The organism is Runella sp. R0.1_18, from assembly GCF_057652155.1.
Window position 1 is genome coordinate 57,672 of record NZ_JBYFCK010000014.1, and the last position, 56,967, is coordinate 114,638.

General features: G+C 44.2%; 55 protein-coding genes and 2 tRNA genes (2 of these 57 running past the window's edge). 25 read left to right on the forward strand and 32 right to left on the reverse strand.

Annotated features, from left to right (window positions below; translation table 11 throughout):
* The 6 genes from AC23P2_RS21655 to AC23P2_RS21680 form a co-directional block, all read right to left on the reverse strand.
* Positions 1-270, reverse strand: partial view of a TolC family protein gene (locus AC23P2_RS21655; protein WP_487775138.1) — the start only. 1,038 nt of this gene lie to the left of the window's left edge; only the first 270 of its 1,308 coding nucleotides appear in the window; it begins with the start codon at positions 268-270; the stop codon falls past the left edge of the window.
* A gap of 5 nt (positions 271-275) precedes the next feature.
* A complete protein-coding gene (locus AC23P2_RS21660) occupies positions 276-1,394 on the reverse strand; it encodes an ABC transporter permease (RefSeq protein WP_487775139.1) in 1,119 nt (372 codons plus the stop codon).
* Positions 1,395-1,407: 13 nt separating this feature from the next.
* A complete protein-coding gene (locus tag AC23P2_RS21665) occupies positions 1,408-2,367 on the reverse strand; it encodes an HlyD family secretion protein (protein WP_487775140.1) in 960 nt (319 codons plus the stop codon).
* Between the two features lie 12 nt (positions 2,368-2,379).
* On the reverse strand, positions 2,380-3,084 hold the full coding sequence (locus AC23P2_RS21670) for an ABC transporter ATP-binding protein (protein ID WP_487775141.1): 705 nt from the start codon (positions 3,082-3,084) through the stop codon (positions 2,380-2,382).
* Positions 3,085-3,304: 220 nt separating this feature from the next.
* Entirely contained in the window at positions 3,305-6,793 is a 3,489-nt protein-coding gene (locus AC23P2_RS21675) for a PVC-type heme-binding CxxCH protein (protein ID WP_487775142.1), read from the reverse strand.
* Positions 6,794-6,944: 151 nt separating this feature from the next.
* A complete protein-coding gene (locus AC23P2_RS21680; protein ID WP_487775143.1) occupies positions 6,945-8,195 on the reverse strand; it encodes a GDSL-type esterase/lipase family protein in 1,251 nt (416 codons plus the stop codon).
* A gap of 236 nt (positions 8,196-8,431) precedes the next feature.
* Between AC23P2_RS21680 and AC23P2_RS21685 the strand changes: the two genes are divergently transcribed.
* Both AC23P2_RS21685 and AC23P2_RS21690 read left to right on the forward strand, forming a co-directional pair.
* A complete protein-coding gene (locus tag AC23P2_RS21685) occupies positions 8,432-9,343 on the forward strand; it encodes an MBL fold metallo-hydrolase (protein ID WP_487775144.1) in 912 nt (303 codons plus the stop codon).
* A gap of 211 nt (positions 9,344-9,554) precedes the next feature.
* Positions 9,555-10,094, forward strand: coding sequence for a DUF6580 family putative transport protein (locus AC23P2_RS21690; protein ID WP_487775145.1), 540 nt, complete (start codon positions 9,555-9,557; stop codon positions 10,092-10,094).
* Positions 10,095-10,148: 54 nt separating this feature from the next.
* Here AC23P2_RS21690 and AC23P2_RS21695 read toward each other — a convergent pair whose 3' ends face one another.
* Entirely contained in the window at positions 10,149-11,063 is a 915-nt protein-coding gene (locus AC23P2_RS21695; RefSeq protein WP_487775146.1) for a 1-aminocyclopropane-1-carboxylate deaminase/D-cysteine desulfhydrase, read from the reverse strand.
* A 79-nt stretch (positions 11,064-11,142) separates the two neighbouring features.
* Between AC23P2_RS21695 and AC23P2_RS21700 the strand changes: the two genes are divergently transcribed.
* Complete coding sequence (locus AC23P2_RS21700; protein ID WP_487775147.1) at positions 11,143-11,985, forward strand: hypothetical protein; 843 nt, start codon at positions 11,143-11,145, stop codon at positions 11,983-11,985.
* A gap of 2 nt (positions 11,986-11,987) precedes the next feature.
* Here AC23P2_RS21700 and AC23P2_RS21705 read toward each other — a convergent pair whose 3' ends face one another.
* Complete coding sequence (locus tag AC23P2_RS21705) at positions 11,988-12,407, reverse strand: DUF4783 domain-containing protein (protein WP_487775148.1); 420 nt, start codon at positions 12,405-12,407, stop codon at positions 11,988-11,990.
* A gap of 99 nt (positions 12,408-12,506) precedes the next feature.
* Here AC23P2_RS21705 and AC23P2_RS21710 point away from each other — a divergent pair, with 99 nt between their 5' ends.
* On the forward strand, positions 12,507-13,004 hold the full coding sequence (locus AC23P2_RS21710; protein WP_487775149.1) for a phosphoribosyltransferase family protein: 498 nt from the start codon (positions 12,507-12,509) through the stop codon (positions 13,002-13,004).
* 19 nt (positions 13,005-13,023) lie between these two features.
* Here the strand turns inward: AC23P2_RS21710 and AC23P2_RS21715 are convergent, their stop codons facing one another.
* From AC23P2_RS21715 to AC23P2_RS21725, 3 genes are all read right to left on the reverse strand, one after another.
* Entirely contained in the window at positions 13,024-13,344 is a 321-nt protein-coding gene (locus AC23P2_RS21715; RefSeq protein WP_028525734.1) for a YbjQ family protein, read from the reverse strand.
* 138 nt (positions 13,345-13,482) lie between these two features.
* On the reverse strand, positions 13,483-14,250 hold the full coding sequence (locus tag AC23P2_RS21720; protein ID WP_487775150.1) for an SDR family NAD(P)-dependent oxidoreductase: 768 nt from the start codon (positions 14,248-14,250) through the stop codon (positions 13,483-13,485).
* A gap of 33 nt (positions 14,251-14,283) precedes the next feature.
* A complete protein-coding gene (locus tag AC23P2_RS21725) occupies positions 14,284-15,042 on the reverse strand; it encodes an SDR family NAD(P)-dependent oxidoreductase (RefSeq protein ID WP_487775151.1) in 759 nt (252 codons plus the stop codon).
* Between the two features lie 408 nt (positions 15,043-15,450).
* Between AC23P2_RS21725 and AC23P2_RS21730 the strand changes: the two genes are divergently transcribed.
* Positions 15,451-17,139, forward strand: coding sequence for a sodium:solute symporter family protein (locus tag AC23P2_RS21730; RefSeq protein ID WP_487775152.1), 1,689 nt, complete (start codon positions 15,451-15,453; stop codon positions 17,137-17,139).
* Here AC23P2_RS21730 and AC23P2_RS21735 read toward each other — a convergent pair.
* Positions 17,136-17,987: a zinc dependent phospholipase C family protein gene (locus AC23P2_RS21735; protein ID WP_487775153.1), complete on the reverse strand. Its 852-nt coding sequence runs from the start codon at positions 17,985-17,987 to the stop codon at positions 17,136-17,138. The two genes, AC23P2_RS21730 and AC23P2_RS21735, sit on opposite strands and share 4 nt — an antisense overlap.
* A gap of 528 nt (positions 17,988-18,515) precedes the next feature.
* Between AC23P2_RS21735 and AC23P2_RS21740 the strand changes: the two genes are divergently transcribed.
* Positions 18,516-18,914 (forward strand): Dabb family protein, encoded by a 399-nt coding sequence (locus tag AC23P2_RS21740; RefSeq protein ID WP_487775154.1) that lies wholly within the window; start codon positions 18,516-18,518, stop codon positions 18,912-18,914.
* Positions 18,915-18,984: 70 nt separating this feature from the next.
* Here AC23P2_RS21740 and AC23P2_RS21745 read toward each other — a convergent pair whose 3' ends face one another.
* On the reverse strand, positions 18,985-19,776 hold the full coding sequence (locus AC23P2_RS21745) for an anti-sigma factor (protein ID WP_487775155.1): 792 nt from the start codon (positions 19,774-19,776) through the stop codon (positions 18,985-18,987).
* The gene (locus AC23P2_RS21750) at positions 19,773-20,312 is read right to left on the reverse strand and encodes an RNA polymerase sigma factor (RefSeq protein WP_028525740.1); all 540 of its coding nucleotides are present in this window, start codon (positions 20,310-20,312) and stop codon (positions 19,773-19,775) included. The genes AC23P2_RS21745 and AC23P2_RS21750 overlap by 4 nt, the downstream gene beginning before the upstream one ends.
* 166 nt (positions 20,313-20,478) lie before the next feature.
* Here AC23P2_RS21750 and AC23P2_RS21755 point away from each other — a divergent pair, with 166 nt between their 5' ends.
* A complete protein-coding gene (locus tag AC23P2_RS21755; protein ID WP_487775156.1) occupies positions 20,479-20,910 on the forward strand; it encodes a hypothetical protein in 432 nt (143 codons plus the stop codon).
* Positions 20,911-20,987: 77 nt separating this feature from the next.
* A complete protein-coding gene (locus tag AC23P2_RS21760; RefSeq protein ID WP_487775157.1) occupies positions 20,988-21,452 on the forward strand; it encodes a group I truncated hemoglobin in 465 nt (154 codons plus the stop codon).
* 60 nt (positions 21,453-21,512) lie between these two features.
* On the opposite strand, the gene AC23P2_RS21765 is transcribed toward AC23P2_RS21760, so the two are convergent.
* Positions 21,513-22,715: a class I SAM-dependent rRNA methyltransferase gene (locus AC23P2_RS21765; RefSeq protein ID WP_487775158.1), complete on the reverse strand. Its 1,203-nt coding sequence runs from the start codon at positions 22,713-22,715 to the stop codon at positions 21,513-21,515.
* A 97-nt stretch (positions 22,716-22,812) separates the two neighbouring features.
* On the opposite strand from AC23P2_RS21765, the gene AC23P2_RS21770 reads away from it, so the two are divergent.
* Positions 22,813-23,652 (forward strand): sugar phosphate isomerase/epimerase family protein, encoded by an 840-nt coding sequence (locus AC23P2_RS21770; RefSeq protein WP_028525744.1) that lies wholly within the window; start codon positions 22,813-22,815, stop codon positions 23,650-23,652.
* Positions 23,653-23,720: 68 nt separating this feature from the next.
* Here AC23P2_RS21770 and AC23P2_RS21775 read toward each other — a convergent pair whose 3' ends face one another.
* The 5 genes from AC23P2_RS21775 to AC23P2_RS21795 form a co-directional block, all read right to left on the reverse strand.
* Complete coding sequence (locus AC23P2_RS21775; RefSeq protein WP_487775159.1) at positions 23,721-24,407, reverse strand: SanA/YdcF family protein; 687 nt, start codon at positions 24,405-24,407, stop codon at positions 23,721-23,723.
* A 12-nt stretch (positions 24,408-24,419) separates the two neighbouring features.
* The gene (locus AC23P2_RS21780; RefSeq protein WP_487775160.1) at positions 24,420-27,077 is read right to left on the reverse strand and encodes a DNA gyrase/topoisomerase IV subunit A; all 2,658 of its coding nucleotides are present in this window, start codon (positions 27,075-27,077) and stop codon (positions 24,420-24,422) included.
* A gap of 131 nt (positions 27,078-27,208) precedes the next feature.
* Positions 27,209-28,099, reverse strand: a complete 891-nt coding sequence (hemF, locus tag AC23P2_RS21785) for an oxygen-dependent coproporphyrinogen oxidase (protein WP_487775161.1) — start codon at positions 28,097-28,099, stop codon at positions 27,209-27,211.
* 8 nt (positions 28,100-28,107) lie between these two features.
* Positions 28,108-28,824: a tRNA1(Val) (adenine(37)-N6)-methyltransferase gene (locus AC23P2_RS21790; protein WP_487775162.1), complete on the reverse strand. Its 717-nt coding sequence runs from the start codon at positions 28,822-28,824 to the stop codon at positions 28,108-28,110.
* A 49-nt stretch (positions 28,825-28,873) separates the two neighbouring features.
* Positions 28,874-29,506: a ribonuclease H1 domain-containing protein gene (locus AC23P2_RS21795; protein ID WP_028525749.1), complete on the reverse strand. Its 633-nt coding sequence runs from the start codon at positions 29,504-29,506 to the stop codon at positions 28,874-28,876.
* Between the two features lie 75 nt (positions 29,507-29,581).
* On the opposite strand from AC23P2_RS21795, the gene AC23P2_RS21800 reads away from it, so the two are divergent.
* Positions 29,582-30,613, forward strand: a complete 1,032-nt coding sequence (locus AC23P2_RS21800) for a DUF6807 domain-containing protein (protein WP_487775163.1) — start codon at positions 29,582-29,584, stop codon at positions 30,611-30,613.
* 302 nt (positions 30,614-30,915) lie between these two features.
* Here AC23P2_RS21800 and AC23P2_RS21805 read toward each other — a convergent pair whose 3' ends face one another.
* From AC23P2_RS21805 to AC23P2_RS21815, 3 genes are all read right to left on the reverse strand, one after another.
* Positions 30,916-31,707, reverse strand: a complete 792-nt coding sequence (locus tag AC23P2_RS21805; protein WP_487775164.1) for an oxygenase MpaB family protein — start codon at positions 31,705-31,707, stop codon at positions 30,916-30,918.
* 277 nt (positions 31,708-31,984) lie between these two features.
* A tRNA-Asp gene (locus AC23P2_RS21810) sits at positions 31,985-32,061 on the reverse strand.
* A 116-nt stretch (positions 32,062-32,177) separates the two neighbouring features.
* A tRNA-Asp gene (locus AC23P2_RS21815) sits at positions 32,178-32,254 on the reverse strand.
* 175 nt (positions 32,255-32,429) lie between these two features.
* On the opposite strand from AC23P2_RS21815, the gene AC23P2_RS21820 reads away from it, so the two are divergent.
* The 3 genes from AC23P2_RS21820 to AC23P2_RS21830 all read left to right on the forward strand — a co-directional run bounded on the left by AC23P2_RS21820 (position 32,430) and on the right by AC23P2_RS21830 (position 36,325).
* Positions 32,430-33,530, forward strand: coding sequence for a Nif3-like dinuclear metal center hexameric protein (locus tag AC23P2_RS21820; protein ID WP_487775165.1), 1,101 nt, complete (start codon positions 32,430-32,432; stop codon positions 33,528-33,530).
* A gap of 68 nt (positions 33,531-33,598) precedes the next feature.
* The gene (locus AC23P2_RS21825; protein ID WP_487775166.1) at positions 33,599-34,330 is read left to right on the forward strand and encodes a zinc ribbon domain-containing protein; all 732 of its coding nucleotides are present in this window, start codon (positions 33,599-33,601) and stop codon (positions 34,328-34,330) included.
* Between the two features lie 156 nt (positions 34,331-34,486).
* The gene (locus tag AC23P2_RS21830) at positions 34,487-36,325 is read left to right on the forward strand and encodes an alkaline phosphatase (RefSeq protein ID WP_487775167.1); all 1,839 of its coding nucleotides are present in this window, start codon (positions 34,487-34,489) and stop codon (positions 36,323-36,325) included.
* Here the strand turns inward: AC23P2_RS21830 and AC23P2_RS21835 are convergent.
* The gene (locus AC23P2_RS21835; protein ID WP_487775168.1) at positions 36,305-37,435 is read right to left on the reverse strand and encodes a glycerate kinase; all 1,131 of its coding nucleotides are present in this window, start codon (positions 37,433-37,435) and stop codon (positions 36,305-36,307) included. The two genes, AC23P2_RS21830 and AC23P2_RS21835, sit on opposite strands and share 21 nt — an antisense overlap.
* 6 nt (positions 37,436-37,441) lie before the next feature.
* Positions 37,442-39,766, reverse strand: coding sequence for a penicillin-binding protein 1A (locus AC23P2_RS21840; RefSeq protein WP_487775169.1), 2,325 nt, complete (start codon positions 39,764-39,766; stop codon positions 37,442-37,444).
* Positions 39,767-39,950: 184 nt separating this feature from the next.
* On the opposite strand from AC23P2_RS21840, the gene AC23P2_RS21845 reads away from it, so the two are divergent.
* A complete protein-coding gene (locus AC23P2_RS21845; protein WP_487775170.1) occupies positions 39,951-40,586 on the forward strand; it encodes a TetR family transcriptional regulator C-terminal domain-containing protein in 636 nt (211 codons plus the stop codon).
* Entirely contained in the window at positions 40,583-41,917 is a 1,335-nt protein-coding gene (locus AC23P2_RS21850; protein WP_487775171.1) for an ABC1 kinase family protein, read from the forward strand. The genes AC23P2_RS21845 and AC23P2_RS21850 overlap by 4 nt, the downstream gene beginning before the upstream one ends.
* A gap of 146 nt (positions 41,918-42,063) precedes the next feature.
* On the opposite strand, the gene AC23P2_RS21855 is transcribed toward AC23P2_RS21850, so the two are convergent.
* The 4 genes from AC23P2_RS21855 to AC23P2_RS21870 are packed head-to-tail and all read right to left on the reverse strand — an operon-like array spanning position 42,064 to position 45,048.
* Positions 42,064-42,570 (reverse strand): Spy/CpxP family protein refolding chaperone, encoded by a 507-nt coding sequence (locus AC23P2_RS21855; RefSeq protein ID WP_487775172.1) that lies wholly within the window; start codon positions 42,568-42,570, stop codon positions 42,064-42,066.
* 9 nt (positions 42,571-42,579) lie between these two features.
* Positions 42,580-42,885: a hypothetical protein gene (locus AC23P2_RS21860; protein WP_487775173.1), complete on the reverse strand. Its 306-nt coding sequence runs from the start codon at positions 42,883-42,885 to the stop codon at positions 42,580-42,582.
* Between the two features lie 19 nt (positions 42,886-42,904).
* Positions 42,905-43,477 carry an RNA polymerase sigma factor gene (locus AC23P2_RS21865; RefSeq protein ID WP_487775174.1) on the reverse strand — a complete coding sequence of 191 codons (573 nt, stop codon included), beginning with the start codon at positions 43,475-43,477 and terminating at the stop codon, positions 42,905-42,907.
* A 50-nt stretch (positions 43,478-43,527) separates the two neighbouring features.
* Positions 43,528-45,048 carry a D-apionate lactonase family protein gene (locus AC23P2_RS21870; RefSeq protein WP_487775175.1) on the reverse strand — a complete coding sequence of 507 codons (1,521 nt, stop codon included), beginning with the start codon at positions 45,046-45,048 and terminating at the stop codon, positions 43,528-43,530.
* A gap of 215 nt (positions 45,049-45,263) precedes the next feature.
* On the opposite strand from AC23P2_RS21870, the gene AC23P2_RS21875 reads away from it, so the two are divergent.
* Positions 45,264-45,422, forward strand: coding sequence for a hypothetical protein (locus tag AC23P2_RS21875; protein ID WP_157607770.1), 159 nt, complete (start codon positions 45,264-45,266; stop codon positions 45,420-45,422).
* Between the two features lie 94 nt (positions 45,423-45,516).
* On the opposite strand, the gene pepT is transcribed toward AC23P2_RS21875, so the two are convergent.
* The 3 genes from pepT to AC23P2_RS21890 all read right to left on the reverse strand — a co-directional run bounded on the left by pepT (position 45,517) and on the right by AC23P2_RS21890 (position 48,050).
* Positions 45,517-46,755, reverse strand: a complete 1,239-nt coding sequence (pepT, locus tag AC23P2_RS21880; RefSeq protein WP_487775176.1) for a peptidase T — start codon at positions 46,753-46,755, stop codon at positions 45,517-45,519.
* A 32-nt stretch (positions 46,756-46,787) separates the two neighbouring features.
* Positions 46,788-47,312, reverse strand: a complete 525-nt coding sequence (locus AC23P2_RS21885; protein ID WP_487775177.1) for a hypothetical protein — start codon at positions 47,310-47,312, stop codon at positions 46,788-46,790.
* Positions 47,313-47,378: 66 nt separating this feature from the next.
* Positions 47,379-48,050, reverse strand: coding sequence for an NUDIX hydrolase (locus AC23P2_RS21890; protein WP_487775178.1), 672 nt, complete (start codon positions 48,048-48,050; stop codon positions 47,379-47,381).
* Positions 48,051-48,121: 71 nt separating this feature from the next.
* On the opposite strand from AC23P2_RS21890, the gene AC23P2_RS21895 reads away from it, so the two are divergent.
* From AC23P2_RS21895 to AC23P2_RS21935, 9 genes are all read left to right on the forward strand, one after another.
* Positions 48,122-48,559 carry a DUF2721 domain-containing protein gene (locus AC23P2_RS21895; RefSeq protein ID WP_487775179.1) on the forward strand — a complete coding sequence of 146 codons (438 nt, stop codon included), beginning with the start codon at positions 48,122-48,124 and terminating at the stop codon, positions 48,557-48,559.
* A gap of 81 nt (positions 48,560-48,640) precedes the next feature.
* Positions 48,641-49,420: a pentapeptide repeat-containing protein gene (locus tag AC23P2_RS21900; protein WP_487775180.1), complete on the forward strand. Its 780-nt coding sequence runs from the start codon at positions 48,641-48,643 to the stop codon at positions 49,418-49,420.
* A gap of 120 nt (positions 49,421-49,540) precedes the next feature.
* Positions 49,541-52,024: a S9 family peptidase gene (locus tag AC23P2_RS21905; protein ID WP_487775181.1), complete on the forward strand. Its 2,484-nt coding sequence runs from the start codon at positions 49,541-49,543 to the stop codon at positions 52,022-52,024.
* A 100-nt stretch (positions 52,025-52,124) separates the two neighbouring features.
* Positions 52,125-52,913 (forward strand): hypothetical protein, encoded by a 789-nt coding sequence (locus tag AC23P2_RS21910; protein WP_487775182.1) that lies wholly within the window; start codon positions 52,125-52,127, stop codon positions 52,911-52,913.
* Between the two features lie 102 nt (positions 52,914-53,015).
* Positions 53,016-53,876: an Rpn family recombination-promoting nuclease/putative transposase gene (locus AC23P2_RS21915; protein WP_487775183.1), complete on the forward strand. Its 861-nt coding sequence runs from the start codon at positions 53,016-53,018 to the stop codon at positions 53,874-53,876.
* A gap of 7 nt (positions 53,877-53,883) precedes the next feature.
* The gene (locus AC23P2_RS21920; protein ID WP_487775184.1) at positions 53,884-54,282 is read left to right on the forward strand and encodes a ketosteroid isomerase-related protein; all 399 of its coding nucleotides are present in this window, start codon (positions 53,884-53,886) and stop codon (positions 54,280-54,282) included.
* Between the two features lie 211 nt (positions 54,283-54,493).
* Positions 54,494-55,087: a GNAT family N-acetyltransferase gene (locus AC23P2_RS21925; protein WP_487775185.1), complete on the forward strand. Its 594-nt coding sequence runs from the start codon at positions 54,494-54,496 to the stop codon at positions 55,085-55,087.
* 16 nt (positions 55,088-55,103) lie between these two features.
* On the forward strand, positions 55,104-56,003 hold the full coding sequence (locus tag AC23P2_RS21930) for a carbon-nitrogen hydrolase family protein (RefSeq protein WP_487775186.1): 900 nt from the start codon (positions 55,104-55,106) through the stop codon (positions 56,001-56,003).
* Between the two features lie 47 nt (positions 56,004-56,050).
* On the forward strand, positions 56,051-56,967 hold the 5' portion of the coding sequence (locus AC23P2_RS21935) for a winged helix DNA-binding domain-containing protein (protein ID WP_487775187.1). Its footprint extends 133 nt past the window's final position; 917 of the gene's 1,050 nt are visible here — the first part of the coding sequence; its start codon is at positions 56,051-56,053; its stop codon lies beyond the right edge, outside the window.

The following is a 56,967-nucleotide window of genomic DNA, read 5'->3' on the forward strand; positions in this document are numbered from 1 at the left end:
TTGACCGTTGGCAAAGGGAGCATTCTTGAAAACGGAGGTTTGGAGTTGGGTATTCCAACGCATATCTGCTGAGGCATTGACTTGTGGAAGCCATTTGGCACGAAGTTTTGCTTCCTCTCCCTCCGAAATTCGCAGCTGTAACTGCTGATTTTTTACTTCAAGGCGATTTTCCAGGGCCATTTTTAGGGCGTCGTCGAGGGATAGTTTTTGAGCCTGTACCGCTTCAGGCAGCAGCCCAATTCCTAGCCATAAAAGCACTATTTTCTTCATAACAATTAGGTTCTAAATACTTGGGCAGGTTCCATTTTGGTGATTTTTCGCATGGCAAACAGACTTCCCAACACCGCGATGAACAGGGTCACACCAATGAGAAAAAGGATTAAATAAGGCGTAATTTTGATGTTAAGGCTGGTTTTGGTGACGTTAACAAAGCCACGCAGCAAGACATAGGCAATGACAAAACCGACCGTCGAATAAATAACGGCTTGCCATAAAATCAGTTGGCGAATTATCCCATTCGTTCCCCCAATGGCTTTGAGCGTTCCGTAATCTTTCAATCGGTCATTGACGGCCGAAAACATCGTTAAGCCCACAATGGCAAAGCCCGTGATAATGGCAAAAACGACCAATAGACCAAAGGAGGCGACAATGCCACTGTTCAATGCAAAATACTTGAGGCTTTCTTGGGTGAACGCTTCTCCGTCGCGGGCTTTCACGCCCAAAATCTCTTTGTTGATGTTGTTTACCACTTGTTGGTGCGTAAAACCTGGCTCGGCCTCCACCAAAAACGCCGACGCTTGGTTGGTAGAAATTCGGCACAGTTTGCGGGCGCGTTCAACCGTCGTAAAGCCATAAGCAACGCCTAACCCTTTGGCACTTCGGGTGTTTCCACTCAAAAAAACGCGGGAGCCGTTGAACTCAAAATGGTCGCCAATTTTGATTTTTTTGGAAGAAATGGGGTCATATTCGTCCGTAATGAGGGCGCCTTCTTGCTGCAAATCTTCCAAATTCCCTTTGACAAAATTCCACGGCCCACCCGCATGGCGCGGCGCTTGCGTTCCAATGAGCGTAATGGGCGTTTTGGTACCATCCTTAAACTTGGCGCTACCTGCGGCCACCACCATCGTATTTACCCGCTTCACACCTGTGATACTCATCAGCTCCCGCGAGATGCGCATATCTAACAACGGCAAATCACTGACTTGCTGACTTTTATCGCTCACAACCCAAATGTATTGCTTGTTGTTTTCAGCCAAAGAAATGGTACCGCCCAACAAGGCAAAACAAATGCCGAGTTGTTGTCCAATCAAAAAAACCGATAGAATGATCCCAAACAAAATCCCAAACATTTTGGCTTTGTCGTACCACATAAACTTAAACGCCTCTTTGAGCATGGTAAGGTCACGTTTATTTGAGAAGAATAAGACAATCAACGCGGCTGCCAATCAACGGCATTTTTCCAGCCTCCAACCGAATGGACACATCCCGAACGCGGCGGTCTTCTTGTTCGGTCGCTTGGTCTTTAAACAGCGATTTTTGTTTCAGATACGCAGCGGCGTAACTCACTTTCCCCTGCGCCAAAGTGTCGCCTGTGGTTTGAGATAAAATGTAGGCTTTCTGCCCTATTTGTACCCGTTCGGCGTAGAGTTCATCCACTTCGGTTTTGGCATACAACGGCCCTGACGGCGCAAAATCGGCTATTGGGGAATCGTTATTGACGTATTCCCCCACTTTGACCAACACTTTCAGGATTTTTCCCGAAAGCAATGCCAACACTTTTTTCTTTTCTAAAACCGTTTGGTAATAGTTTAAATCAGCCTTCGATTCCCCGATACGGCTTTGGGCTTGCCGAACGTTGGCCTCCGCCGTCTCAATATCTTTTAATAACTTATCTACCGTCGCTTTGCTATCGTCCACGACTTGTTTTGTTTGCGCATTACCTTTGAACAAATCCACGTTTCGGGTATATGTTTCTTGGGCATTGTCCAAACTAACCCGCAATCCCTCAAGGGTGGCTTGGTTGGCCGCCAAGGTGGCTTGGAGCGTTGCAATTTTGCTTTGTGACTGACGAAGTTGGGCGTTTTCTACGGCTACTTCCACGCGCAACAGAGGTTGCCCTTTTCTAACCGAATCATTTTCGTCGATGAGCACTTCCAGCACGCGCCCCGTCGTGCCTGCCGTTAGGCTCAACAGTCCATCTTCTGGCTCAATTCTCGCCACCCCCAAAATCTGGTCTTTGGTCGAAGGAAGTGCCACCGAATCGACCTTGGCTACTTTTTCTTCCGAGTCCGTTTTTTTACCACATCCCCACCAAAGTGGGAGGCAAAAAAGCAACAACCATTCTTTTTTGACTTTCGTAGTTTTCACGTGTATAAGTTATTATGTTGCAACGTTCGTTAATTCAATGGGAATCACCTGTCCATTTTTCACCTCTACGGCACGGTCGGCGTACTGTTGTAGGCGTGGGTCGTGGGTTACCACGGCGACCGACTTTCCTTGCCGAGCCAACGTCTGTAATTCTTTCATCACCACCCCCAACGAATCTTTGTCGAGCGATGCCGTAGGTTCATCACACAAAATCATTTTGGGGTTTGTCACCAAAGCCCGAGCAATGGCAATGCGTTGTTGTTGGCCACCAGATAACGCTTTTGGTAAATTTTTACGTCGTTCTATCATTCCCACCGTTTCGAGGGCTTTTTGCACCCTTTTTTTTCGTTCGTTGCTGTCCAAACCGAGTAATTTTAGCGGTAACTCAACGTTTTCTTCCGCCGTAAGCGGTGCTAAAAGATTAAAGCTTTGAAACACAAAACCAATGGTTTCGAGTCGAAGGCGAGCCAATTTGGTGGCGTTAAGGGAATTGATGTGCTGCCCGTCCACCCACAAATCACCGTAGCTTGGATAAATAACACAGCCCAACAGAGAAAGCAAGGTGGTTTTACCCGAACCAGAAGGGCCAATAATCAAGGTAAGTTCTCCTTCATACAACTGAAAATCAGTAGCTTGAAGGGCTACAATTGTTTGGTCACCCGTTTTGTATTCTTTTCCCGCGCCTTTGAGTTCGGCGATGAGCTTTTTCTGATTCATGTTTTTAAAAAAGTACGATATTGTAATTTATACAAAATACTACAACAACATCGTATTTTCCATACAACTGAGAAGGTTTGAATTTTGTTAGAAAAAAGTTAAATTTTAATCTTCAAAAACTGTGAAGAGAAGAGCGAATTAGGTCAAACAAAAAGACTTCCCACTTCGGCCAACACAGCCTCAGTGGGAAGTCTAGAGTAAGCAGTCGAAACTACTTGAATTACATATCCATCATCAAACGAAGCTGGGCGGCTCCGTTTTGGTCATCCAGCACTTGTACAGAAATACTATTTTCTTTGAAGGCGTTTCTGTCGATGGCAATGGTGAACGAATGAATGCCTTTGGCCAATTCACCCGAGATACCCGTTGGCGACATCTTCATCGGTTTGGCATCCACCCAAGCCGATACTCCCGCGACTGAGTTCAGGGCTAATTCAACGTTTCCTTTGTTGACTACTTCCAAATTGAAACGAACAAAACTAAAACGCTTTCCAGCTCCACCTTCCACCACTGGTAGTTCTTCAAGCGGCAAGTTGCCCGATACTTTACTGTAAATCGGCATGTTTATGACCTTTCCTTTGTCCTTTGCCACAAACAAACCTCCTTCTTCTGCTACTTTTCGGGTCAGTTCTTTGCTATTGATGGCAGTATTCCAACGGCGCACAAAGCGGGAAGTCGGAACGCGGTATTGACCACCCATTTTTGACAAAAACCCAATCAAATCCACAAATTCTTTCTTGTCAAGCCCCGCCGTCAAGCTCGCTGGCATCAACGAACCTGGTGTTTTTTCGATGGTTGAGATTTGATTTTTAGCCATTGATATTTCCTGCCCTGCGACATCCCGCACCACTACTTCGGTATTGCCATTACTCACCAAATAGGCCATCATTTCACTGCCATCTTTTTTCACAATTCGCTGCAACTCATAACCTTCCTTGATGGAAAGCGTAGGATACAACACCGAACGAATAATAGTTTCTACGGGCGAACTTGTCCCCAAACTACTCAAATCTGGCCCAATTCGCCCTCCAGCCCCGCCAATGGCGTGACACGTTTGGCACAACAACTCTGACTTTCTAAATACTTTTTCTCCCAATGCAGGGTCAGCCGTTTCAGCCACCGTTTTGGCCAAGGCTGTTATTTCGCGGTCGTTGAGTTGTTGGGGCATTTTTTCGACGGGCAACGTACCACCAGACGCCTCCAGCGCTTTTTCCAATTGCACTACATCATCGGCGCGGCGACGGGTCCAAGGAATGTTTCGTCCCATTAACTGACGCCCCGCCTTGGCAAAATTTTCAGGGATTTTTCGCGTATTAATCGCTTCTGACAAAGCCTCTGTCGCCGTTTTGGTCGCAAAAAACGCTTTAAACAAATCTGTTACATCCGTTTCAGCGGGAACAGTCCGCATCAAGTCTGTCCCAATTTTGGCCGCTTCATTGGCATCCAGCCCCACCAGTTGCGTCACTGACATTACTCGTAGCTCGGGAGAATTTTTAGCCCCTGTTAAATCCACCAATATTTTTTTCGATTTTTCGCTTCCCATCGCCGATAAAGCCACCAATGCCGCCTTTTTGACGGGTTTTTCGCCTTGCTGAACCAAACCCAGCAATTGCTCACTCAGCTCTTCCATTTTCCACAGCCCCACCAACCGAATCGCCGTGGTTGAGACGGCTTCTTCGTCACTTTTTATAAAATCTACAATTCTACCCAATCCATTGGTGGGCTGTATTTTTCGTTGCTGTGCTGCCTCCGCCAGCGCCCCTAACCGCGCGGCCGTTTGTTTATCGCGCGCAGCATTACCTTGTACTGTCATATCAAACAAGGTAGTTAAGTCAGCAGCTTTTCCCCATTTTGTAATAGCAGCCAGCGCATCCTTTTGATATTCTTCGGGCACTTGGCCTTTCTGGTACAATTGGGTCAAACGGGCCACCGCCTCTGGGTTATTGACAGATTTTAGGGCAAAAGCTGTTTTCTTAGCATCCCCCAAAAAGTTCGCATCTGTTTTTAAACGGCTCAACCACTGAGGTTCCAATTCGCGTACGGTTTCCCACAGCGCAAAATCCAAAAATTCATCCATGGAGTTATCCAATACGGTCAAAGCCGTTTGCGCTGCTTCGGCAGATTTTAGCTTTCGCAAAGCAATTACCCCCTCCAATCGGACGCGCGGGTGGGTGTCTTTTACGGCGTTGGCCAACAGCCCCGCTTCCTCCTTTACCTTGCCATGCCACAACTGAAATGCCCGAATCGCCGCTGCACGGGCGTTGTGATTTTCGGCTTTAAGTAAACTCGATAACACTGACTCATTGACAGTATCCAACGTTTGATACGTCCACAACGCTTCCAACAATAAGTGCTCATAATTGGGATCTTTTTTATCTAATTTACTCACCCATTGCTCAAGGGCAGGAATTACCTCCTTCGCACCACGGCTTTTGAGGACTTGTTTGGCTTGGAGCCGCGTCCAATCTTCGGGTTGGCGAAGCGCCTCCAAGAGTTCATTTACCGAAGCTTTGGTCAGTTGTGGTTTCTTGACCAATGGCCGATTCTTTGCCACAATCCGCCAAATCCTTCCGTGTTCTTGGTCGCGGCGTGGGTCATGGAAATCAACTTCTCCGTGCTGAATAATGGGGTTGTACCAATCGGCAACGTAAATAGCGCCGTCGGGGCCTACCGAAATATCCACGGGACGAAACGCCACATTATCTGTCCAGAGCAGGTCTTCCACTTGTTTAGAAACAAACCCACTGCCTTGTTCTTCCAATTTGAAACGATTGATACGGTTGGCTCGAAAGTCGTTGGTAATCAAAGACCCCGCCCACGACTCAGGCAAATGCCGCCCCGAAATAATATCCAATCCGCTGTGCTTAGGTTGGCCTGGGTTAAGTCCTCTTAAAATACGTTCAGCACCAGGTGCCGTCACAAACGTAGCTCCAGGAAAGGCGTAATTAATTCCCTCATTTCCAGCTCCATCAGTCAAGAACGACGAACCCCAACGCGAAAACTGCAAGCCCCACGGGTTGATAAGCCCTTTGGCATAAATATCGAGGTCGAGTTGTTGAGGGCGCAATTGCCACACTCCTCCCCCTTCCAAGCGCTTAATCCCAGATGGCGTTTCTATGTGGCTATAAATATAAATGGATTGGTTAAAATACATGCTTCCTTCGGGCCCCCAGCGGAAGGTATGAATCAAATGGTGCGTGTCGGCAGTTCCGAATCCGCTCAAAATACGTCGTCGTTTATCAGCTTTCCCATCGCCATCGGTATCCGCAAAGTGCAAGATTTCGGTAGAGTTGGCCACATAAACGCCCCCATCTCCAGGCAAAATACCCGTGGGAGTCAGCAGTCCTTCAGCAAAAATGGTCGATTTATCCGCTTTGCCATCCCCATCGGTATCTTCCAACACAAACACTTTATCGTTGGCTTGTTCACCCGTTTTTAGGTGAGGATAAGCGGTACTACTTACCACCCAGAGACGCCCCTCAGCATCCCAGTTCATTTGAATGGGCTTTGCCACCAACGGCTCGGCGGCAAAAAGGGTTACTTCAAAACCATCGGCTACTTTGAACGATTCGAGTTCTTTTTGAACATCAGGGTTGGGAACATCCCAATTCTTATCTTGATTTACCAAGGCAGTCGTCAAAACAACGACGGGAATGAGCAAGGTTTTTCGTAAAAATGAAGCAGTTATGTTTAAATATGTTCGTTTCATACGCTATGAAATAGTGGTGTTTCAGGTTTGGGGTTTTCTGTTTCGGGTTTGGAGTTTTCGGTTGCGGGTTTGGGGTTTTCTGTTGCGGGTTTGGAGGGTCTGTTTTTCCCAATAACAGATAACAAATAACCAGTAACATGCAATAAATACCCTACTTCAACAGGGTTAATTGATACGTTACGGGTTTAGGTTGATTGACCGTTCCTATTTGCGCCTCCAACCAAGTAATCAAGTAGTTCTGCTCTTCCAACCCTTTTTTGTGGCGGCCTTGCTCATAAGAACGAAAACCGATGATATAAGTTTGGTTTAAAGGTCGGTATTGAAAAAAGAACAACTCTTCTTTTTTCAGGATGGTTTTCCGAAGCTCTTCGGCCTGATAATAGGTAGGCCCTTGCTTTATCGTTACCCCTTTTTCCCACTCTTTGGCCGACGCCGTCACAATAACATCATCGTCCGTCGAAAGAGTATAAAATCCTTTTTTTAAACCCTTAATTGAAAGCTTTCGGCCGTTATCAACCGCAATGGTTTTACCGTCTTCCTGAGGCGCAGGCAAAGGCAGGCACATTTCGTTGACTGTAAAACTCAAACTCATGGTCGATTTGTCAAGTTGATTCAATTTCGTCGCCACCGCCGATTCTACGGCATTGTTCGCCACATCAATGACAATACTCCCATTTCGAGGCGGGAGTCCCAAACTTTTTTCCAAAGCCGTTGCCAAATAATAATAGCCAGTTCCGTTGAGATGCACTCCATTTTCGGTAATCACAGCTTGTTTGCTGATTTCTAACATCGGCTTGAATACATCCAAATACCTTTTTTTACGTTCTTTAGCGATTTGTTCAATTGCCGCAGCATACATTTCAAGGGCTACGTTTCTTTTCGTTGTATTATCTGAAGCAGGCAGTAAGACAGGGATGGGCGACACCAGTACCGCTTTTGCTCCTAGTTGGTCTATTTTATCTAACAAACTTACGTAGCCTTGTTTAAAGCGAGCAAGACCTTCCTCTCCCTCTTGAGCTTCGATACCACCATAACCCACAAATACCACCGTCGGTTTTGCTTCCGTAATTTGCTGAATCAATAACTCATACGGCGTTGGTGGAGTTGTCACGTAACTGCGCGCGTCTCCATAGACATTATCTCCCGACCAGCCTATATTTCGGTAGGTAATGGCTCGGTTTGGCCAGCGGGTAGTTAGGGCAAGTTCTAAATAGCCAAATTGTACATCGTTTTCAAACAACGAGTTTCCTACAAAAAGTACCCTGTCTCCCTTTTCGAGCTGAAAAGCCGCATCAAGCGCATCTACATTAGTTTTTGCGTTGGTTTGAGCGAACGTAATCGTTGCATGGCTCAAAAAAAGTAGGGCTACAATGAACGTAAGTGATTTGTACAGCTTACACATGGAAGTTTAAAAGTGTTCTAAAATGAGAAAGCAGATATAAAAAAGAGATTGGTGTGAGGGGTAAGAAAAACAAGCGATGACTGTCCTTGTTACGACCTATTATAAAGAGTCAGGAAAGGGCAAAAATTACCTACTTTCTCACCCTCTTTTGGTAAAAAAACTAACAAAGCTTCTTTATCGGCCACAAAACGGGTATTTTTAGCCTTCTATTCGCTGACCTTTATTTTCATCAACCCATGTTTAGGTACTGGATTCTTTATTTTCTTTTTGCACTTAGTGCGTATGCACAAGAACCTTACGTGGTGGTATTGGGAATTGCCCAAGACGGTGGCTATCCGCAGGCGGGTTGCAATAAAGCTTGTTGTCGGGCAGTTTGGGAGAAAAAATTAGCCTTTGAATCTGTTTCGTGCATCGCATTGGTGGATCCAAGCACTGGCCAACGCTGGATTTTTGATGCTACCCCTGATTTTAAGATCCAATTAGAAGCACTTAAACATACCACAAACAACGAATCAAATGACCTGTCGGGGATTTTTCTTACGCACGCCCACATCGGTCACTACACTGGCCTCATGGATTTAGGAAGAGAAGTCATGGGTGCCAAATCAGTGCCTGTGTTTGTCATGCCTCGTATGAAAGAATACCTTGAGAAAAATGGCCCGTGGAGTCAACTCGTCAGCATCGAAAACATCCAACTCCAGCCTATACAAGAAAACGGTTTCATTCAATTAAATAGCCGTTTGCAGGTTCGGGCGTTCCGTGTTCCGCATCGGGACGAGTTTTCAGAAACAGTAGGATACGAAATCAAAAGTCAAGGAAAACGTCTCGTATTTATTCCTGACATCGACAAATGGCAAAAGTGGTCCGAATCGCTCGAAGGATTGGTAAAATCAGCTGACTATGCCCTACTCGACGGTACATTTTTTAAAGATGGAGAAATCAACCGCCCCATGAGTGAAGTTCCTCATCCGTTTATCACCGAGACAATGTCGCTATTGGATAAGCTACCCATATACCAAAAGTCCAAAGTCCATTTTATTCACCTTAACCATACCAATCCGCTTTTCCAACCAACGTCCGAAGAGTCAAAGCTAATCCAGAAAGAAGGTTTTCGGGTAGCCCACTCATTGCAAATTTTTAGACTATGAAATAGACACTAAAACCAACCAAAGACCTATCGACCAAGAAGGTTTATAAACTTTTTTAAGTATTAGTTCACTATTTGTTATTTTTTTTAGTGTTTTTTTGACACACTTCTTGCAATTTTCACAAATATCATTTTATCTTTACACCCAAGTTCAGAGAAATCTAAGAGCCAACAAAAAAAAACACGTATCGAGAGAACTTTTTACCTCAGTCATGAATTCAGTTTTTACGAGATTTAGTACAGTAGCTGTGCTGATTTTTTTAGCTACACTTTCTCGGATTTTACCTCATCCATTTAACTTTACCCCCATTGGAGCTATTGCTTTGTTTGGCGCTGCTCAGTTTAGTCGTAAGGTTTATGCTTTCATGATTCCGATGGTAGCCATGCTTTTGAGTGACGTACTCATTGGCTCACCTTCTCTCCCCACTTACGTTTCTTTTGTTCTCATTTCCACATTTGGTCTTTTCTTTTTGAAAAAAGTTACCTTTGGACGCGTTGTCGTGGCTAGTTTGGTAGCTTCTATTTCGTTCTTTTTAATTACGAATTTCTTTGTTTGGTTTCAAGGTTCGATGTATCCACAAACGTGGGCAGGTCTTGTGGCGTGCTACACTGCGGGTTTAGCATTTTACCAACAAACATTTTGGGGAAATTTATTCCTCAACACCGTCATGGGTGACTTCTTTTACAATGCTGTTCTTTTTGGAAGTTACTACGGTATCCAACGATTGACATTCAAGCCTTCTATGGCATAAAATATTTGTTTTCATGGCTGTTAATAGGTAGATAAATAGCCCCGATATTCGGGGCTATTTTCTTTTTATCGGAGGCAACAATTGGCTTCTTCCTTGTAAACCTCCTGTGTGCAGAACCACCATTTGGGTTCCTGGTTTAAAAAAACCTTCTTTCGCTAATTCCACCAGTCCATACATCATTTTAGCGGTATAGACTTGTTCAAGTGGTATGCCCGTTTGCGTTTCAAACTCACGGATAAACTCCAGCAATGAGTCGTTCATTTTTCCATAACCGCCAAAATGATATTTTTCTATCACTTTCAAATGCCCTTGTGGCTGGGGAATATGCGTTAAAATCAACTGCGTAGCCTCTTCAGATGAGATTTTTAAACTAGGAAAAACCAATACCTCGTTCTCAAATACGGATAGAATACCCGCTGCCGTTCCACCCGTGCCCAGCGCAGTACAAAAGTAATCAATCTTTCCATCGAGCTGTTTTTTTACCTCTTCCACCATTTCAGCTACCCCTTTTACCGCCAACTGATTTGACCCACCTTCAGGAATCACAAAAGCATCTCTGCCGTAATTGTGGGCCAATGTTTCTTTATCGCGGTAAGCTGTTCGGCTTACAAAAAGTAGTCTCATCCCACACTTGGCCGCAAACTGCAACGTTGGGTTGGAATCTGGGCTCAGTTCTTCGCCTCGAATGATACCAATGGTGTCAAAATCGAGCGCCTTCCCCGCAGCTGCTACGGCAGCGATATGGTTTGAGAATGCACCACCAAACGTAAGTAATGTTTGAAAGCCACTTTTTTCGGCTTCTATCAAATTGTATTTTAACTTCCGCCACTTATTTCCCGAAATGTAAGCATGAATTAAATCATCACGTTTGAAGTAAACGCGTAAACCCAGCTCTATAAAAATAGGGGCTTCAACGATTTGAATAGGGGTTTGGGCGGTGTTCTCCCAAAATCTGACGACTTTACTCACAATAACAATTTCCTTTTTACGTACATTTGCTTAAATCAATACCCAAGTTTTATCAACTTTTATCATTCCCCAAACAACTATGAAAAAAATAATTTTGAGCCTAATGATGTTTGGCGTTGTTGGCGCTGCTTCAGCCCAAGAAACTCCCTCGGCAGATGCCATCCTTGACAAATACCTGGCTGCCATTGGCGGCAAAGAGGCACTTTCCAAAATCGAAGACATTGCCATTAGCACAGTGGCCGAAACACAACGCGGCTCGATGGAATCGGAAGTAAAATTTAAAAAAGGCAATAAATTCAGCAGTGTCATGTATATGATGGGCAATGAAGTAATGCGCCAAACGTGCGATGGGACAAAAGTAGCCATTACTTCTGGTTTTGGAGGTAATACCAACTCGCGTACACTTGAAGGCAAAGACGCAGCAGGCGCTATTTTACAAGCTGCTCCTTTCCCAGAATTACTTTATGCTGAATTTAACGTTCAAAAGACGGTGGTTGGCAAAGAAGCAGTCAATGGCAAAGATGCGTGGAAAGTGGAATTTGCCATTCCTGAAGGAAGAAAATGGAACGATTTCTTTGATGTAGAGACGGGTCTCAAAGTAAAAAGAGCTGGCTCGGGTGAAGGTCAAAGAGGCCCTCGTCCTGATGGACAAGGCGGAGGCCAACGTCCAGAAGGACAACGCCCCGAAGGTGGCGGCGGACAGGGTGGTCAAGGCGGCGGCCGTGGCGGTATGGGTGGTGGAATGATGGGCGGTGGAATGATGAACGCAGCCCTCAGCGACTACAAAGAAATTAAGGATGGCAATGGCGTTAAAATTCCGTACATCCGCGAGCAAGGCAATGGGCAGTTCTCTTCAAAAGCCGAAGTGACGTCGGTTAAAGTAAACAAAGGCATCAAAGACAACAACTTCGTGATTAAATAAAATCACTCTTTCTTAAAATGTAACGTATTGATAAGGTATTCTTTTTCGGTAACTCTCATCAAAATATATACCTGAAACGAGTTACCATTCACCGCCTGATACGTTGCAGTACAATAACGAACTTTAGAAGCCGTCCCCTGAAAGCCATATTTAAAGTCTTTCGGGGGATATTTTTTAAAGAAGTTTTTCAAAATCAATTCTGCCTGTCCATCACGAACGCGCCGAAACTCAACGTGTTCGGCATCAATGACTAAATCCAAATTTTTCTCAAAATGCACCGCAAGATTGTGGGCATTTCCGCTTTTTATCGAGCCTTTTATTTTTTCGGCAATTTCAAGCTCGCGGGCAGCCTTCTCGGCAATAAAGCCACTAAAAATACACCCAACTACTAGCGTCAAGAAAATAATTTGCAGGTTTCTCATTGCGAAAGCGTAAATTTGTTTTTTGATTTCAATAAGTTCTTGGCTAAAATTGTGCCAAACTCTTTCATCTCACAAAAAACAGATTATTCCTTTTTCGCTGTGCAGAAACCAATACTTTCACTCGACCAAACCCACCAAAAAATAAAGCGAATTGCGTTTGAAATTTACGAACGTAACCTCGAAGAAACCAACGTTGTTCTTGCTGGAATTGTGGGCGAAGGCTATACCATGGCTGGTCTTTTAACCAACTACCTGCGGGAGATTTCGCCTTTGAACATTACGTTGATGAAAATTGACCTAAACAAAGAGCAACCACATACTAGCCCTGTCCATTTTGACATAGACAAAGAAGCACTCAATGGCAAAGTAATCATTGTTGTGGACGATGTGCTAAACACAGGTCGTACACTTGCCTACAGTCTTTCGCCGTTTTTAGGCGTTTCTGTCAAACGGGTACAAGTAGCGGTCATGGTCAATAGGGCACATCACTCTTTCCCTATTTCGGCCGATTATGTCGGTTATGCCCTCAGTACTACCCTCAACGAGCACATTCGGGTGAAGCTTTCTGAGCCTGAAGCTGGCGTTTATTTAAGTTAATAAGAGGGGAAGTCCCCTCTTATTCATAAATAATGGCAGTACCGTTGGCGCTTACCATAAGCATGGTACCACTACCACCGATGGTTTGATAGTCTAAATCAACCCCAATGATAGCATTGGCGCCTAGGCGTTGGGCTTGTTCAATCATTTCTTTCAGGGCAATACTCTTGGCTTCGCGCAAGCCCTGTTCGTACGCCCCCGAGCGTCCGCCCACGATGTCACTAATGCCTGCAAAAAAGTCTTTTACAAAATTGGCACCTATGATGGCCTCGCCGTTGACCAAACCGATGTACTGAGTAATTTTTTTACCCTCAATGTTGTTGGTAGTTGTTATGAGCATATCAAAAGCGGTGAGAATGTTAAATATGGCACAATAGTAGTCATAATGGGATAAATCGGCGGTACAATCTAGGAACAACGGTCTTGGGAATGTACCAACGACTTAAAACCTCCATGAAAATATTGGGATATTTGCTTTCTAAATAGTCGTTCCTCCATCGACGGTATAAATGCCTCCTGTGCAGTATCCCGACGCATCCGAAGCTAAATACAAAACCAACGAAGCCACTTCTTCTACTGTCCCCATGCGGGCAATGGGCAACCGTTTTGTAAAATGGGCCAGCGTTTTTTCATCTTGCCACAATGCCTGGCTGAACTTTGTCTTGATAAGCCCTGGCGCAACGGCATTTACGCGGATTCCATCGGCTCCCCATTCTTTTGCCAATACTTTGGTAAGCATATTGATGGATGCTTTACTCACGCTATAAATCCCCAATCCAGGATCGGGCGTTTCGCCAGCAATGCTGCTAATATTGATAATGCTCCCCCCTCCTCTCAGTTTCATAACGGGATACACCAGTTTTGACAGTTGAAAAGGGGCTTTTACGTTGATGTCCATGATTTTGTCATAGGCATTGTCGGGGCAATCTACGGTGGGGCCATAATAAGGGTTGGCCGCTGCATTGTTTACCAAAATATCAATGCCTCCATACACCTCCATCGTTTTATCGAACAAGTGCTTTGTTTGAGCTTCGTCTCCCATTCTTGCCTCTATGGCCGTGACTTCGCCCCCCGTTTTACGAATGTCTTCCGCCAATTCATCTAGGTCTGCTTGTCGCCGACTGCTAATCACGACTTTTGCGCCAAACTGTGCCAAATAACGCGCAATTTGTTCGCCAATTCCTTTACTTGCTCCCGTAATGAGTGCTACTTTACCTGTCAATTGAAAAAGTTGGTTATCAGCCATTTTGGTCGTTTCTTTAGTAATAGGTGAATGAAATTAAGCAGTTAAAAGTCCGCCATCGAGGACAAGGGTATGTCCAGTCATAAATGAGGAAGAAGCCGAAGCCGCGTACAGAATTGCGTCAGCGATTTCTTCGGGTTTGCCAAATCGCTTCATCGGAATAGCATTCTGGAGTGCTTCCAAGTAATTGGTATCGTCGTTTACAATGGCATTTTCCAACATCGGTGTCAGCGTAAACGCTGGGCAAATGGCATTGACCCTGATTCCGTGTTTGGCAAATTCGAGGGCAGCCGAGCGCGTCATGCCCACTACGGCATGTTTACTGGCCGAATAACCAATGTGCCCCGCAAATCCACCCAAACCTGCCACGGAAGCAATATTGACGATATTTCCCTTTTTTCTACTCAAAAAATGAGGTAAAACCGCTTGCATACAATAAAAAAGGCCGTTTACATTGACGTCAAACACCTTCTGAAAGTCGTCAATCGGGTATTTTTCGGTACGAGCTCGTGGCCCAACGATGCCCGCACTATTAACCAATACATCAATATTCCCAAAATAGGAAATACAATCGCTAATCATGCGCTGTACGTCTTCTACGTCGGTGACATCAATACGAGCAAAAGTCGCCGCGGCACCCATTCCAGTAAGTTCTTCCACGAGTTCGTCACCTGCTTTTTCTGACAGGTCAGCAAGGAATAATTTAGCACCTTCGCGCGCAAAAGCCAATGCCGCCGACCGCCCAATGCCAGAACATCCTCCTGTAATAATTACTACTTGATCTTTGAAATTCATTGAATGAAAAATAAGTTTAATTAAGGGTTTTTGAAAAAAGAATCGGTTGTTAAAACTAGGATTATGACGCTTTAAACATCTTTTTTGACTTTCTAGCTAATCTTTACTAGAAGCTCAAAGAATACACCTAATTTTACGGCACGCATTTTGGTTATTTTTTTGATGTAAAACAAATAATTCACCCATTCCCTTTTGCTACTCAAATTTTGCGCATTTGTATGATGGACTCACAGCAACCTAACGAGACCGAAGGATTACCACCTTTCATTAAAAGTTGGCGCCAAATGTACCGCATTGTCATTGGTACCTTATTAGTACTTATGGCGCTTTTTTACGTAATGATGAAGTATTTTGAATAATATTCCCAGATTTCTAAACCTTTCACTTTCCACCTAATCCCTCCTGCCAATGAGTTTTATTGACTGGATTGTCTTAATTGGTACCCTCAGTTTTATTATTATTTACGGTATTTACCGAAGCCGTGGCAAACAAAACATTGATGATTATCTTATTGCAGGTCAATCGCTGCCTTGGTACCACGTATGCTTTTCCGTAATGGCTACGCAAGCGAGTGCGATTACTTTTTTATCTGCCCCAGGCCAAGGCTTTGCCGACGGAATGCGCTTTGTTCAGTTCTATTTTGGGCTTCCACTGGCGATGGTTGTGCTAAGTATTACTTTTGTGCCTATTTTTCACCGACTTAAAGTTTTTACTGCCTACGAATTTCTCGAAACTAGGTTTGATGGTCGAGTTCGTATTTTTACCGTTATCCTATTTTTATTATCACGCGGACTTTCAACGGGGCTTTCCATTTACGCTCCTTCCATCATTTTAGCCACTATTTTAGGCTGGGATTTAACTTGGACCAATATTTTGATGGGTTCATTGGTTCTTATTTATACCGTTACGGGCGGCACAAAAGCCATTTCTCATACCCACTTACAGCAAATGATTATTGTAACCATGGCCATGTTTGTGGCAGGTTACATGGTTGTTCATTTGTTGCCCAGTGACATTGGTTTTGTAGATGCGCTCAAGATTGCGGGTAAAGCAGGACGTCTTAACACCATTGATTTTCATTTTGACCCCAATAGCCGTTATAATATTTGGTCGGGTCTGATTGGAGGTTTCTTTTTGCAACTATCGTATTTTGGCACTGACCAATCGCAAGTAGGCCGCTACCTCACGGGAGAATCAATTGGGCAAAGCCGTATGGGGCTCGTAATGAATGGTTTGTTGAAAATCCCGATGCAATTCCTGATTTTGCTCGTTGGCGTACTCGTTTTTGTCTATTATCAATACAACCCCGCCCCGCTATTTTTTAACAAAGTAGAAACTGATAAACTCAGAAATAGCGAATACGCCGCCGATTTCCAATCGCTGGAAGAGAAACATTCATTGGCAGTGAGTAGTCAGCGGGCAGCAGTCGATGGATTGGCTAAGGCATTGGATTCCAAAGACGAAACTTCGATTGCCCATTGGCAAGAAGCCTTAAAAGCATCGGACGACACCCAAAAGCAACTTAAAAAAGACGCGGTTTCATTGATTAAGAAAAACAACCCAACAGCCGATACCAGCGATGTGAATTACGTTTTCTTGCGATTCGTTCTCGACCGCCTCCCAATTGGACTGATTGGTTTATTAATTGCTGTCATTTTTAGTGCGTCAATGGGGTCAATTGCCGCTGCTTACAACTCCTTGGCCTCTACCACGGTCGTAGATTTGTACAAACGCGTTTATAAAACCGATGCCAGTGATAATCATTATTTGATGGTAACCCGCATTTCTACCATTGGATGGGGCATTTTTTGCATTTTTGTGGCGCAATATGCCAGCAAGTTAGGGAGCATGATTGAGGCCGTCAATATTCTTGGTTCACTTTTTTACGGCGTTATTTTAGGTATATTCTTAGTCGCGTTTTACTTCAAAAACATTGGCGGAAAAGCCACTTTTTGGGGAGCTATTGTGGCCGAAATCGGCGTAGTTCTATGTTGGTGGTATGACTTGATGGCGTTTTTATGGCTTAACGTCGTAGGATGTGTACTCGTCATTGCTTTCGCGTGGGTAATTCAAAAACTCAAGCCTGCCAACGCCTAATGATCGCTTTCTGTTCTGACCGAAAATAGTCGCTTCAACCAGCCCATTTTTTCTTCTTTTTCTTCTCTTTTTGCTTGTTCGTCTAAGTCAAAATGAGAGAAATCGGAAAGGATGGGCTGGCCTGCATCCACCCAACAAGTAAACCAAAAATCGGCTACCATTTTAACAGAAGCACGCATTTGCCGCTCAATCTGGCGGTTAAGCATTTGATGGTAGCGCTCCGAAAACTCCCTCGAATAGGTCTTCACTATCACCCCATTACGGTCTTCCAGTACATATTTTTGTTCAGGTCGAAATTTCACCGACAACTCCCGTTCAAACCGTAAGACACTGTCCAATCCCGCATTGGCATTTCGGACAGCCTGCCAAGCGCGATGGGCTACTTTATGTTCGTAAATAGCCGCTCCCACAAACATATCGTAGCTTTCGCCGTACAATTCTGCCACCCTCGACTCCCAAAAGGCATGAATCCCTTCCTGGCCCGTCATTTGGCCGTTGTAATTGCGGGTTGTGTGCAAGGGAACGTTTGCATCGGCAATATAATGCCCCAAATCTGCAGCTACCCGTAAGATACGGCGGGGATTTTTTTGACGAAATGCTTCCGTAAGCTGAAATTTATATTGCTGAATTGCCCACGGTACGGTGCCGTTGAGCGCCAACGTATCTTCACCGTATTTTTCAACCGCCTCTTTCCAATAATACGGAAGTTTGTACAATGCGCTATCTCCATACGCCTCAGCGTCAATATAATGGCGTGGTGCTTCTCCCACTACGGCATAGCGCCTTTTGTCGGGGTTGACCGCATTTTCGGTCAGGTAGTTGATTTGTTTTTTGAAAAATACTTGCATTTCAGGAGGAAGGCAAAAAACCGCGAGACGGTTGATGCGCTGATGCGCCCAAAAACCCCACTTTATTTTCCCAGAAAAGCCACAAATTGGGATATTGAGCAATAGCAGAAGAAAAATTAGTGTAAATATTTTCCGAATTAAACATAGATTACAGGGGCACATCCCAAATTTTATTTGGTATTCGTTCTTTACACAAAAGTGTAATATCGAATTTTTTATCCTCAAAAACCGAAATAAAACCTTTTTTGAACTGCAAAATGGCGTAAAGTAGGTTTTTGAATTAAGTAATTGGCTGAGTATTTTTTGCAAAATCATTGATTTAATCTTCAAATTTTTACTGAGACGTTGAATAAGGTTGTATCGTCACTTTTAATACAGTCGTAATTTGATTTGGCAAAAAGCAAAAAATACAGAATTGTTTATATTTTTAATAAAAAAAGTACAATTTTTAAATTTCGTTCGTTATCTTTGCACCGTATTCAAAATCAGACGTGAAAACTGAAGTTTAAAAATCAAATTATTACCAAAATGAACAAGAAGAAGTTTTTCGGATATATCAAACCAGTATTTGGCCTTTGTGTATTTATGCTCATCATTTACGGAGCCTACACGCCAAGTCAGAATGCAGAGATTCAAAAAATCGTTTGTATTAAATTTAAGGCCGACGCAAGTGCCGCCGATATTGAGCGCCACATGAACGAGTTTGCCCAACTCCGCCGTGAGATTCACCAAATGGTTGCTTACTCAGGTGGTAAAACGTTGAGTGTTGCAGGAAGCTCAGAATATGATGCAATGCACTATCTTACTTTCCGCACGAAGGATGATATTTTGACGTTCCAAAATCACCCTAAATACCAAGAGTTTGTAAAAAACAACCAAGCATCTTGGGAAAAAGAATTGGTGATTGATGCAAACATTGCTAAATAGTTTTTGATAAATATTGACCAACAAAAAAGTCCCGCTTTGGCGGGACTTTTTTGTTGGAGTCGGGGCAGGATTACCCTGCCACCTTACCCATCACGTATAACTCTTCCAAATGAGGCGTCGGATTGCCTCCTTTCTTTTCGAGCGTGACCGCAAATGCATCTGCTTGTCCCGTCGTTTTCATTTTTTGGAAGGCAGTACTTACATCAAACACGCCTAAATCAACTGGTTTTCCTTCCACCAACGCCCAAAGTTGATATTGTTTGTCAGCACTAGGAGTAGGCAAAGACAAAACACTTAACTGAACTTCCTGCGTTTTAGGATTCCACACAACCCGCACCGAACTATTAGGCGATTTCTCAACCCCTTTTAAGGTCACAAACTGATTATTAGCATCATTTAACTGCGCAATTTGGGTTGTTTGTGCCTTAATTTCGTTCTGTTGTTGCGCCACCGTTGCTGAAAGTGTATCCATACGAGCGTTGAAATACACCACCGAGCCCACCAAAGCTGCTACTGAAGCCGCCGCTACCCACCCCCATTGGAAGGAATTTCCGCGAGAGTTAAGTGGTAAAACGGGCACATTATCTTCTTCTTGCTCGACTATCTCATCCACCTTGGTTTCAGTTTCATCCTCTGCGAAGATTAGTTGTGCCATAATTTTACCTTTCAGCGCAGCAGGAGCCGCCACTTTGTTGGCAAAAGCAAATTGTTCTATTGTATCGCTGAGACTATCTAATTCAGTCCTTATTTCGGGGTAAATTTTAGATAGGCAATCCACTTCCCTTCGTTCCTGATCAGAAACGTTTCCTGAAAGATAGTCTTCTAGGATACCTGATTCTATGTATTCTTTAACGTTAATCATGCACCAAAAAATTTTCTTAAATCCCTAAGAGCACTTCGCACACGCGTCTTTACCGTCCCAAGCGGCATATCTAGCCTTTGGGCTGCCTCTTCGTGCGTGTAGCCTCCCCAATACACCATTTCTATCAGCGTTTGCTGCTCCGGTTTTAGTTGCGACACCACTTCTTTAAGTTCGTTATTGTTAATTTCCTCATATATAGATTGACCTTGTTCAACAGTATATACGGCCGTATCTATGTCTTGGATTTCGAGGCGATTAACTCGCAAATAATCTATCGACGTATTTCGTGCGATATTGAGCATCCAGGTAAACAAACGCCCTTTGCTTGAATCGTATTGGGCAATGTTCTTCCAAATTTTGACGAAGATTTCTTGCAACAAATCTTGTGCAGTTTCTTCAGTGCGAACCACCTTTAATATAACCCCGTACAGTGCGTCGGAATAATTATCATAAAGGTAATTGAAAGCTTTGCGATCTTGCCTTCGCAACAGTTCCAATAGTTCGCTCTCATTCAATTTAGGCGTTTTTAATCCCATATAAAAAAGTTAAACCACTTGAGAATGGACAGTATTTACAAGTAAACAAAAGCGAGCGGACTTCTGTTTAAGAGCTTTCATGGATGCAATATCAAAAAAAAAAATCAGTCCTCTAAATCCAACTTGACATTAGCCATCGTAGATAGTACCAAAAAGGCTATCAACCATGAAAAAAGGACTTATCAAAACCGCTAAAATTTCGCTTTACTCCTTAGGTTTTCTTTTTATGGCATTTGTTGTCTATGCCAATCTAGAACCTGCACCCATGCACGCTTACGTAAAGCCAATTAGTATGACCATCATAAAAGTAGATGGGCTTGACGAAACTACTAATTCGGACGCGTTACAAAAACAAATTAGTCAACAAAAAGGGGTCACCGCTTGTACAGTTAACCCCGCAAGTCAACTCGTGAGCATCACTTTTGACCCTGATGCCACCAACGAGTCTTCTTTGAAATCATTGGTAGGAACCTATTCTGCCAAAAAAGTTGAGCCCGCTTCGTTTGATGGCGTGGAAGCGAGTGGCCCCCAATGCCCCGTGCCATTGTCTTACATTCAAGCTTTTGAGCGCGCTAAATACGCCTTCTGTTTCCGTTAGCATCTTTTATTTTCCCTCAATAACTACTCAAGTTTTAATTTAATCCATTTTCTCAATCAATTAAATCAATTAAAACCATGAAAAAAGCATTTTTGTCTTTATCGGTTGCGCTTGTGTTCATTATGTCATCTTGTAAGAAAGAAGAAGAAGCAGCGCCAAAATCATTGTACGATCGCCTTGGTGGGGTAAGTGCAATTTCAGCAGTAGTGGACCAATTCATCACTAACGTAGCAGCGGATCCTAACATGGTTCGCACGTTTACGCCACTTCTTCAGGAAGTGCAGAAGGGAAATACAGCACGTTTGACCGCCCTTCGTAACAACTTGATTGACCAGATTGGTGAAGCCAGTGGTGGCCCACAAAAATACACAGGGAAAGACATGGTAACGGCCCACAAAGGGATGAAAATCACCGATACTGAGTTTAACTCATTGGTCAATGACTTAGTGATGGCCTTGAATAAATTCAATGTACCATCTACCGAGCAAAACGAACTTTTAGGTGTTTTAGGAGGCTTAAAAAGCCAAATTGTAGGCCAATAGTAGGGTCTGGTTGGGTAGTTGAGTATTACAGCAGGGCAATTTGCCCTGCTGTTCTTATTTTTACTCGACCCAAAGTACCAATCCTTTGAGATAACTGCCTTCTGGATGGAAAAGATTGACGGGATGGTCGGCGGGCTGCGTAATTTGGTGTAAAACCCGCACTTGGCGTCCTGCTTCGATGGCCGCAGCAACGACCGTGTTATAAAACAGTTCGCGATCTACTACTTGCGAACATGAAAAGGTAAACAATATCCCGTTTGGTTTTAGGTGCTTAATACCTTCTGCGTTCAATCGCTTATAGCCTTGTACGGCACGATGGCGCGCCGACATGCTCTTGGCGTAGGCTGGAGGGTCAAGAATCATCAAATCGTAAGTACCAGTTGTTTCTTTTAGAAACTTCATTACGTCTTCTGCATACGACTGGTGGTTTGTCGTCTCACCAAAATTGGCTTCCACATTGCGCTCCGTCAATTCAATCGCTTTTTTGGATGCATCCACCGAATCGACCGATTGTGCCCCTTCTGCCAAAGCATAAATTGAAAAACCACCCGAATAGCAAAACGCATTCAACACATTTTTTCCTTTGGCATAGCTTCCCAACAACCGTCGGTTATCGCGTTGATCGAGGAAAAAGCCCGTTTTTTGCCCCGTTTCCCAATCAATCAAAAACGTATGACCATTTTCTTTGACAGGATGCGGTACAGGACAAGTGCCAACAACGTACCCGTTTTGGGTAGTTTTGGCAAACTCATCGGGCAAGGTATCAGCGCTTTTATTATAAATGGCTTTCAAATCGCTGCCGTATAAATCCTGTAACGCTTGCGCCACCTCATCAAGCACGCGGTACATCCCAATCGAATGGGCTTGAATAACCAGCACCCCGTTGTAAAAGTCGATAATCAACCCAGGTAAACCATCGCCTTCGCCGTGTACCAAGCGGTAGCTATTGGTGATGGTGTCTTCAGTACTCCATTGAGTGGCAAACAACTGCTGGCGAACGGTCAGTGCTTTTTGCAACTTTTGTTTCCAAAAATCGACGTTAGGTACTATCTGCTCAAAACTGAACAATTTTACTGCAATGTTGCCATTGTGGTAGTGCCCCGTAGCTAAGTATTGGCCACGGCTGTCACAAACTTCAACGATTTCACCGTCAGTTGGTTGGCCTTTGATTCGGGCGATAGCGCCCGAAAAAACCCACGGATGAAACCGCCGTACGGCTTCGTCGCGATTGGGTTTTAGATATACAAGTGGAAAAGAATGCACGAAGATGATTATTAATTGAAAGACAAAAATACTTAGCACAATGCAAGTAGAAAGCACATTTTTCGTTTTTTTTCCTGAAACTAACCACCAATCACCAATGAATCGTCGCGATTTTTTGAAACAAACATCCGCATTAAGCGCGGGAATTGCCCTCACACCAAGTCTTTTTACTGAAGCGAAACCCATCAAAAAATTTGGAATTCAGCTTTACAGCGTTCGTGATTTGATGCCAAAAGATGCCAAAGGTACCATGAAAAAACTGGCCGAAATGGGCTATACTCAATTTGAAAGCTACGGAGGACCTGACTTTTTGTGGGGAATGTCGCCGAAAGAATGTAAAACATTTTTGGGCGATATGGGCGTCAAAATGGTAAGTACGCACTTTGACATGAACAAAGACCTTGACAAAAATATCGAGCGTGGCGCCGAAGCAGGCCTTAAATACATGCTTTGTCCCTATTTAGGCCCTCAAAAAACCATCGATGACTGGAAGAAAAAAGCAGACTTGTTTAACCAAGTGGGCGAGAAAGTAACCAATGCGGGAATGAAATTTGGCTACCACAACCACGACTACTCTTTTAAACCACTCGAAGGTCAAATTCCGCACGAGGTACTTTTAGCCAACACTGACCCCAAAAAGGTGATGTTTGAGTTAGACTTGTGCTGGATTGTGGCGGCGGGTCAGGATGCCGTTGAGCACTTCAAAAAGTATGGCAAACGCTATGAATTGGTACACATCAAAGACATGGTGAAAGACAGTAGCGGCAAAGTAACGCAGAAAGATTTGGGACAAGGCTCTATCGACTTTGTGACGATTTTGAAAGCGGCCAAAAAAGCGGGTGTAAAATACTACCTTGTAGAACAAGAACAATACCCTGGAGCGTCGATTGATAGCATCAAAGTAGATGCCGATTGGATGAAGCAACTTTCGATTTAATTGGCTTTAAAGTACAACCTCCCGAAAGTTTTGAACTTTCGGGAGGTTTAGAACTTTCGGGAGGTTGTTTATTCACCTTCTCTCACCCCCGCTTCGGGCCTTAGGACGTACACATCCAGCATTGCCTTTGGACGAGCTAAATATTCACGAAGCAATGTTTTTAGCGAATAGCCATCGGGGACATCTTGCGCGGCAAAACCAACCGCGTCCACCCCTTCGTGTTCGGCTAAGTAAAGCGCTCGGGCATTGTGAAAATTTTGAGAAATCACCGTCACCCGTTCTTGTCCATATATCTCACGACACCGCACTACGGAATCAAACGTTCGATAGCCCGCCGTATCGAGCAACATGACATCTTCAGGAATCCCCAATTTTGTCAAGGCTTGTTTCATGGCTTTGGGTTCGTCGTAGGTTTCCGCTTCCTTGTTGCCGCTCAAAATCAGGTACTTGACTTTTCCTTCTTTGAATAACAGCGCCGAAGCTTCCATGCGGTATTTAAAGAACAAGTTCTCTTTCCCACGAGCTACGTATTTGCTAGTTCCCAAAACCAGCCCAACGTCGTTGGAAGGCAGCGAAGAAACGTCAAAAAATACCTTATGGCGGGTAGTGAGCACCACAATCCAATTACACAACAACACTGCCACTACCACCCCAAATACCGACCACAAGCCTGCTTTGATGAGCTTTTTCATCAAAGAGACCCGCAAACGACGCGAATGGCGAATGGCGTTGATATGTAAAAAAGCGGTTTTCACATTGCTAGTTTTTTAGAATAGCCCCAGCTGCCCCGTCTCATCGGGGGCTGCGGGTGGGGTTTGTGGTGGGGTTTCGTCTTCATCAGACGGCGCGGCTATGTCAGGTTCATTTTCAACAATTTCTGGTTCGGCTATTTCCGCTTGAGTGGATTCCAACTGCTTTATTTCTTTTATTTTCAAAGCAGAAACCCGATTTCCCAGGGCTTTCCAGCCTCTTACCTCCACAAATTCGTCCAGAGTATATTGCTCAATTTGGTTTTCCGTTTTGCTCTTTTCAATCACCACTTCCATGCGTGGATGTACGTCCGTGGAGACAAAAACGATTTTAGACCCTTTGTTTTCACCAATAAACGAAAATTTCTTATCCGTGGTTGTCGTTTCTATTTTAAAACGTTTGGCAAAGTAATTTTTTTGTACCGATTCGTAATAAACTGCCGTAATTGGTTTTTCGGGAACAAATTTTTCCAAAAGCACCAACTCTTTGGGTTCGTAACGGTTGGTCAAATCAAAACTGGTAAGTTCGTACGAGCCTTCTTTGTAAAGTACCAAAATCAGGTCACCATTGTCAAAATTACCCAAATAACGCCCCCGATCGTCACGGTTTAATCGACCTAGCACTTCGTCGTACCACAAGTCAACGCCACCGAGTGTTGAGGCACCTGCCGATTTAAAGGCTATTTTACGCACGGGATACTTGGTCAGTACATTTCCCATGGCCGAGCGATTTTTGACTGCTAACTTAGAAAAATCAAAATCAAAAATTTTGATTCGGGCCGTACTTTGGGCCGTTAGGCTTACGGTAATTATTTCTGCTTCTCCGTTGTCATTGGCACTAAAATAGGTCATTTTCGACTTGTTTGTCCCCAACGACACGTCATATTCTTTGTCGCGCGTGATACCCGTTACAGCAAAACGTTTGGCATAACTCACCCCCGATTTTCCGTCCAAGTAGGTTACATTATAAATTTTACGCTCGTCGTTTTTCTTAAACACCGACACATAAAATATATCTTTCCCCACAAAAACCTTGTCGGCTACGCGCACCACTTTGTATTTACCGTCGCGGCGAAAAACAATGATATCATCGATGTCCGAACAATCCATGACGTATTCATCTTTTTTCAATCCATAACCAATAAAACCTTCTTCGCGATTGACGTACAGTTTTTGGTTCGCAGCCGCTACGACTGTCGCCGCAATGGTATTAAACGAACGAATCTCAGTACGACGCCCACGGTCTTTGCCGTATTTTTTGAGCAAATCTTTGAAATAATTGATCGCATAGCGCGTCAAATGAACGAGGTTATCTTCCACTTCGGCCAACTCCGCCTCAAGGCGTTTCATGGCTTCATCTGCCTTAAACGCATCGTATTTTGAAATACGTTTGATGCGCAATTCGGTCAGGCGAAGAATATCTTCTTCTACGATTTCGCGGTAAAAGTCATTTTTGTAAGGCGTTAACCCCGCATCAATCGTCTGAATAACCGCTTCAAAAGTTTCGCACTCCTCAATATCGCGGTAAATGCGATTTTCGATAAAGATTTTCTCTAACGAACTGTATAAAAGTTTCTCTTTTAGCTCAAATCGTTTGATTTCTAGTTCACGTTTGAGCAAATGAACCGTTTGGTCAGTACAAGTTTTTAAGATTTGAGAAACCGTCACAAAGTGGGGTTTCTCGTCGATAATCACGCAGGCATTTGGTGAAATACTTACCTCACACTCCGTAAAAGCGTACAAAGCATCAATGGTAATGTCGGGCGAAACGCCTGGAGCAAGGTGGATAACAATCTCCACGTCCCTTGCGGTGAGGTCTTCCACCGCTTGCATTCCCTTTTCGGGTTTTTTGATCTTAATTTTCCCTTCTTCGCTGGCCTTGATAATCGAATCCTTGATGGAAGTCGTGGTTGTTCCAAACGGAATTTCACGAATCACCAACGTTTTTTTATCAAGCTCTTCAATTTTGGCCCGCACGCGAATTTTCCCGCTCCGTAGTCCATCGTTGTAGTTGGTTACGTCCACAAAGCCTCCCGTTGGGAAGTCAGGATATAACGTAAACGGCAATCCTTTCAAATAGGCCATTGATGCCTCAATCAATTCCACAAAATTATGCGGCATGATTTTGGTCGAAAGCCCCACTGCAATTCCTTCTACGCCCATCGCCAACAGCAACGGAAACTTCACAGGCAACGTGACAGGCTCTCGCTTGCGGCCGTCGTAGCTCATTTGCCACTCGGTCGTATCTTCGTTAAAAATAACGTCGTTGCCAAACTTAGAAAGTCGCACTTCAATATAACGAGCGGCGGCGGCGCCATCCCCCGTTCGGATGTCTCCCCAACTCCCTTGCGTATCAAACACGAGGTCTTTCTGCCCCATGTTGACAATCGCTTCGTTGATAGACGCATCCCCGTGCGGGTGAAATTGCATGGTAGCCCCGATTACGTTGGCTACTTTGTTAAAGCGCCCATCGTCCATTTCTTTCAGTGCATGAAGAATACGGCGCTGCACAGGTTTCAGGCCATCCTCAATGTTAGGAACAGCACGCTCTAGAATTACATAAGAAGCATATTCCAAAAACCAGTTTTGGTACATATCCGACACCACCAACTGGTCATGGCGGGTGTGTTCATTGGGATTTTGGTCTTCGGGTAAAGTGTCGTTGATTTCGCTCATCGGTTCGTATTGAGTGCCACGTAATGATAGGTTTATTTCAACCTTTTTACCAAAATAGTCGCTCAATCGCTATTGGTAAATTACAATTTTTTAACACGTAAATATACAAAAAAATGTCCAAAAATCGCGTTTTATACCCACTCAATGCCTTTTTTTAGCATCGTAAGTGTGTATTCTTCGCGCGATTGGGAAACGGGACGATAATCATATTCCCAGCCCGCCAAAGGTGGCAAACTCATTAAGATTGACTCCGTTCGTCCACCCGTTTCTAGTCCAAATTTTGTACCACGATCCCACACTAGGTTAAATTCCACATAACGCCCACGGCGTACCAACTGCCACGCTTTTTCTTGCTCACTATACGGAATATCAGCATTTTTTTTCATCAATGCCGTATAAGTCGGCGCAAAGGTTTCGCCCACGGCTTTAACAAATCCAAACAACTGATTTTTATCGGCGTCGGAGGTAGGTTTTAAATAATCGAAGAATATTCCGCCCACGCCACGGGTTTCTTGGCGGTGAGGCAAAAAGAAATAATCATCTGCCCAATTTTTAAATTTTGGATAATAATTGACATCGTGGGCATCGCAGGTAGCTTTGAGTTGTTGGTGAAACCAGCGAGCATCTTCGTCAACGACGTAATGCGGCGTCAGGTCAATCCCTCCTCCAAACCAGCTTGTACCGTTGGACATCTCAAAGTAGCGAACATTCATGTGAATGATGGGAACCATCGGGCTCACAGGGTGCATGACAATCGACACCCCCGTGGCAAAATAATCGGCCCGCTCAGTGAGGTTCATTTGTTTCATGAGTGCCTCGGATGTTTGTCCTTGCACAGCCGAAAAATTGACGCCTCCTTTTTCAAGGATATTTCCCGCCTGAATCAAGCGCGTTCGGCCACCGCCACCGCCGTGGTGTTGCCAGAGGTCTTCATGAAACTTGCCTTTTCCGTCGGTTTGTTCGATGGCTGCACAGATTTGGTCTTGTAACTGTTGGAAGTAATCAGAAATCGTGTTACGCATTTTTTAATTTAGAATATCAAATAATAGTCCTTTAATAAAGTACGAAAACCCTCAGAATACTTACCATCTCCTTCGTGAATGGTAAGTTTCTCCAACTGCAATGGCTTATTTTGCCACTGGAAGGTCGTTATAAGTCGAAAAAGTGCTTTTTCTTCTCGTTGAAAAATTTGAAGCTGCTTGACAGGCCAAAGCCCTTTGCCCTGCATGAGTTCAGTCATTTTTTGGGTTTCAAGGGGTGGTAATAATACCACAAATCGGCCTTTTTTTTGGAGTAAACTAGCTACTGAATTGGCTAATTCGACCAAAGAAAGGCTTTCGGCGTGCAGCGCTTGGTTTTTAATTTCGTTGGTAGAAAGCAAGTGATTTTCAAAAAATGGGGGATTGCTGATAATAAAATCGTAGCCCTTTTCTTTGTTCCAATTTTGGAGGGCGGCTTTATACACCTGAATGCGTTCGGCAAAGGGACTTTGGCTAACATTTTCTTGGGCTTGCTCGGCGCTTGATTGCTCAATTTCAATGGCGTCGATGTGTAAATTTTCGTTCCTTTGCGCCAACATTAAGGCCAACACCCCCGTACCCGTGCCAATATCTAACCCTTTTTTCACCCCATCTACCGACGCATACGCCCCTAACAAACAGGCTTCTGTACATACGCGCAATGAACTACGGTCGTGCCAGACTGTAAATTGTTTGAATTTAAAATAGGGGTTTGAACTCCGTCCCATGGTGTTTTTGATAAAATTTTAGAATCTACTGATAACCAATCCACTCCAACTATTTACGACCAAAATCAGCGGGATTTTCTCCCCAATATTCCGTTTCCCACTTCACAATGGCGTTGGTATATTTATTTTTCGACAGCCATTCTTCTGCCCGCTGGAGCATTTCAAAGAGGGCTTTATTACGCGGCGTTACTTCTAATTTAGTATTGGCGTGTTTTTTCTTTATCCAACTCATGGCGGTTTTAGAATCCGTATAAATCGGCAAGTTGCTTTGGTGCTTTTGGAGATACGCCAAGCCATGAACAATCGCTAAAAACTCCCCAATGTTGTTTGTCCCGTCTTGAAACGGGCCTTGGTGAAAGAGTTTCTGCCCCGTGCGAACATACACCCCTTGGTACTCCATGTCGCCCGTGGCGGTATTCCATGCGGCATCCACCGCAATGCTTTCAGGGTTGGGTTTGCCCACATTGGCAGGGGCTTCTTTCAGCGCAGGCTTGGCTTTGCTAGGGGTAATAAACTCCCAATAACTTTTGCTAAGGGCAGCTTCTGCTTCCTTCAATGAATCGAATGACTTATATTTTGCTTCCGCAAAACCCTTGATTTGCGCCTCGCACTCGTCCCACTCCGTAAACACCCCTCGACGACGGCCTTCCCATACTACGTAAAATTTTCGTTTTTTTGCCATGCTACAAACTTAAAGAAAGTACGGGGTAAAAACGGAATCTCAACGCCTTTAGAAGGAAAATCCACTGTAAATTCTATGAAATTTCCTTTTTTAGCGGGTATGCTCGCGCTTTCTAGCCTGAGTTTTGCCCAAAAAGGGGTTGTCCTCACCCCCAACGAAACCGAAAAAAAAATCGATGTTACAATCGATGGTAAGCCCTTCACCAGTTATTTCTATCCAGGCCCTGATGTTTTAAAGAAAGCAGTTCTCTATCCACTGCTTACTGCCCAAGGTACTGAAATTACGCGCGGTTGGCCCATCAAACCTCGTACGGGTGAGCGCGTGGACCACCCGCACCACGTTGGGATGTGGCTCAACTATGAATCGGTTAATGCCCACGACTTTTGGAACAATTCCACCAAGGTGGACCACGCCAAACACACCTACGGCACCATCGTTCATACGGGAATCACCAAAATGAAAGGTGGCAAGAACGAAGGTACCCTTACCGTTACGGCCGATTGGCTCGACAAAAATGGCGGCTTGATGTTGACCGAAACCACAACGTATATTTTTAAGGGAGACGCCACCACCCGCACAGTTGACCGCATCACTACGCTAACTGCTAAAACCGAAGTAGTGTTTAAAGACGTAAAAGACGGCATGTTTGCCATCCGCGTCGCTCGTCAATTGGAACATCCTTCTACGGGGCCATCTGAATTTACGGACGCGTACGGCGTAGTCACCAAAGTAGCCACGATGGACAACACGGGTATTTCGGGCAACTACCGCACGAGCGAGGGCGTAGAAGGAGATAATGTTTGGAGTACACGCGGCCGCTGGTGTAATTTACGGGGCAAAATTGGCGATGAGACCATCAATATCGTCATCCTCGACCACCCAAAAAACGTGGGCTACCCAACTTACTGGCACGCACGTGGTTATGGTCTTTTTGCTGCCAATCCACTTGGACAAGCTATTTTCAGTAAGGGCAAAGAGAACCTAAATCTGACCCTTAAAAACGGCGAGTCCACTACCTTCCGCTACCGTACGGTAATTGCTTCTAAAAATTTATCGGATGGCGACATCAATAAAATTGCGGCTGATTTTGATTCGGTCAGACGATAGTCAGACCGAGTTACGACGATAGTCAGACTAAGAACTACCTAAATTTGAGTTCGGTCTGACTGTCGTCTGACCGAGTAAAACAACGATAGTCAGACTAAGAACTACCTAAATTTGAGTTCGGTCTCACTGTCGTCTGACCGAGTAAAACAACGATAGTCAGACTAAAAACTACCTAAATTTGAGTTCGGTCTGACTGTCGTCTGGCCGAGTAAAACAACGATAGTTAGACTAAGAACTACCTGAATTTGAGTTCGGTCTGACTGTCGTCTGGCCGAGTAAAACAACGATAGTCAGACTAAGAACTACCTAAATTTGAGTTCGGTCTGACTGTCGTCTGACCGAAAGTCAAGCGCTGCTATTTGTGGTTTGTAGGCCGTGGGTAAAATGGCATCCTTCAGCAGATGTTCCACCTTTAGGTACCTAAACAACTTGTAGGTAGCAATCACAGGTGCCAAAAGTGGAATTTTGCCAAGCTCCAAAAGCCGATTTACTCTTTGAGGAACAACTAAAGTTTGGGCTTGTTTGAGGATAAAAAAACGAACAAAACCCAAATGCTTTTCATACTGACGGTACAAATCAAGGGTAAAGTCGCTTGAAATCAGGTTATCGCGCAGATGCTCTTCGCGCATTTTTTCCCATTCTTCTAAAGTCGTAGGCAAGCCCCGAATGCCCATTCTAGCCCCTACCCGATAAAAAACCTCAAAAACTTCCCGTTTTTCGGCGAAGGTAAGTTTACGTTCCAGTACTTCATAAGCCCGAATGGAATAATCAATCAGCATAAAAAGCACATCGCGGTAGGCCCAATCAGGGATTTGAGCCCCCCTTTTTTGTTCGATCGCTCCGTGAATGGCCGCAATCTTATCAATGGCCGCAAGCGCTTGTTGGTCTTCGGCAAAAACGATTTGTCGCGCGTACTCCACCGTAGAGAACAACCGCCCCAGCGGGTCAGCAGGCAGTTTCCCCGTAAAATAAAGCCAATCAACGGCCTTATTGAGCGCAAACTCCGCCGATGCTCCCGCAAAAATAAAAAGGATGGTATCGGCTTTCCCCCAAATCTGCCTAACAATCGAATCTGGTTTGACGAAGTAGTTCATTTTAAGTAAAATAAAAAGTACTTTTATTTACAAAGTAAAATAAAAACACCAATTTTGTCAAGGAGTAATTGAATAAAAGACACAAGAAGTTTCACAAAACAAAAAAAGCCCAGATTTCTCTGAGCTTCTTGCTTTGTGTTGGCGGTCCGGTGGTACGGCACACTGGCGGGGCTCGAAGCGAAACGTCGCACTGCCACAATTCCATACGTGACAGGCATTTTTAAAAACTGCTTAAAACAAAAAAAGCCCAGATTCCTCTGAGCTTTTTGCTTTGTGTTGGCGGTCCGGACGGGACTCGAACCCGCGACCCCATGCGTGACAGGCATGTATTCTAACCAACTGAACTACCGGACCAATATTTTTTGTCTTTGGTAAACGCTACGTGACAGGTATCTATTCTAAACAACCGCCAAACGCTTTGTGAACTACCAGACCCAAATGTACTAAAGAACGAAACACTTACTTTGTGTTGGCGGTCCGGACGGGACTCGAACCCGCGACCCCATGCGTGACAGGCATGTATTCTAACCAACTGAACTACCGGACCAAATTTTAAATTTTTGTTACTTTTTGCGTTTTGGTATCGCTGAAAGTGGTGCAAAAGTACTATTTTTAACTTTCAATGCAATACTTTTGCCAACAAAAAAACAGACTTTTTTTTGAATTATTTTCAATTTTTAAGGCATAATTCTGATTTTTAAATAGTTACAAGCTCAAAAAAAATGACAAAAATTAAAGACATTACTCACTTTTTAGAAACCATAGCCCCATTATCCTACCAAGAATCATACGACAACGCAGGTCTCATTGTGGGTAACCCTACCGCCTCCGTTACCAATGTGCTCGTTTCGCTCGACTGCACAGAGGCCGTCGTCGATGAAGCCATTGACAAAAACTGTAATTTGATTGTTGCCCACCACCCCATTGTATTCAAAGGGTTGAAAAAATTCAATGGGCGAAACTACGTCGAGCGTACGGTAATCAAAGCCATTAAAAACGACATTGCCATTTATGCCACACACACCAACCTCGACCACGTGGTCGGTGGCGTCAATTTTATGATTGCTGAGCGCTTGGGCTTACAAAACGTTCGCGTTTTAGCCCCTAAAAAGGATTTGTTAATGAAACTTGTCTTTTTCGTTCCCGTCGAAAACGCGCAATCGGTCGTCGATGCTTTGCACAACGTCGGTGTCGGACAAATCGGGAATTATGACCATTGTAGTTTTAGCGTAAATGGGACAGGCACTTTTCGCCCCAACGAAGCAGCAACACCGTTTATCGGCAATGCTAACGAAATAGAAAACGTGAGCGAAAGCCGAGTTGAGGTCATTTTCCCCGCTTATTTGGAAGCAACAGTGATGCGAACGCTCAACGAAACCCACCCGTATGAAGAGGTGGCGCACTATCTCACACTTTTGCAAAATACCAATCAAGAAGTAGGTGCAGGGGCAATTGGTCTTTTGTCAGAAGGCATTGCAGCTACCGATTTTTTGGCCTATTTAAAACAAAAGATGCAACTAAATGTCATTCGGCATACCGCCATTTGTTCCCCAATTATTCAGAAAGTAGCCGTTTGTGGAGGCGCAGGAGGATTTTTGTTGAACGACGCTGTTCGCCAACAAGCTGATGTTTTCATCTCTGCCGATTATAAGTACCATGAGTTTTTTGATGCCGATGGCCGCATCCTTATTTGTGATATTGGGCACTATGAAAGCGAAGTTTTTACAAAAGAATTATTGCAACGATATTTGTCGAAAAAATTCATTAATTTTGCGACAATTTTGTCGGAAACTATTACCAATCCAGTAAATTACTACGTGTAAGGTGTCGGTTATCGGACGTAAAGAATGACATTCTAAACTGAAATAACCACACTTCAAACCCAACAAATATGGAACTGACCGTCGCGCAGAAATTAGACTTATTGCTCAAATTGCAGCAAATTGACTCCGAGTTGGATGACATCAAAAAAATACGCGGCGACTTGCCCGAAGAAGTTCGTGATTTAGAAGATGACATTGCGGGGTTTGAAACCCGTATCGGAAAGTTCAACAACGAAATCAGTGTTCTTGACGAAGAAATTAGCCGCCATAAAGCGACCAAGAAAGACGCTGAGAAGTTGATTGCTCGTTACAAAGAACAACAGATGAACGTTCGTAACAACCGTGAGTACGACGCCATCACGAAAGAAATGGAACTTCAGACGCTTGAAATTGAACTTGCCGAAAAGAAAATGCGGGAAGCTGAATACAAAATCAAAGCTAAGAAGGAAGAAATCGCAGGAACTGATGCTCTTTTGAAAGAACGTCGCGAAGATTTGAAAGCGAAAAAACAAGAGCTTGATACCATCACTTCTGAAAGCCACGAGGACGAGAAGCAGTTGTTGGATCAGCGCGAAGCCCAAGCCCAAAAAGTGGAAGAGCGTTTGTACAAATCGTACACAAAAATTCGTAACAATTCCGAAAACGGATTGGGCGTAGTAAAAGTAAAACGTGGTGCTTGTGGAGGCTGTTTTAATGTAGTTCCTCCTCAGCGTCAGGCAGATATTCGTGAAAAGAAAAAGATTATTGTTTGTGAACACTGTGGACGTATCTTCGCAGATGTTGACACTGAGTACAAATAGTTTATTGTACTTTTCTAACACAAAAACGCTTTGGTAACGATACCAAAGCGTTTTTGTGTTTATGAGCATTCATAAAAATTCACACTAACATAATCGCTTGTAGTCCAAATAGTCTGTTTGATTGTATTACTATTGTTGCCGCACTAAATTTTATTTATGAAAACTTCGTTTTTTGGCCTTTCATTATTGTTGGCAGGTTTTGTTCATACCAACCTTCATGCACAAATCAACTACACGAATGCCAACATCCACTCCCACAATGATTATCAGCAAGCAAACCCATTTTGGGGGGCGCATACGCTTCAATGTGGCTCTATCGAAGCTGACCTTTATTTGCACAATGGAGAGCTGGTTGTGGCACATTTACCCTCGGAAGTAAAACCCGACCAAACACTCACAAAGATGTATTTACAGCCTTTGCAACAACAGCAAAAGGCGGGGAAGGGTTATCCTTTCCAGTTTCTCATTGACCTTAAAACGCCTGCCTCTCCTACGCTCGATTCGCTGGTGAGTCAGCTGAGTCGCTACCCCGAACTTTTTGGCGAAGGAAAAAACGCGCGGGTGGTCATCAGTGGCAGTATGCCAACTCCTGCCCAATTCGCCAACTACCCTTCTTGGATTTCATTTGACGGACGTTTTGAACAAACCTACGATGCCGCAGCCCTCAAGCGTGTTGCACTCATTAGTGCGCCGTTTACACTCGTATCTCGTTGGGATGGCAAAGGGCTTTTCCCCAAAGAAGACCGCGAAAAAACAGTTGAATACGTCACGCGGGCGCATCAACAAGGGAAAAAAGTCCGTTTTTGGGGCGCTCCCGACAACGAGGCCATTTGGAAAGAACTCACTGCCCTTGGCGTTGACTGGATTGGTACTGACCGCCCACAGGTATTATCTGATTATTTCAAAAACAACAAACCAGCTGATAATCAACATACTTACCCATCATCACCTTATACGGTGTACCAACCTACTTACCGTAGTGATGGTGCTTCAAAAACACCCAAAAATATTATTTTTTTAATCGGTGATGGAATGGGGCTTGCCCACATGCAGACGGGGTTGGTCGCTAATCACGGTCAGCTTCACTTGGCTTTGTTCAAACGCCTAGGTTTGATGCAAACCCAACCTGCGGAAGGCTATATCACAGATTCGGCTGCGGCTGGAACGGCTTTGGCCACTGGGCATAAAACCAAAAATGGTACCATAGGCATGGATGCGACCTTGATGGCACGACCTTCGTTGGCGGTTGTTGCACGACGCAATGGCAAAAAAACGGCGGTTATTTCTTCGGGTCCCATCACCGATGCCACTCCTGCCGTTTTTTATGCCCACCAACCCAAGCGTAGTATGCAAGAAGAAATTGCGGCAGATTTTCTAAAAGAGCCTACAGATGTATTGGCAGGTGGAGGTAGCAAATATTTCTTTGAGCGCAAAGACAAAGCAAATTTGGGCGATTCATTAGTGGCGCGTAATTACTCCGTTATTCGTCGGTATGCCGATATTACTTCTGAAACAAAAAAAGACAAATTTGTGGTTCTTGACGACCAAGCGGGGCTTTCGATGGAAAAAGGACGGGGAAATTTTCTGCCTTTAACCGTGGGAGAAACGGTCAAACATTTTAAGAAAAATGCCCCAAAAGGCTTCTTTATGATGGCTGAAGGTGCTCAAATTGACTACGCTGGACACGCCAACAACGTCGCATACGTGATGAATGAAGTCCTTGATTTTGACCAAGCTGTAGCAGAAGCACTCCGTTTTGCCGACCAAGACGGGCAAACGCTTGTTATCGTAACGGCCGACCATGAAACTGGCGCCATGGCCCTTACGGGTGGTAGCGAAAAAGATGGAATGTTAAAGGCAAATTTTGGTTCAAAAGGCCACTCAGGCATCATGGTTCCTGTGTATGCCTATGGCCCTCAATCGCAGTTATTTGGAGGAATTTATCAGAATACCGAGCTTTCTGATAAAATAAAGTTATTGTTGGAGAAGCGTTAATAACGACACCAACGAATGTGAGGTTTCCTTCACTCCCTGATAGGCGTATTCAATCGCCTCAGGGAGTGCCATTGGGCGGGGCAAAATTGACCTTGCATACGAAAGTCCCAACGACTGTATGTCGTGGGTAGTCAGTAAAAGGGTTCCACACAAGGCTATCACAGGAATATTTCTTTCCTTGGCTGCCCTGGCAATCCCTGCAATCAACTTCCCTTGCAGGGTTTGTTCATCCATTTTTCCTTCCCCAGTCAATACCAAATCGACGCCTTCTAGTTGTTCTTCAAAGTGCGTCTGTTCCATCACGATTTTGACGCCTTCTTTGAGATTAGCCTTGAGAAAAAATAAAAGCCCAAACCCTAGACCACCTGCCGCGCCAGTACCAGGTTGGTGCGCCAAATCTATCCCAAAATCGCGTTGAATAATCGCTGATAGGTGTTGTAATCCAGCATCTAAGGTTTTTACCGCCGCCTCATCCGCCCCTTTTTGGGGGCCATAGACATACGCTGCTCCTGCGGGTCCAAAAAGTGGCGCAGTTACGTCACAAGCTACGTCGATGGTTACGTCAATTAAGGGACTTTCAGGCGGGATAATTTGTTGAATATGAAGTAAGTTTTCGCCGATAGGCGCTAGTTCATTGCCTGTTTTATCGCAAAAACGCCACCCAAGTGCCGCCGCCATTCCAATACCAGCATCGGTAGTGGCGCTTCCTCCAATCCCCAAAATAATGTGTTTGGCTCCCGCTTCAAACGCCTTTATTATTAACTCTCCAGTTCCGTAAGTGCTTGTTTTTAAAGGATTTCGTTCTTCCGAACTAAGCAATTTAAGCCCCGAAGCACTGGCCATTTCGAGAAAAGCTGTTTGACGATTGGGAGTCATCCCAAAATTCGCCCCAATAGGACGCCATAGCGGATCCATCACTTCCGTTTCTACAAAAAAACCACCCGCATCTTGGGTTAAAATTTCTGCCGTACCCTCTCCCCCATCCGCCATCGGAATCGCAATTACCTCCGCAGTTGGGTTTGCAGCCAAAATACCATCACGCATGGCGTTACAAACGTCGAGCGCAGTCAGCGAACCTCTAAATTTATCAGGGGCTAAGAGGATTTTCATCAGGGTTTAAAACAGAATACTTTCATCGTCGGTTACCCTTGGCCGCATGTAGGTGTTGAGGGTGTCCAATTTAGGGCCACCGCACCCCAAATTCGTTTCCATGCCATCGGGTTTATAGAAACGCTCGCGACGATACGGCGAACGCTCGTTGCCTGCCAAATCAGGGTCTGCATATATTTTTTGCATATAAAGTCCCCAAGCAGGCATCGCAATCCGCGCCCCTTGTCCCAGCGCCATCGTCGTGAAGTGAACGTGGTTATCTTCACCACCTACCCAAACACCCGTTACCAAATTAGGAGTCATCCCCATAAACCAGCCGTCGGTATAGTCGGAGGTCGTACCAGTTTTGGCAGCAATGTCATTGTTTTCTGAAAGTCCGTATTGGGTACGAAGACGCTGCGCTGTTCCCCACGGATCTTCAACGGCACCACGCATGATAAACAACATTTGATACGCCATGCTTGGGCTAATCACCTCTTTTTCATCGACAGGAAACTCTGCCAACACTTGACCTTCTTTATTTTCGATACGGGTTACAAAACGTGGTTGAACGTGTTTTCCACCGTTGGCAAAAGTCGAATAAGCATTGACCATTTCAAAAACAGATACGTTGGGTGTTCCCAAACAAATGGTTACTTCGGCAGGAATCGGGCTTTTTATCCCTAGTTTATGAGCATATTCGACCACTTTTTTAGGCCCTACCATGCTCATCAACCGCGCACTAATGGAGTTGACCGATTTGGCCAGCGCTTGGCGCAGGGTAAGTTCTTGACCCGAGAAAGAGCCCGTTGAGTTTTTAGGGCACCAATCACCGATACAAACCTGTGCATCACGAATGGTTGTACAGGGCGTCACAAAGCTTTCATTGATGGCCGAACAATACACAAACGGCTTGAAGGTAGAACCTGGTTGGCGCTTTCCTTGATATACTTGGTCGTACTTGAAGTGTTTGAAGTTAATCCCTCCTACCCACGCTTTTACATCACCGTTTCGCGGATCCATCGAGACCATCCCGATGCGCAAAAACTTATTGTAATACTTTATCGAATCCAATGGACTCATAATCGTATCACGGTCGCCTTGCCACGAGAAAACCTTCATTTTGATAGGTTTGCGCAGTTCTTGCCAAATTTTCACCTCATCATCTCCATACACTTTCTTTAATTCGCGGTAACGCCAGCTTCTGCGTACTGCCCGTTTTTCAAAATAAGGATCGGGCGCATAACCACCGTTTGTGCCTTTCACAACCCAAGGGTTCATTTTAAGCTCTTTGAAGTGCGTAAAAAACTTGGTCTGTTGATCGCGCATGTGTTGGTCGGCGGCTTGTTCGGCATAGTTCTGCATTCTTGAATCAATCGTTGTATAAATACGAAGTCCATCGCGGTACAAGTCATAATCAGTGCCGTTTTCTTGGTTATATTGTGTCAACCAAGTTTTCATCCAATCACGAAGCACTTCACGGAAATAAGGAGCAGGCCCTGTATTGTGGTTTTCGATGTAAAAATTGAGGGCAAGTGGTTTCAGTTTATTTTGGGCAAATTCCTCCACCGTTAAGAAACCATATTTCATCATTTGCCCCAACACCACATTACGGCGCTCCAACGCCCGCTCTTTAAACAAACGAGGATTAAAACGAGAAGGGTTTTGCAACATCCCCACCAACAAAGCGGCTTCGGGAAGATCGAGGTTCCAAGGTTCTTTTTTGAAATATGTCTTTGCAGCGGTTTTAATCCCATCAGCGTTGTTACCAAACGACACCGTGTTTAGGTACATCGTCATGATTTCTTGTTTGGTATAATTCCGCTCCAAGCGCACCGACAATATCCACTCTTTGGTTTTGGCAATAACAGTTTTTATAATCGGTAAATCTCCCAATGAACCTTTGTATTTGTCGCTGCGGGTTTGAAACAAGTTCTTGGCCAATTGTTGCGTAATTGTACTCCCTCCTCCTGTTGTACCTTGGTCGCTTGACACGAGCCCTTTGAATACCCGAAACATAGAACGGGGGTCGATGCCTGAGTGTTTCACAAAACGCGCATCTTCGGTAGCGATAAGCGCCTTTACAAGGTTAGGGGAAAGTTGATCAAACTCAACAGGCGTCCGATTTTCAATAAAATATTTTGAGAGCGTCTGCCCGTCGGCCGAAATGATTTCCGAAGCTACTTGACTTTCAGGATTTTCGATGGCTTTTAATTCAGGCATTCCCCCAAAAAGCCAAAAGAAATTAAAATAGACTGCTACCAAGTACAAAACAGCGCTTCCGATAATAACGGCAGCCAATTGCCAAAATCGAATAATAGGTTTACGGTACTTTCCGTTCAAAAATGCCATAGTAGATGCTTAAATAATACGCCTCAGAACGCAATTATACGGTTTTTAACTGTATTTTTTTTATTATCATGCAAAAAACGTGCAAAACTCGACATGTTGTTTTGCAAAACTAAATACCCGCTTTTACCAAACCTTTTTAGGGCACAGTTCGTTGTTTAATGTGTATTTAGATTGACTACATATCATGGAAAAAGCCGAAAAAATCCGTAAGTCGTATATTGATTATGTCCTTGAAAACGGACAAACCCCTGCTTCCTTTTATGCTTTTGCCAAAAAATTAAAAATGGCAGAGGCAGAACTCTACGAATTTTACACGTCGTTTGAGTCTATTGAAATGGATGTGTGGAAGTCTTTTTTTGACCAAGCCCTTAAAACTACCGAAACTGACCCTACTTACCAAGGGTATAGCGTTCGCGAAAAGCTTTTGGCATTTTATTATACATGGGTAGAAGTGCTCAAGGCCAATCGAAGCTTTGTTTCATATAGTTACCGAAAACTTCCTCAGCCCGTCGCGGCCAAAAATCCCCAAGAGCTTCGTCTTTTTAAAGAAGCCTTTTTGACTTTTGCGAATGATTTACTGTACGAAGGGCGCGAAAGTAAGGAAGTGATTGCTCGTCCCTACATTGCCAATAAATATCCCGAAGCTGTTTGGCTTAATACCCTCTATATTTTAGACTTTTGGATAAAAGATACCAGTCGAAATTTTGAATTAACGGATACTGCCATCGAAAAAACGGTGAACACAGGCTTCGATTTAATGGGGCGTTCGATTGTAGATACCGTAGTTGACTTAGCAAAATTCATGTATCAGAACCGATGAAAACACAAGATAGTATCCCCACCTCCAAAGTGGCGCGGGCCACTCAGTTTCTAAAAACAGGGGCAAAAATTGGCGGAAATTACCTGAAGTACAACGTCAAAAAAATAATTGACCCCACTACGACTCGGGAAGAATTGCACCAAGACAACGCCACCGACGTCTATGAGTCTTTGAGTGAATTGAAGGGTTCGGCCTTAAAAGTAGCCCAAATGCTCAGTATGGATCGCAGTGTTTTGCCCCGCGCGTACGTCGATAAGTTTCAAATGTCGCAATACTCTGCGCCGCCGTTGTCGGGGCCGCTGGTCGTGAAGACATTTAGGAATTTCTTTGGCAAAGCTCCGCACGAACTCTTCGACCAATTCGACATCAATGCAGCCAATGCAGCTTCTATTGGGCAAGTACACCAAGCCTCAAAAAATGGGCAAAAACTGGCCGTCAAGGTACAATACCCAGGCGTAGCCGATAGCATCAGCTCAGATTTGAAAATGGTCAAACCCATGGCAGTGACCTTGTTTGGCCTCAATGAAAAAGACGTAGAACGATATACCGAAGAGGTAGAAACCAAACTTTTGGAAGAAACCGACTATGACCTTGAATTGCGTCGTTCGGTGGAAATTTCGGAAGCGTGTAAACACATTGATGGACTCATTTTTCCCAAATACTACCCCAACCTTTCGGCCAAACGGGTTTTGACAATGGACTGGTTGGACGGGTTTCACCTCAAAGATTTTCTCCAAACAAATCCCTCTCAGGAGGTTCGTAATCGGATTGGACAGTTACTTTGGGATTTTTATGACCACCAAGTACATAGCCTGCGCCAAGTTCATGCCGACCCACACCCTGGCAATTTCTTGATGCGCGCCGATGGCACAATGGGCGTCATTGATTTTGGTTGTGTGAAAGTCATTCCTGATTACTTTTACGACAATTATTTTACGCTAATCAATCCTGACACGCTGGATGATGATCCGTTGATTGAAAAAATCTTCTATAACCTCGAATTTTTGGTCAAAGAAGACAAACCAAGCGAAAAAGCCTTGTTTAAAGATTTGTTTAAACAAATGATTGTGATGTTGGGCAAACCTTTTGCCGTCGATGAATTTGACTTTGGCGACCATACCTATTTTGATTCGGTCTATGCTTTTGCCGATGAACTGGCCAAAGTGGAAGAAATCAGAAATTCAAAAGTAGCGCGTGGTTCCAAAGATGGCTTGTACATCAATCGCACCTATTTTGGACTCTATTCGATGCTGAACGAGTTAGGCGCTAAAGTTAAAACCACCCGTCCTGATTGGCTACGAAGTAAGAAAGAAATGGCGCTTATGTCATAACCATTCACAAAAAAGCCATTGACTAAAGTTCAGTGGCTTTTTTGTTTTTTCTAGTTTCAACGTTTTTATATCCTCCACCAACTGCTTGATTTCCAGAGGAAGTGCACCATTTACCACCACTGAGCTCGGGAGGGTCTTTTACTTACTTATCTTGGAGGTGGCATTGGTCTATCGGGTCGTTCAGCAGGTCTTTCGGGGTTGGCCGCCAATCGACGTAGCATTTCATCAATGACCGAATCAAATTTCTTTTGTTGTTCGGGAGAACATATTTTGCGGACATCGCTAAAATGCTGAAAGGTAATCTTATCAATTTGAGCCATTTTTTCGGCAATCGCTTTTGATTTTTGCACCAATGCACTATCCCCTACTTCGGCTTGCCCAATATGTCGAAAATACGCTTCTTTCATTTGACGGATACTGTCGCGTAGTGCCCTCGTTTTTCGATGATGGTCTTCTCGCAACACCCGAAACTCCTCTTTTTGTTGCGGTGTTAATGCCAACTCTTGCTCCAAAAACTGCCCAGGATTTTCGCCTCGGGGGCCATTCGGCCGCCCTTGCGGAGAAAACCACATCCAGCCCACTAACCCCAAGTTGAGTAAAAATAACGCAAGGGTAATTGGCCCAAGATAGTTGTATGAAAATACGTTTTTCATGAGCTACATTTAATTTGTATCAAACCCACTAAAGTCGTTGAGGCCATAATCGTTGGCAAACTGCTCTCCAGACTCAGCGTTTGATGAACGGTGAGAGACTTGATAAATCGTCCATACATTTAAAAGAATAACCAGCCCCAAAAACGCATAAGCATACACTGGTCGCCAATGCCATCCCGTTTTTACTTCTTTATTTTTCTCCATACGCGCCTGCAAACGGGTATAAAAAAAAGGCGTAGGTTCGGCGGGCTTTATTCCCTCCAGCGATTGAAGCGTCCGCTCAATCTCTTCCTCTATTTTGTAATTCTTTTTCATGGTTTTTATTTTTTTATGGCTATTGAGATGTATAATACGTTTTCAACAAAGATTTTAAATTCGTTTTGGCACGAAACATCAACGACTCCACCGACGACAACGATACTTGCATCACTTCCGTCACCTCTTGATAGCTCAGTCCCTCCACGTGGTGCAGGGTAAAGGCAATTTTTTGGTTGTCCGACAGCTGGTTGATGGCCTTGAACAAAACCGACGCCCGTTCTTTATTTTCCAATTCAACCCCTGGGTGTACAAAATCAATCGGTTCGTACATGGCTTCGTTGTTTTCCCCAAATAAACTACTCAAAAATCCTCCCCATCGCTTTTGTGCCTTCTTTTTCCGATACGCTTCTAAGGCTTTGGTTGTGGCAATTCGATAAATCCATGAGCTTAACTTGGACTCACCTCTAAACTTATCAATCGACTCATACACTTCCATAAACACCTCTTGAGCAACGTCTTCTGCTTCTTCGGGGTGCTGAACAATGGCCAATACCGTATTAAACACTTTCGTTTGATAGTGCTCAACTAAGTATCGAAACGCCACCGCTTGGCGTGATTGAAGTCCTTGAAGAAGTTCTAAATCGTTCAAATGGAATCAGATTTATTCGTTTAGATGCACCTTCCTCTAAAAACTTGCGGTCAATGGTGATTTTTTTTGGGAAATATTTCAAACGCAGGATACGGATGCCCTTCTAGGGACAGAATTCCCAATTCGCCTACCGTTCGTAAAAGCGTGACAGAAGCCACTGTAGATGCCGACAGGCTCCGAAAAACCTCTGATAACCAACCCTTTGTGAAATCTGTAGATTGGCGTGGGTCTATTTGTTTTGAAATAGGGATTTGAACATCGGCAGGAGACGAAGCGTACGGGTTAGCGCGGGCTCGCAACGAAATAAAGTTGATGTGAACGGGTTTATTGTATAAATGTTCGGCACTTGCTGTTTGGTATTGGAGTGTTTCGGCATTTTCTAATATCGTAAGATTGTCAAAAGCGTGTACCTGCGGATGGTAAGAAAACGTGACAAAATCGGCCTCTTTGGCCTTAAAACGGTTTCGATTTAGTTCCGTAAAATTGTAATTGGTACCTACCCCAAATTTTACCTTTGGCAGTTGTTTCTTCAATACTGGAATTAAATCAATGATTCGTTGAGGCGTAGTTACCTCATTTTTAGAAAACAACAAAACACTACTGATATTCAAGCGATTCTGTTGACATATAAACACAAATTCTTCCAAGTTTTTTTCTTCCTCTTCCCCTATCGTAAGGGCTACTTCCAAAGGCAAACCAAGGTCAAAGGCGTTTTCGCAATGGGTAGAAAATTCAGTAATCCACGAAGAGGAAGGCAGTGCAAGGTCGATGCGATAATGCGACAACTGAAGCTTTTTCAACTGGCTGATGGCTTCCTTTGTCAATTCTACCGACTCAACCGACGCCCCAATTCCCAACTGAAAGATAGTTGCTTTCGAGGGTAGAACGGTGTCTTCTGACTTAACTCTCAAAAATGGATTTTCGACGGGCGGATGAAGCGTAATTCGTTGAAAAACAGTATTTCCCTTTTTATGCAAAACAGGAAAAGGTTTGGACAAAGGTGTACAAAACGTTTTAAAAGACGCATCTCCCCAATTTCGCTGGTCTTCGGTTTCAAACGTATCTCCCTCAAAATCCATTTGATACGCCGCTCCCTCCTCCACCTGCCAGGTCATCGAACGAATCATCAAAAAAGGGTCTTCTGGTGAAATATATTTGGGAAAAATGGAAGTAGAACTAGAACCATCTTCATGAAGAAGAGAAACGGGCTGATTAACAATTCCTTTGATAGGATGTAACACGCAAAACCCAGCCCTGTTACTCCACACGTCCATCAATGCTTTTCCAGAAATTTCAAAGCTAATTGTACCATTGTCGGCTCCGCTGATAGCTACCTCCCACTCAAAAATCGCCGTTGAAGCATCAGCTACATGGTTACACTTATAATGAATTTGAAAGCTAGTATCGTCTTTTTGAACAACTTCATCAAAAATGACTTTGTCGAACGTGCCCCAATTGTGGTCACGTAAGGCAAAATAAATCATTCGAACTACTTCTTTTCCCTGATGTTTTAGCTGACGAATGCTCCCTTGTTCGTATAAAAACGCATACTTTCCCGCTTGTAATATCATTAACAATTTGTTTTGAATTAACATTTAAAACCCAAAAAGGCCACTTTTTATATCAAAATAGCCTATCATTTTATCAAGAACTTACTGCACTCACTCAACAACTTTTGGGTGTTCTTGGCATTTGGCTGGTCATTATTTGTACTTTTCCAATTCGCAATTTGGGCTTTATTTGTATTATTCCGACCTTTGTGGTACATTCATCAAACAGCAAGACCATGATCGCAATTAATTTTGAATACATAAAAGCCTATTTTGAACTTGCCAAATCAACCAACTTGTTCAAACGCTTTCTGACTTGGTTTCTACGTCATCAATCAGCCTTTGAAACCATCGCCCGTACTGGACAACCCTTTGGAGGAAACGTCTTTAAATAACCCATAAAAAGCAAAACACCGCGCCCAAACTAAAAACCAAAACTTCGTTCGCATTTACTCTTTCGTGCGCGGTGTTGCTTTATAACATGTAGAATTAGTGTTTTTCTTCCCAAATTTGGCAAAGGTTGACGATTACCTCGACTGCTTTTTGCATGTCTTGGACCGAGACCCATTCCAATTTTGAGTGAAAAGCGTGCCCGCCCGTAAAAATATTAGGGCACGGCAAGCCCATGAAGGAAAGTCGAGAACCATCAGTCCCACCTCGGATGCTTCTTTTTAAGGGAGTCAACCCTGAGCGGTGAATTGCTTCCCGTACGTATTCCGAGACATGCGGGTGGTTATCAAGCACTTCTTTCATGTTTCGGTATTGTTCAATGACCTCAAAATCGGCCGTTGAGTGGGGATATTGTTGTAAAACTTGGTCAAGAATCCCTTTGAGGTAGGTTTCTTTTTCGTGAAGACCCGCCACCGTGAAATCACGAATGATAAAACCTAGGGTCACTTTTTCCTGGATTCCTTCGATGTTTGTCGGGTGGATAAACCCTTGTTTTTCTTCGGTCGTTTCGGGCGAAAGAGCATCTTTTGGCAAAGCTGCAATCACATCCGCCGCAATTTTAAGGGCATTTTCGAGTTTCCCTTTGGCAAAACCTGGGTGAGCACTGATACCACGAATGGTAATTTTTACGGCGTCGGCGCTGAAGGTTTCGTCTTCAAATGAGCCAAGGCTTTCGCCGTCGATGGTATAGCCAAAATCGGCGCCGAGTTTGGCAAGGTCCACTTTATTTGTTCCTCGACCAATTTCTTCATCGGGGGTAAAAAGGATTTTAATCGTACCGTGCTTGATTTCAGGGTGTTCCAACAAATAACGTACGGCATCCATGATTTCGGAAACGCCCGCTTTGTTATCAGCCCCCAATAATGTAGTGCCGCTGGCAGTTACAATGTCATTGCCAATCTGCGCCTCTAAATCAGGGTGTTCCGAACGGCGAATTACCTGCGTAGGGTCGTCGGGCAACAATATATCAGAACCATCCCAAGCTGCATGTACCAAAGGTTTGACACCCGCACCTGAGCAGTCGGGCGAAGTGTCCACGTGCGAACAAAAGCAAATGACAGGAACATTCAACTTGGTTGTATTGGCGTGGAGGGTTGCATATACGTAGCCGTGTTCGTCGAGGTGGGCATCCACAACCCCCATTTCAAACAATTCGGTCACCAACATCCGACTCAGGTTTTTCTGTTTTTCGGTCGAAGGTTGTAGAGTGGAATTAGGATCTGACTGGGTATCAATTTGAACGTATCTTAGAAACCGTTCGAGTACTGTTGATGACATATTTTTGTTAAATTAAACTTGGAAAGTCTTGGTTATTCTAGGGCAGGTTTGAGGTCATCGACGGTAACTGTGCCTCCTGCGTGGGTAAATTTCAGTTTTTTTCCAGTCCCATCCTGTGCTTGCTGCACTCCCCAAAGGGTCAAGCCTTCAGTACTGTAGCGGGCTATTTTATCTTCTTCTTCAATCTGCAACACATTTTGAGGAGCATAATAGGCATATTTTGTCCCGTTTTGGCTTCCACTGAACGTCGCAGGAATGGTTTTGATGGGAGCAGCCACTGAAGCATCTTTCTTTTCTGTTTCTTCAGGTTGCGCAGCTTGATGCTCTCGCACAAACGAAGCAAGTTCCGCACACAAAGCGGCTACTTTGGCTTTCAGCCCATCGTTAAACATGTCGCCAATCATCACCATTCCTGATTGCCACTGCCCCATCCCTCCCAATTCGGCACTGTTGAATTGTACTTGAAAACCACTTGTGGTTTGTAATCCTTCCAGTAACGTCCGTACGGTTGCTTCGGTTATCTGGTATTTGGCGGCGATATCGTGAATTTTTGACATGGCAGTATCTGATTTTTGGTGAATTGTATAGTTGTCCATATTACTAAAAAACCATACCAACCATAGTTATAACAGCTTCAACAACTCCCAATCTCCTATTGCTTTTAGGTATAAGAAATCAAGCAAAATACCGTTGACGTTGTTGATAAGTCGATGCCCTTCCAAAAACGGCAAAACACAAGTCACAATCCGCTCATGTTCAGAGGCTTCACCCATAAATCGCTGATCGTATGACATGATTTTTTCTTTGGGAAGTTCAATCTCACAATAAAAATAGTACATCGCTTCATCGCTCGTACCCGTTGAAGGATACGCAGGAGCATCCATGAGCCTAACCAACTGATTTTGTGACACTTCAATCCCTGTCTCTTCCCATACCTCTTTGGCGGCCACTTTGTAGGCATCCGATTCGCTGTCGAGCATTCCTGCGGGGTGTTCGTAGGTAAGCGACCCGTCACAGATACGACGTTGACGTACCAAAAGCAAATATTTTTCCTTCGTTAGTTCATCAATCAAACATACCAAAACGCAAAGCACCTCTCCTTTTAAAAAACAAATAGGGGGAATTTTATCACCTTCAGGCGTAGTGGCATCGAGCATGAGTAGTGAAAACAATGCCTCACCTTTATGGTTGTGGCGGGTAAATTTTTCATCAATTTGATGAATATTGAGGCCATTTTTCAACAATCGACCTTTCCAAAGATTAAATTTGTGGGAGTCAAATACGTTTTCTTTCATCCGAAGCAAAATTTAGCCACAAAGTACGACAATATCACTCATTCTCACATAGTCTCATTTGTTCATTTTACATGGAACTTTCTATCTCGACTCCCGCTATCTTATTTTCAACCGTTTCGTTGATGATGATTGCTTTTACCAATCGGTATTTGGCCATCGCGAGCTTAATCCGTGAACTCCACGACAGATTCCGCCAAAACCCTGACAAGAATTACGTGGATCAAATCAAGCACCTGCATCGTCGAGTTCACATTATTCGCAACATTCAATTTATCATTGTCACCAGCCTGTTGCTAAGTGCGGTTTCGATGTTGGCGATTTATTTACATTACCAACCTTTTGCTCAAGGCTTATTTTTTGTGGCTCTTTTAATGCAGATTGTCGCCCTTATGCTGTCTATTTGGGAAATTACCATTTCGATTCACGCGCTCAAAATCGAGTTGAGCGACATGGAAGCACAGCTCGGAAAACGGTTCGATTTATTTGGTCGCTCGCGAGCTAAAGAATAATTTTTCAGCTCTCGTGCAACCAAGCCGTGCTTTTTGGCATCTTATAACAAAAGCCATTTTAACACTAAAAAGCACACAACCATGAAACGCCTTTCCATTTTTGTTTTCGCCTTTTGCGTATCTCTTGTCAGTTTTGCACAAAAAGAAGTTTCAGCCAAAAGCATTTTTGAGGCTATTGACAAACAACAACAGATCCAATACGACGGCGTCGTAGTTGTAGGAACGCTGGATTTAACCGAATTATCGAACAAAAAAAGCAAGAACAACAAAGCATCTTGGGACGAATACAAAAGTACGGTCGAAGTTCCCATTGTATTCAGAAATTGTACTTTCAAAGGAGATGTCATTGCGTATAAAAACCTCTCAAAAGACGGCAAGCGTAAGAGTATCGCAGGTTTTAACATTGAGTTAGGCGAATCGAGTACAACCTATTCCACTGACTTTTCTGAAAACGTGGTGTTTGAAAACTGCACGTTTGAAGGAGATTCTGAGTTTAAGTATTCAAAATTTTCGCGCGTTGCCAACTTTTCGGGTACGAAATTTAGCCAGCAAGCCAATTTCAAATACGCCCATTTCAAAGGAGAAACGTCATTTTCGGGCAATCAGTTTAGCGAATATGCCAACTTTAAGTATGCGGATTTTGACGACCAAGTGTATTTCAAAAACGCTCGCTTCCGCGACTACGCCGACTTCAAATACGCTCATTTTCACGACGGCGTATCATTCAAAAGCGGCCGTTTCCAGCGCCATGCTGACTTCAAATACACGAACTTCTCGAACGACACCGACTTCCAAAGTACCGACTTTGAAGGCTCTACCGATTTTAAATATTCCAACGGCAAACGCTACGTAAGCCGTTAGGAGACGAACATAAAGCGACAAAAAAGGGAGGTTCGACGCCTCCTTTTTTGTTTTGGTAGGTTTTAGACCCAAAGCAGGGTGATTTGATTTAACTTGCAACAAATCAAACAACTAAAACCCATGAAAAAAGCGCTATTCTTTGTCGGGTGCTTGGTCGGTTTTTCGGCCTTCGCCCAAGACAATGCGGGGTATCAGCTGCCTCCCAAAAATCTAGCTGATTTGGTCACGGCCCCTCCTACTCCTTCCGTGAGTGTCGATAGCAAAGGCCAATGGATGCTGGTGTCGGAGCGAAACACCTCCACAACCACCATCGCAGAACTTTCACAGCCTGAACTTCGATTGGCTGGTTTACGCATCAACCCCGCCACGAGCGGCCCTAGTCGCGCCGTGTTTATCAACAACCTCAAGCTCCGCCGCGTAGCTGCCAATGCCACCGACGTACAGGTGACTGGTTTACCCACCAACCCACAGTTGTCAAACGTACAGTGGTCGCCCGACGAAACCAAGGTAGCTTTTACCAACACTACTGATTCTAAAATTGAGCTTTACGTTTTAGACATCAACAGCGCTACCGCTCGCAAAGTAAGCGAAGTCGCTCTCAACGCTGTTTTGGGAGTTCCTTATCAATGGTTGTCCGACAGCCAATCGTTTATCATTCGTGGGATTCCTGCTAGTCGTGGCGCAGCTCCTGAAATCAGCCGCGTACCGACGGGGCCTACCGTTCAAGAAAACTTAGGAACCAAAGCCCAAGCCGCTACATTCCAAGATTTGCTCAAAAACCCATCAGATGAAAAACAATTTGAGTATTACGCTACTTCACAAGCCATGAAACTTGGACTCGACGGAAGCGTACAACCGATTGGGAACGTTGGGGTAATTGCAACCTCTTCACCTTCACCCGGCGGTAAGTACGTTTTGCTCGAAACCATTCATCGGCCGTTTTCGTATTTGGTGACGGTCAATCGCTTTCCTTCAAAAGTTGATATTTATGAGACCAACGGGACGTTTGTAAAAACACAAATTGACATTCCTTTGCTCGAAAACGTGCCTTGGGGGCCTGATGCCGCGCCTTCGGGACAGCGTGGGCACAACTGGCGGAACGACGCCCCCGCCACCCTTTATTGGGTAGAAGCGCGGGACGGAGGTGATCCTAAAAAGAAAATCGCCATTCGTGACGTAGTTTTGACTTCAGACGCTCCATTTACGGGCGAGCCAAAAGAAATTTATGCGGCGGCGTTCCGTTTTGGTAGCGTAACGTGGGGAAATGCCCAAACGGCACTTTTCTCAGAACGCTGGTATGCCACCCGTAAAACCATCACCAAATTGGTGAATCCAAGCAGTCCTGCCAACCCTGTTGTGTTGTTTGACCGTTCGTCAGAAGACCGTTACAACAACCCTGGTTCACCCGAATTAAAGAAAAACCAGTTCGGAGAATACGTACTTGACATTACCCCAACGGGCGACATTTACCTCACAGGCCAAGGTGCTTCGCCCGAAGGTGATCGCCCTTTTGTTGACTTATTTAACTTAGCTACCAAGCAAACCAAACGTCTTTGGCGCTCGGAAGCCCCTTATTTTGAGCGCCCAATCAGTATTTTAAACGCCGAAAAAGGGTTGATTTTAACCTCACGCGAATCGCAAGAAGAACAACCTAACTACTTCATCCGTAACCTAAACCCTACGCCTAAAAAAGGCAAAAAGCCCGCCGAACCCGCGCTTACGCAAGTGACATTTTTCCCGCATCCTTATCCTCAATGGAAAGGTATTCAGAAACAACAACTTCGCTACAAGCGCTCTGATGGCGTGGATTTGACAGCTACGTTGCTTTTGCCTCCAGGCTACAAAAAAGAAGATGGACCGCTTCCTTCGTTTTTGTGGGCTTACCCTGCCGAATTTAAAAGCGCCGCTGCTGCTGGTCAAGTAAGTGGTTCGCCGTATCAGTTTAACCGCATTAGTTACTGGACTGGTGCCGCTTTTGCCACGATGGGCTATGCCGTTCTCGAAAATGCTTCCATTCCAATCGTGGGTGAAGGCGACAAAGAACCAAACGACACCTACGTAGAACAACTGGTGGCTAGTGCCAAAGCTGCCATTGACGAAGGCGTACGCCTGGGTGTGGTTGATGCCAATCGTGTCGGTGTTGGTGGACACTCCTACGGCGCCTTTATGACCGCCAATTTGCTCTCACACAGCAACTTATTCAAAGCAGGCATCGCGCGTTCGGGCGCCTACAACCGCACGCTTACTCCGTTTGGTTTCCAAAACGAACAGCGTACTTACTGGCAAGCCCCCGATGTTTACAACAAAATGTCGCCGTTTATGAATGCCGACAAAATGAAGACGCCTTTGTTGCTCATTCACGGAGAAGCTGACAACAACACGGGGACATTCCCAATACAGTCAGAGCGTTATTACAATGCGCTAAAAGGAATGGGTGCTACAACCAAATTGGTCTTTTTGCCTTACGAAAGCCACGGCTATACGGCCAAAGAATCGCTATTGCACATGTTGTACGAAATGGGCGGCTGGCTCGACAAGTATGTAAAAAATGCCTCTGCAATCAATACGAATACCAAAACGGGTAAAATGTCAGGAGAAAAATAGCCCAATACTATCACTTTATTGAAAACCTAACCCTAGTTCGCAAGGACTAGGGTTTTTCTTTGGTACATTTGACCCCGAAATCATAAACTCACATACTTTAATGAAAACGTTACTTACTTACACGCTTGTTTTGGTTGGTTTACTACTTACAACCACTGAATTTGCCCTTGCGCAACGATGGGAACAGATTGGGAAGAAAGGGGATTGGGAAAACACCCTTGATGTCGTTGCGATGAATGGTTTTTTGTACAGCATTGAAAAAAATGGAACACTTTTTCGAACTGATAAAAACGGAAATTATGAACAAATCGGGGCAAAAGGTGAATTTGACAATGCTAATTTCTTGGTCGCCATGGACGGTGAAATTTGGACTGTTGAAGATGGCGACTTGTACCGCACCAATCCACGCGCAGGTACGTGGCAACGGGTTGGGAAACAAGGCGATTGGAAAGAAACAGCGGGCATGGTTTCCCTAAACGGAAAACTGTACAGTATTGAAACAAACGGAACACTTTACGAAACCAATAAAGATGGCACTTGGACGCAAATCGGGGCAAATGGAGAATTTGGTGAAGCAGAAATGTTGGAGTCAATGGACAATCATTTGTGGACCGTCGAAAAAGGAACACTCTACAAAACCAATATACGATTGCTAAAATGGCAACAAGTGGGGAAAATCGGGGACTGGGCAAATACCGTTGCGATGGTGGCTGACGGAGGTTATTTGTGGAGTGTAGAAAAAGATGGAACACTCTTCAAAACGGATAAAAATGGCGCTTATCAGCAAATTGGCGAAAAAGGTTTACTCAGCGAAGTAACCCTCATTGTAGCCATGGACGGAATGCTATATGTAGTAGAAAACGGAACGCTTTACCGTACGAGAGGCTAATTAAAGTAATTGCCGACGGAAGCCTCAGCAAAAGTCGCTGGGGCTTTTTGTTTGGCAAGAACTATTGTTTTGAATAAATTTGCCCTAATCAACTTCGCAGTTATGTCAATTATCGCGGAAAAATATATAAATCCGTTTACAGATTTTGGATTTAAAAAACTTTTTGGCGAGGAGCCCAATAAAGACTTACTTCTCGATTTTTTAAATGAACTTTTAAAAGAGCAAGAGGGTAAAATTAAAAACCTTACTTATCTAAAAAATGAACACCTTGGCCTAGGTGAAAGTGACCGTAAAGCTATTTTCGACCTGTACTGTGAAAACGAAAGGGGTGAAAAGTTTATCGTAGAGCTTCAAAAATCAAAACAAAATTTCTTTAAAGATCGAACACTCTATTACGCCACTTTTCCCATCCGTGAGCAAGCAAAACAGTCGGATTGGAATTATGAACTTAAAGCCGTTTATACGATTGCCATTTTAGATTTTGTTTTTGATGAGGACAAATCCGATAAAAACAAGTATCGGTACGATGTCAAACTAACGGATATTCATAGTTGTAAAGTATTTTACAACAAACTCACATTCATCTATTTAGAAATGCCAAAATTTCAAAAAAGCCTAGATGAATTAGACACAAGATTTGAGAAATGGCTCTATGTGCTACGCAATCTCAATCGTTTAGAAAAAGTCCCTGAGAAATTACAAGAAAAAATTTTTGAACGCCTTTTTGAAGTAGCAGAAATTGCAAAGTTTAGCCAAGAAGAGATTTTATCTTATGAAGATAGTTTAAAATACTATCGTGATCTTAAAAATTCGCTCGATTTGGCGAAAGAAGAAGGAAAGCTAGAAAAGGTTAGAGAGATTTTATACAAAGGACAGCAAGAAGGCTTGTCAATTTCAATCCTTTCAAAATTAGTCGGACTGTCGGAAGAAGACGTTTTAACCATTATTAATGAATCAAAATAGCACATACATGACTGCACTAGAAATCGTTCAACAGTATTACGCCCACTTTAATCAAAAAAACTGGCAAGGCATGTTAGACTTGCTCCATCCCGAAGTTCGGCACGAGCCTAATCAAGGAGAAGTCCGCATCGGAAATGAGAAGTTTACTGAGTTTATGCAGAAAATGGACGATGCCTACGACGAAACTTTGACCAACATGGTCTTCTTTTCATCATCAGACGAAACCCGAATCGCGGCCGAATTTGTTGTAAATGGTACCTATAAACAAGCCGAGGAAGGTCTCCCACCCGCCCACGGCCAAAAATACGTACTGCCCGCAGGTGCATTTTTAGAAGTAAAAGAGGGGAAAATCACCCGCGTTACTACGTACTATAATTTACCACTTTGGATTAAATTAGTGTCTTAACCACCAGGTCAGACGATAGTCAGACCGTAAACACTACATTCGGTCTGACTATCGTCTGACCGTAACCACCACTACATTCGGTCTGACTATCGTCTGACCAAAACTACCACACATTCGGTCTGACTATCGTCTGACCAAAACCACCACACATTCGGTCTGACTATCGTCTGAGCGAAACACCGAAATCAAATCGTCTGACCAAAAGACAAAAATGAAAACAACACTTTCTTTTGACACCAAACGCGGAGCTGAAATCGCTTCGGTATTTGAAGGGCTTGGGAAATTGCGCATCGCCGTTTTTCGCGATTTTCCTTACCTTTACGAAGGCACTCTCGAACACGAAAAAGAATACCTTCAAACGTATGCAAATTCAGAACGTTCGTTTTTATTTTCGGTATATGACGACGCCGAAATGGTAGGCGCTACTACCTGCATTCCTTTGTCCGACGAAACTCCCGAAGTACGTTTACCATTTGAAGAAGCAGGGTTTGACATCCATTCCATTTTTTATTTTGGCGAAAGTATTCTCTTACCCGCTTACCGTGGGTTGGGCTTAGGGCACCGTTTTTTTGATGAACGCGAAGCCCACGCGCGCAGTTTTGGTACGTTCACAACTACTTGTTTTTGCGCTGTAGTTCGCGATAACCACCCCGCTCAGCCCCAAGATTACCGTCCAAACGACGCTTTTTGGAAAAAACGAGGCTACGAAAAAGAACCATCGTTGCAAAGCTCCTTTGAATGGCTCGACCTCGGAGACACTGTGCCTACCGTAAAACCAATGATTTATTGGATACATCGCTTATAAAATTGCTTTTCCATCAATGCCCCTCACCCTTGCCACCGCCCAATACCCCATCACCGAACATAAAAATTGGGACGAATGGGTGCTTCATACCGAGAAATGGGTAGCTCATGCAGCCCAACAAAAAGCGCAATTACTTCTTTTTCCTGAATACGGTTCGATGGAATTGGTAAGCATCCTTTCGCCCGAAATCCGTCAGGACATTCGCCAACAAGTGATTGAATTAAGTGCCTTACAAGGGGGTTTCTGCCAAGTTTTTGAGGACTTAGCCCGTAAATACCAAGTTTGTGTTGTTGCTCCAAGCCTCCCAGTTGTCGAAGATGGTAAGCCTTACAATCGGGCATTTGTATTTTCGCCAAAAGGGTTAGTAGGTTATCAAGACAAGTTTTTTATGACGCGTTTTGAAGATGAAGAATGGGGAATACAATCGGCGCCAAAGGTGCTTACACTTTTTGAAGGAGATTGGGGAAGCTTTGGCGTTCAAATTTGCTACGATGTCGAATTTGGCATTGGCGCCCACCGTCTTTGTTCAGCAGGAGCATCATTAATTCTCGCTCCGAGCTGTACCGAAACTATCCGAGGAGCCACCCGCGTTCACGTAGGTGCGCGTGCAAGGGCCTTGGAAAACCAATCTTACGTAGTTGTTTCTCAAACTGTCGGGCTTGCTGAATGGTCGCCAGCGGTGGACATTAATTATGGCTACACGGCCATGTACTGCCCTCCCGATAAAAACCTGCCCGAGGAAGGTATCGTTGCCCAAAAGCCTCCACAACAAGCAGGCTGGTTAGTAGAATCCCTCGACTTTTCGCTCATCGATACCGTCCGCGCAGATGGACAAGTCTTCAATTACCAAGACCACCAACGCCTTCATAATCAATTCATCAGCGATGAAATAAAACTCATCAAGCGGTTGATTTAAGTTCTCTTTCTTGCAAAAAAATAAGGTTAACACCTAACAACTCAGCCATGATAAATATTGCCCATCAACGATTAATCAATCAAAAAATCATTGACAGAGGTTTCCAACAACCCCAAGACGCTGTAGAATTTTTGGGTGCCGTACAAGCACAAGACTATCCCATGTCTAAATGGGCAGTGGGGATTCGTACCAAAAACGCTACTGACAAAATGGTAGAGCAAGCACTTGATGAAGGCTTGATTTTACGAACCCATATTCTGCGCCCCACTTGGCACCTTGTATCTCACAAAGATATTCGCTGGATGCTCGCCCTGACCGCGCCGCATATCCATCAAATTTCGGCGCATTATAACCGAAAAATGGAGTTGGGCAGTGATTTACTGAATCTCACAGACGCGTTATTGGCCAAAGCCGTTGAAGGGCACAAGCACCTTACCAAGGCCGAATTAATGGCACATTTAGAATTAGCAGGCATAAATACTTCCGAGGGACGCAGTTCACTTATTTTGATACATGCCGAACTTAATGGAGTCCTTTGCAGTGGTAAACAAAACGGGAAAAATAACACCTATGCCTTGCTCGAAGAACGGGTAACGCCTGCCCCGAGTTATACCCGAGAAGAATCTTTAGGACTTTTGGCTCGTCGTTATTTTCGTAGCCACGGCCCCGCAACTCTCCACGATTTTGGATGGTGGTCGGGCTTAAAAATCAGCGATGCTAAGGCAGGTCTGGAATCTGTTAAGGAGGAGTTCTTATCCGAAACCATTGAAAATCAAACCTATTGGTTTTTACCCGACATCCAAACAGCATTACAACCCTCGACTTTTTTGCTTCCTGCTTTCGACGAATTTATGGTAAGTTACAAAAACCGAGCAGCCTCCCTCGATTCTTCAAACGTTTCGGCGGCCATCACCGCCAATGGAATTTTTAAGCCCATTATTGTCGTCGATGGACAAGTCAAAGG

What these genes read in the sequence shown, in the direction of transcription:
- AC23P2_RS21660 (WP_487775139.1), bottom strand. Translation starts at nt 1,394, where the DNA reads ATGCTCAAAGAGGCGTTTAAGTTTATGTGGTACGACAAAGCCAAAATG.
- AC23P2_RS21670 (WP_487775141.1), bottom strand. Translation starts at nt 3,084, where the DNA reads ATGAATCAGAAAAAGCTCATCGCCGAACTCAAAGGCGCGGGAAAAGAA.
- AC23P2_RS21675 (WP_487775142.1), bottom strand. Translation starts at nt 6,793, where the DNA reads ATGAAACGAACATATTTAAACATAACTGCTTCATTTTTACGAAAAACC.
- AC23P2_RS21680 (WP_487775143.1), bottom strand. Translation starts at nt 8,195, where the DNA reads ATGTGTAAGCTGTACAAATCACTTACGTTCATTGTAGCCCTACTTTTT.
- AC23P2_RS21685 (WP_487775144.1), top strand. Translation starts at nt 8,432, where the DNA reads ATGTTTAGGTACTGGATTCTTTATTTTCTTTTTGCACTTAGTGCGTAT.
- AC23P2_RS21690 (WP_487775145.1), top strand. Translation starts at nt 9,555, where the DNA reads ATGAATTCAGTTTTTACGAGATTTAGTACAGTAGCTGTGCTGATTTTT.
- AC23P2_RS21700 (WP_487775147.1), top strand. Translation starts at nt 11,143, where the DNA reads ATGAAAAAAATAATTTTGAGCCTAATGATGTTTGGCGTTGTTGGCGCT.
- AC23P2_RS21705 (WP_487775148.1), bottom strand. Translation starts at nt 12,407, where the DNA reads ATGAGAAACCTGCAAATTATTTTCTTGACGCTAGTAGTTGGGTGTATT.
- AC23P2_RS21715 (WP_028525734.1), bottom strand. Translation starts at nt 13,344, where the DNA reads ATGCTCATAACAACTACCAACAACATTGAGGGTAAAAAAATTACTCAG.
- AC23P2_RS21720 (WP_487775150.1), bottom strand. Translation starts at nt 14,250, where the DNA reads ATGGCTGATAACCAACTTTTTCAATTGACAGGTAAAGTAGCACTCATT.
- AC23P2_RS21725 (WP_487775151.1), bottom strand. Translation starts at nt 15,042, where the DNA reads ATGAATTTCAAAGATCAAGTAGTAATTATTACAGGAGGATGTTCTGGC.
- AC23P2_RS21730 (WP_487775152.1), top strand. Translation starts at nt 15,451, where the DNA reads ATGAGTTTTATTGACTGGATTGTCTTAATTGGTACCCTCAGTTTTATT.
- AC23P2_RS21735 (WP_487775153.1), bottom strand. Translation starts at nt 17,987, where the DNA reads ATGCAAGTATTTTTCAAAAAACAAATCAACTACCTGACCGAAAATGCG.
- AC23P2_RS21740 (WP_487775154.1), top strand. Translation starts at nt 18,516, where the DNA reads ATGAACAAGAAGAAGTTTTTCGGATATATCAAACCAGTATTTGGCCTT.
- AC23P2_RS21745 (WP_487775155.1), bottom strand. Translation starts at nt 19,776, where the DNA reads ATGATTAACGTTAAAGAATACATAGAATCAGGTATCCTAGAAGACTAT.
- AC23P2_RS21750 (WP_028525740.1), bottom strand. Translation starts at nt 20,312, where the DNA reads ATGGGATTAAAAACGCCTAAATTGAATGAGAGCGAACTATTGGAACTG.
- AC23P2_RS21755 (WP_487775156.1), top strand. Translation starts at nt 20,479, where the DNA reads ATGAAAAAAGGACTTATCAAAACCGCTAAAATTTCGCTTTACTCCTTA.
- AC23P2_RS21760 (WP_487775157.1), top strand. Translation starts at nt 20,988, where the DNA reads ATGAAAAAAGCATTTTTGTCTTTATCGGTTGCGCTTGTGTTCATTATG.
- AC23P2_RS21770 (WP_028525744.1), top strand. Translation starts at nt 22,813, where the DNA reads ATGAATCGTCGCGATTTTTTGAAACAAACATCCGCATTAAGCGCGGGA.
- AC23P2_RS21780 (WP_487775160.1), bottom strand. Translation starts at nt 27,077, where the DNA reads ATGAGCGAAATCAACGACACTTTACCCGAAGACCAAAATCCCAATGAA.
- hemF (WP_487775161.1), bottom strand. Translation starts at nt 28,099, where the DNA reads ATGCGTAACACGATTTCTGATTACTTCCAACAGTTACAAGACCAAATC.
- AC23P2_RS21790 (WP_487775162.1), bottom strand. Translation starts at nt 28,824, where the DNA reads ATGGGACGGAGTTCAAACCCCTATTTTAAATTCAAACAATTTACAGTC.
- AC23P2_RS21795 (WP_028525749.1), bottom strand. Translation starts at nt 29,506, where the DNA reads ATGGCAAAAAAACGAAAATTTTACGTAGTATGGGAAGGCCGTCGTCGA.
- AC23P2_RS21800 (WP_487775163.1), top strand. Translation starts at nt 29,582, where the DNA reads ATGAAATTTCCTTTTTTAGCGGGTATGCTCGCGCTTTCTAGCCTGAGT.
- AC23P2_RS21805 (WP_487775164.1), bottom strand. Translation starts at nt 31,707, where the DNA reads ATGAACTACTTCGTCAAACCAGATTCGATTGTTAGGCAGATTTGGGGG.
- AC23P2_RS21820 (WP_487775165.1), top strand. Translation starts at nt 32,430, where the DNA reads ATGACAAAAATTAAAGACATTACTCACTTTTTAGAAACCATAGCCCCA.
- AC23P2_RS21825 (WP_487775166.1), top strand. Translation starts at nt 33,599, where the DNA reads ATGGAACTGACCGTCGCGCAGAAATTAGACTTATTGCTCAAATTGCAG.
- AC23P2_RS21830 (WP_487775167.1), top strand. Translation starts at nt 34,487, where the DNA reads ATGAAAACTTCGTTTTTTGGCCTTTCATTATTGTTGGCAGGTTTTGTT.
- AC23P2_RS21835 (WP_487775168.1), bottom strand. Translation starts at nt 37,435, where the DNA reads ATGAAAATCCTCTTAGCCCCTGATAAATTTAGAGGTTCGCTGACTGCG.
- AC23P2_RS21840 (WP_487775169.1), bottom strand. Translation starts at nt 39,766, where the DNA reads ATGGCATTTTTGAACGGAAAGTACCGTAAACCTATTATTCGATTTTGG.
- AC23P2_RS21845 (WP_487775170.1), top strand. Translation starts at nt 39,951, where the DNA reads ATGGAAAAAGCCGAAAAAATCCGTAAGTCGTATATTGATTATGTCCTT.
- AC23P2_RS21850 (WP_487775171.1), top strand. Translation starts at nt 40,583, where the DNA reads ATGAAAACACAAGATAGTATCCCCACCTCCAAAGTGGCGCGGGCCACT.
- AC23P2_RS21855 (WP_487775172.1), bottom strand. Translation starts at nt 42,570, where the DNA reads ATGAAAAACGTATTTTCATACAACTATCTTGGGCCAATTACCCTTGCG.
- AC23P2_RS21860 (WP_487775173.1), bottom strand. Translation starts at nt 42,885, where the DNA reads ATGAAAAAGAATTACAAAATAGAGGAAGAGATTGAGCGGACGCTTCAA.
- AC23P2_RS21870 (WP_487775175.1), bottom strand. Translation starts at nt 45,048, where the DNA reads ATGATATTACAAGCGGGAAAGTATGCGTTTTTATACGAACAAGGGAGC.
- AC23P2_RS21875 (WP_157607770.1), top strand. Translation starts at nt 45,264, where the DNA reads ATGATCGCAATTAATTTTGAATACATAAAAGCCTATTTTGAACTTGCC.
- pepT (WP_487775176.1), bottom strand. Translation starts at nt 46,755, where the DNA reads ATGTCATCAACAGTACTCGAACGGTTTCTAAGATACGTTCAAATTGAT.
- AC23P2_RS21885 (WP_487775177.1), bottom strand. Translation starts at nt 47,312, where the DNA reads ATGTCAAAAATTCACGATATCGCCGCCAAATACCAGATAACCGAAGCA.
- AC23P2_RS21890 (WP_487775178.1), bottom strand. Translation starts at nt 48,050, where the DNA reads ATGAAAGAAAACGTATTTGACTCCCACAAATTTAATCTTTGGAAAGGT.
- AC23P2_RS21895 (WP_487775179.1), top strand. Translation starts at nt 48,122, where the DNA reads ATGGAACTTTCTATCTCGACTCCCGCTATCTTATTTTCAACCGTTTCG.
- AC23P2_RS21900 (WP_487775180.1), top strand. Translation starts at nt 48,641, where the DNA reads ATGAAACGCCTTTCCATTTTTGTTTTCGCCTTTTGCGTATCTCTTGTC.
- AC23P2_RS21905 (WP_487775181.1), top strand. Translation starts at nt 49,541, where the DNA reads ATGAAAAAAGCGCTATTCTTTGTCGGGTGCTTGGTCGGTTTTTCGGCC.
- AC23P2_RS21910 (WP_487775182.1), top strand. Translation starts at nt 52,125, where the DNA reads ATGAAAACGTTACTTACTTACACGCTTGTTTTGGTTGGTTTACTACTT.
- AC23P2_RS21915 (WP_487775183.1), top strand. Translation starts at nt 53,016, where the DNA reads ATGTCAATTATCGCGGAAAAATATATAAATCCGTTTACAGATTTTGGA.
- AC23P2_RS21920 (WP_487775184.1), top strand. Translation starts at nt 53,884, where the DNA reads ATGACTGCACTAGAAATCGTTCAACAGTATTACGCCCACTTTAATCAA.
- AC23P2_RS21925 (WP_487775185.1), top strand. Translation starts at nt 54,494, where the DNA reads ATGAAAACAACACTTTCTTTTGACACCAAACGCGGAGCTGAAATCGCT.
- AC23P2_RS21930 (WP_487775186.1), top strand. Translation starts at nt 55,104, where the DNA reads ATGCCCCTCACCCTTGCCACCGCCCAATACCCCATCACCGAACATAAA.